The organism is Streptomyces sioyaensis (assembly GCF_004122735.1).
Taxonomy (GTDB): Bacteria; Actinomycetota; Actinomycetes; order Streptomycetales; family Streptomycetaceae; genus Streptomyces; species Streptomyces sioyaensis.
Genome location: NZ_SDIF01000051.1, coordinates 1 through 46,064 on the forward strand (window position 1 = coordinate 1; position 46,064 = coordinate 46,064).

The 46,064-nt window shown below is 71.2% G+C and carries 45 protein-coding genes; 28 read left to right on the forward strand and 17 right to left on the reverse strand.

Annotation, left to right across the window (positions count from 1 at the left end):
• Window positions 1–149: 149 nt before the first annotated feature.
• From EST54_RS18585 to EST54_RS18595, 3 genes are all read left to right on the forward strand, one after another.
• Window positions 150–1,388, forward strand: a complete 1,239-nt coding sequence (locus tag EST54_RS18585) for a PP2C family protein-serine/threonine phosphatase (RefSeq protein WP_239012620.1) — start codon at window positions 150–152, stop codon at window positions 1,386–1,388.
• 315 nt (window positions 1,389–1,703) lie between these two features.
• On the forward strand, window positions 1,704–1,940 hold the full coding sequence (locus EST54_RS18590) for a DUF6400 family protein (protein WP_174857462.1): 237 nt from the start codon (window positions 1,704–1,706) through the stop codon (window positions 1,938–1,940).
• 2 nt (window positions 1,941–1,942) lie between these two features.
• Window positions 1,943–2,173 (forward strand): hypothetical protein, encoded by a 231-nt coding sequence (locus tag EST54_RS18595; protein ID WP_129248769.1) that lies wholly within the window; start codon window positions 1,943–1,945, stop codon window positions 2,171–2,173.
• A gap of 45 nt (window positions 2,174–2,218) precedes the next feature.
• Here EST54_RS18595 and EST54_RS18600 read toward each other — a convergent pair whose 3' ends face one another.
• The gene (locus EST54_RS18600) at window positions 2,219–3,109 is read right to left on the reverse strand and encodes a S41 family peptidase (protein WP_129248770.1); all 891 of its coding nucleotides are present in this window, start codon (window positions 3,107–3,109) and stop codon (window positions 2,219–2,221) included.
• Between the two features lie 131 nt (window positions 3,110–3,240).
• Between EST54_RS18600 and EST54_RS18605 the strand changes: the two genes are divergently transcribed.
• Window positions 3,241–4,107, forward strand: coding sequence for an SCO6745 family protein (locus EST54_RS18605; protein ID WP_129248771.1), 867 nt, complete (start codon window positions 3,241–3,243; stop codon window positions 4,105–4,107).
• 8 nt (window positions 4,108–4,115) lie between these two features.
• Here the strand turns inward: EST54_RS18605 and EST54_RS18610 are convergent, their stop codons facing one another.
• A complete protein-coding gene (locus EST54_RS18610; RefSeq protein ID WP_239012619.1) occupies window positions 4,116–4,988 on the reverse strand; it encodes a LolA-like protein in 873 nt (290 codons plus the stop codon).
• 258 nt (window positions 4,989–5,246) lie between these two features.
• Here EST54_RS18610 and EST54_RS18615 point away from each other — a divergent pair, with 258 nt between their 5' ends.
• Window positions 5,247–6,089 (forward strand): hypothetical protein, encoded by an 843-nt coding sequence (locus EST54_RS18615; RefSeq protein ID WP_129248772.1) that lies wholly within the window; start codon window positions 5,247–5,249, stop codon window positions 6,087–6,089.
• A gap of 387 nt (window positions 6,090–6,476) precedes the next feature.
• Window positions 6,477–7,172, forward strand: a complete 696-nt coding sequence (locus EST54_RS18620) for a zinc metalloprotease (protein ID WP_129248773.1) — start codon at window positions 6,477–6,479, stop codon at window positions 7,170–7,172.
• A 75-nt stretch (window positions 7,173–7,247) separates the two neighbouring features.
• Here the strand turns inward: EST54_RS18620 and EST54_RS18625 are convergent, their stop codons facing one another.
• Entirely contained in the window at window positions 7,248–8,120 is an 873-nt protein-coding gene (locus EST54_RS18625) for an undecaprenyl-diphosphate phosphatase (protein ID WP_129248774.1), read from the reverse strand.
• Window positions 8,121–8,318: 198 nt separating this feature from the next.
• Window positions 8,319–9,059: a TVP38/TMEM64 family protein gene (locus EST54_RS18630; protein ID WP_129248775.1), complete on the reverse strand. Its 741-nt coding sequence runs from the start codon at window positions 9,057–9,059 to the stop codon at window positions 8,319–8,321.
• A gap of 155 nt (window positions 9,060–9,214) precedes the next feature.
• On the opposite strand from EST54_RS18630, the gene EST54_RS34705 reads away from it, so the two are divergent.
• The 4 genes from EST54_RS34705 to EST54_RS18645 all read left to right on the forward strand — a co-directional run bounded on the left by EST54_RS34705 (window position 9,215) and on the right by EST54_RS18645 (window position 12,527).
• Window positions 9,215–9,367, forward strand: a complete 153-nt coding sequence (locus EST54_RS34705; protein ID WP_167511567.1) for a hypothetical protein — start codon at window positions 9,215–9,217, stop codon at window positions 9,365–9,367.
• A gap of 109 nt (window positions 9,368–9,476) precedes the next feature.
• Window positions 9,477–10,649, forward strand: coding sequence for an elongation factor Tu (tuf, locus tag EST54_RS18635; protein WP_129248776.1), 1,173 nt, complete (start codon window positions 9,477–9,479; stop codon window positions 10,647–10,649).
• A gap of 137 nt (window positions 10,650–10,786) precedes the next feature.
• A complete protein-coding gene (locus tag EST54_RS18640; RefSeq protein WP_129248777.1) occupies window positions 10,787–11,629 on the forward strand; it encodes a patatin-like phospholipase family protein in 843 nt (280 codons plus the stop codon).
• A gap of 43 nt (window positions 11,630–11,672) precedes the next feature.
• The gene (locus EST54_RS18645) at window positions 11,673–12,527 is read left to right on the forward strand and encodes a spermidine synthase (RefSeq protein WP_129248778.1); all 855 of its coding nucleotides are present in this window, start codon (window positions 11,673–11,675) and stop codon (window positions 12,525–12,527) included.
• Between the two features lie 21 nt (window positions 12,528–12,548).
• On the opposite strand, the gene EST54_RS18650 is transcribed toward EST54_RS18645, so the two are convergent.
• A complete protein-coding gene (locus EST54_RS18650; RefSeq protein WP_239012617.1) occupies window positions 12,549–13,835 on the reverse strand; it encodes an MFS transporter in 1,287 nt (428 codons plus the stop codon).
• A 240-nt stretch (window positions 13,836–14,075) separates the two neighbouring features.
• On the opposite strand from EST54_RS18650, the gene EST54_RS18655 reads away from it, so the two are divergent.
• Window positions 14,076–14,531 carry a DUF4442 domain-containing protein gene (locus EST54_RS18655; protein ID WP_128503783.1) on the forward strand — a complete coding sequence of 152 codons (456 nt, stop codon included), beginning with the start codon at window positions 14,076–14,078 and terminating at the stop codon, window positions 14,529–14,531.
• Between the two features lie 273 nt (window positions 14,532–14,804).
• On the forward strand, window positions 14,805–15,455 hold the full coding sequence (locus EST54_RS18660; RefSeq protein WP_129248780.1) for a DedA family protein: 651 nt from the start codon (window positions 14,805–14,807) through the stop codon (window positions 15,453–15,455).
• 103 nt (window positions 15,456–15,558) lie between these two features.
• Here EST54_RS18660 and EST54_RS18665 read toward each other — a convergent pair whose 3' ends face one another.
• Window positions 15,559–15,768, reverse strand: coding sequence for a hypothetical protein (locus tag EST54_RS18665; RefSeq protein ID WP_040897791.1), 210 nt, complete (start codon window positions 15,766–15,768; stop codon window positions 15,559–15,561).
• A 105-nt stretch (window positions 15,769–15,873) separates the two neighbouring features.
• Window positions 15,874–17,910, reverse strand: a complete 2,037-nt coding sequence (locus tag EST54_RS18670) for an ATP-binding protein (protein WP_129248781.1) — start codon at window positions 17,908–17,910, stop codon at window positions 15,874–15,876.
• A 295-nt stretch (window positions 17,911–18,205) separates the two neighbouring features.
• On the opposite strand from EST54_RS18670, the gene EST54_RS18675 reads away from it, so the two are divergent.
• The 9 genes from EST54_RS18675 (at window position 18,206) to EST54_RS18715 (ending at window position 26,235) form a co-directional block, all read left to right on the forward strand.
• The gene (locus EST54_RS18675) at window positions 18,206–19,201 is read left to right on the forward strand and encodes an alpha/beta hydrolase (protein WP_129248782.1); all 996 of its coding nucleotides are present in this window, start codon (window positions 18,206–18,208) and stop codon (window positions 19,199–19,201) included.
• A gap of 127 nt (window positions 19,202–19,328) precedes the next feature.
• Window positions 19,329–19,685, forward strand: coding sequence for a DUF4333 domain-containing protein (locus tag EST54_RS18680; protein ID WP_129248783.1), 357 nt, complete (start codon window positions 19,329–19,331; stop codon window positions 19,683–19,685).
• A gap of 430 nt (window positions 19,686–20,115) precedes the next feature.
• A complete protein-coding gene (locus tag EST54_RS18685; protein WP_129248784.1) occupies window positions 20,116–21,339 on the forward strand; it encodes an ATP-binding protein in 1,224 nt (407 codons plus the stop codon).
• Entirely contained in the window at window positions 21,336–21,749 is a 414-nt protein-coding gene (locus tag EST54_RS18690; protein ID WP_129248785.1) for a roadblock/LC7 domain-containing protein, read from the forward strand. The genes EST54_RS18685 and EST54_RS18690 overlap by 4 nt, the downstream gene beginning before the upstream one ends.
• On the forward strand, window positions 21,746–22,126 hold the full coding sequence (locus tag EST54_RS18695; RefSeq protein ID WP_006601658.1) for a DUF742 domain-containing protein: 381 nt from the start codon (window positions 21,746–21,748) through the stop codon (window positions 22,124–22,126). Before EST54_RS18690 ends, EST54_RS18695 begins: the two co-directional genes overlap by 4 nt.
• Window positions 22,101–22,691: a GTP-binding protein gene (locus tag EST54_RS18700; protein WP_129248786.1), complete on the forward strand. Its 591-nt coding sequence runs from the start codon at window positions 22,101–22,103 to the stop codon at window positions 22,689–22,691. The genes EST54_RS18695 and EST54_RS18700 overlap by 26 nt, the downstream gene beginning before the upstream one ends.
• A gap of 10 nt (window positions 22,692–22,701) precedes the next feature.
• A complete protein-coding gene (locus tag EST54_RS18705) occupies window positions 22,702–24,066 on the forward strand; it encodes a cytochrome P450 (protein WP_129248787.1) in 1,365 nt (454 codons plus the stop codon).
• A 101-nt stretch (window positions 24,067–24,167) separates the two neighbouring features.
• Entirely contained in the window at window positions 24,168–25,424 is a 1,257-nt protein-coding gene (locus EST54_RS18710) for a cytochrome P450 (RefSeq protein ID WP_372448128.1), read from the forward strand.
• Window positions 25,425–25,470: 46 nt separating this feature from the next.
• On the forward strand, window positions 25,471–26,235 hold the full coding sequence (locus EST54_RS18715) for an enoyl-CoA hydratase/isomerase family protein (RefSeq protein WP_129248788.1): 765 nt from the start codon (window positions 25,471–25,473) through the stop codon (window positions 26,233–26,235).
• A gap of 60 nt (window positions 26,236–26,295) precedes the next feature.
• On the opposite strand, the gene EST54_RS18720 is transcribed toward EST54_RS18715, so the two are convergent.
• Window positions 26,296–26,835, reverse strand: coding sequence for a gamma carbonic anhydrase family protein (locus EST54_RS18720; protein WP_129248789.1), 540 nt, complete (start codon window positions 26,833–26,835; stop codon window positions 26,296–26,298).
• Window positions 26,836–26,978: 143 nt separating this feature from the next.
• Here EST54_RS18720 and EST54_RS18725 point away from each other — a divergent pair, with 143 nt between their 5' ends.
• A complete protein-coding gene (locus EST54_RS18725) occupies window positions 26,979–27,743 on the forward strand; it encodes an acyltransferase (RefSeq protein ID WP_244942555.1) in 765 nt (254 codons plus the stop codon).
• Between the two features lie 43 nt (window positions 27,744–27,786).
• Here the strand turns inward: EST54_RS18725 and EST54_RS18730 are convergent, their stop codons facing one another.
• Window positions 27,787–28,656, reverse strand: coding sequence for a DMT family transporter (locus EST54_RS18730; protein ID WP_129248791.1), 870 nt, complete (start codon window positions 28,654–28,656; stop codon window positions 27,787–27,789).
• A gap of 107 nt (window positions 28,657–28,763) precedes the next feature.
• Between EST54_RS18730 and EST54_RS18735 the strand changes: the two genes are divergently transcribed.
• Both EST54_RS18735 and EST54_RS18740 read left to right on the forward strand, forming a co-directional pair.
• Window positions 28,764–29,336 (forward strand): helix-turn-helix domain-containing protein, encoded by a 573-nt coding sequence (locus EST54_RS18735; protein ID WP_129248792.1) that lies wholly within the window; start codon window positions 28,764–28,766, stop codon window positions 29,334–29,336.
• Window positions 29,337–29,379: 43 nt separating this feature from the next.
• On the forward strand, window positions 29,380–29,937 hold the full coding sequence (locus EST54_RS18740; RefSeq protein ID WP_129248793.1) for a YbaK/EbsC family protein: 558 nt from the start codon (window positions 29,380–29,382) through the stop codon (window positions 29,935–29,937).
• 135 nt (window positions 29,938–30,072) lie between these two features.
• On the opposite strand, the gene EST54_RS18745 is transcribed toward EST54_RS18740, so the two are convergent.
• Together EST54_RS18745 and EST54_RS18750 are read right to left on the reverse strand one after the other, a co-directional pair.
• Window positions 30,073–30,480, reverse strand: coding sequence for a CoA-binding protein (locus tag EST54_RS18745; protein WP_129248794.1), 408 nt, complete (start codon window positions 30,478–30,480; stop codon window positions 30,073–30,075).
• Window positions 30,481–30,656: 176 nt separating this feature from the next.
• Complete coding sequence (locus EST54_RS18750; RefSeq protein ID WP_129248795.1) at window positions 30,657–31,439, reverse strand: type VII secretion system-associated protein; 783 nt, start codon at window positions 31,437–31,439, stop codon at window positions 30,657–30,659.
• Between the two features lie 262 nt (window positions 31,440–31,701).
• Here EST54_RS18750 and EST54_RS18755 point away from each other — a divergent pair, with 262 nt between their 5' ends.
• Window positions 31,702–32,328 carry a YigZ family protein gene (locus EST54_RS18755; RefSeq protein WP_129248796.1) on the forward strand — a complete coding sequence of 209 codons (627 nt, stop codon included), beginning with the start codon at window positions 31,702–31,704 and terminating at the stop codon, window positions 32,326–32,328.
• Between the two features lie 137 nt (window positions 32,329–32,465).
• On the opposite strand, the gene EST54_RS18760 is transcribed toward EST54_RS18755, so the two are convergent.
• From EST54_RS18760 to EST54_RS18780, 5 genes are all read right to left on the reverse strand, one after another.
• Window positions 32,466–32,669, reverse strand: a complete 204-nt coding sequence (locus EST54_RS18760) for an acyl-CoA carboxylase epsilon subunit (RefSeq protein WP_129248797.1) — start codon at window positions 32,667–32,669, stop codon at window positions 32,466–32,468.
• 29 nt (window positions 32,670–32,698) lie between these two features.
• Window positions 32,699–34,243 (reverse strand): acyl-CoA carboxylase subunit beta, encoded by a 1,545-nt coding sequence (locus EST54_RS18765; protein WP_129248798.1) that lies wholly within the window; start codon window positions 34,241–34,243, stop codon window positions 32,699–32,701.
• A 179-nt stretch (window positions 34,244–34,422) separates the two neighbouring features.
• Window positions 34,423–35,181 (reverse strand): thioesterase II family protein, encoded by a 759-nt coding sequence (locus EST54_RS18770; protein WP_129248809.1) that lies wholly within the window; start codon window positions 35,179–35,181, stop codon window positions 34,423–34,425.
• Window positions 35,182–35,508: 327 nt separating this feature from the next.
• A complete protein-coding gene (locus EST54_RS18775; protein ID WP_129248799.1) occupies window positions 35,509–38,061 on the reverse strand; it encodes an ABC transporter permease in 2,553 nt (850 codons plus the stop codon).
• Window positions 38,061–38,864, reverse strand: a complete 804-nt coding sequence (locus EST54_RS18780) for an ABC transporter ATP-binding protein (RefSeq protein WP_129248800.1) — start codon at window positions 38,862–38,864, stop codon at window positions 38,061–38,063. Before EST54_RS18780 ends, EST54_RS18775 begins: the two co-directional genes overlap by 1 nt.
• 372 nt (window positions 38,865–39,236) lie before the next feature.
• Between EST54_RS18780 and EST54_RS18785 the strand changes: the two genes are divergently transcribed.
• From EST54_RS18785 to EST54_RS18795, 3 genes are read left to right on the forward strand one after another with little or no spacing between them, the layout of a single operon-like run.
• Window positions 39,237–40,511, forward strand: a complete 1,275-nt coding sequence (locus tag EST54_RS18785; protein WP_129248801.1) for a sensor histidine kinase — start codon at window positions 39,237–39,239, stop codon at window positions 40,509–40,511.
• Window positions 40,502–41,149, forward strand: a complete 648-nt coding sequence (locus EST54_RS18790; RefSeq protein WP_129248802.1) for a response regulator transcription factor — start codon at window positions 40,502–40,504, stop codon at window positions 41,147–41,149. The genes EST54_RS18785 and EST54_RS18790 overlap by 10 nt, the downstream gene beginning before the upstream one ends.
• 31 nt (window positions 41,150–41,180) lie before the next feature.
• A complete protein-coding gene (locus EST54_RS18795) occupies window positions 41,181–42,839 on the forward strand; it encodes an MFS transporter (RefSeq protein WP_129248803.1) in 1,659 nt (552 codons plus the stop codon).
• A gap of 155 nt (window positions 42,840–42,994) precedes the next feature.
• Here EST54_RS18795 and EST54_RS18800 read toward each other — a convergent pair.
• On the reverse strand, window positions 42,995–46,064 hold a 3,070-nt coding region (locus EST54_RS18800; protein WP_129248804.1), incomplete at its 5' end, for a type I polyketide synthase.

The window sequence follows — 46,064 nt, forward strand, 5'->3', positions numbered from 1 at the left end:
CCTGTAGCTGCGGCAGCCGTTGGAAGGGCATGCTTCATGTTTGCACCCGGGGGAGTAGAGCGAAGGGGAGGGGCGAAGGGCCGCCCCAGGAGGTGGCGCCCCGATGGGGCGATCCGGGCATTCAGCCCTCCCGGGTGCAAACATGAAGCATGCCCTTCCAACGGCTGCCGCAGCTACAGGGACGACGGGAACTCAGCCACGTCCTGGTGCTGATCCCGATCGGGCTCATCGTGGCGGTCTGCACGATCGATGTCCTCTCGCCGCCCGCCATCCATCTGGGACCGCTGCTGGTGGCGGCGCCCACGCTCACCGCGGCCTTCGCCGGGCCCGGGCTGACGGCGGCGATCGGTGCGCTGGCGGTGGCCGCCCAGGTGTTCATCGGTATCGCGCGCCACGCGCTGTTCACCGCGAATCTCGAAACCCAGATCGCCGCGCTGATCGTCGTCTCCGCACTGGTCGTGGTCTTCACCATCGCGCGGGACCGCGGCGAACGGCGCCTGACGCAGAGCCGCTCGGTGGCCGCCGTCGCCCAGCAGGTTCTGCTCAGACCGCTGCCCGCCCGCAGTGGCCCCTTGGAGATCGCTTCCTTCTACCTGGCGGCCGAGGAGGAGGCGGAGATGGGCGGCGATCTGTTCGCGGCGGCACGTACCACCACCAGTACCCGGCTGATCATCGGCGACGTCCGGGGCAAGGGAGCGCCCGCCTACAGCCACGCTGCCCTTCTCCTCGGCGCCTTCCGGGCCGCCGCCCACCGTCAGGCCACCCTGCCCAAGCTGGCCATTCACCTCGACGGCGCCGTGCGCTGGGACAGCAGCCAGTGGGACCACGCGCCGGACGCCGCGCCGGCGACCGGTGCCGCTCCCGACCCGCAGGACCGCCCCGTCCCCGGCGCCGCGGACCCCCTTCCCGAGCCCGACGGCGGCCCGGACCTCGACACCGACGAGACCTTCGCGACCGTTCTGCTGCTGGATGCCCCCGACCACTGGCCCGTGCTGCGCACCATCAATTGCGGCCACCCGCCCGCGCTGCTGCTGCGCGACGGACGGGCCCTCACCCTGCACTCGGAGCGGACCGCGTTGCCGATCGGGCTCGGCGGCCTGACCGGCGCCCCCGGCTACGAAGTCGAGACGTTCCCCTTCGAGGCCGGGGATCTGCTGCTGCTCTACACGGACGGGGTGACCGAGGCCCGCGACGGCACGGGGGAATTCTACCCGCTGGCCGAGCGCGCGGGCGCCTGGAGCGGCTGCAGCCCACGGCAAGCCCTGCGGCTGCTGCGCGCGGACCTGCTGGCGCACACCAACGGCCGGCTGGGCGACGACGCCGCAGCGGTCGCGGTCCGACGCCTCCCCACCGGGTTGCCGCCCGCCGGGCGGCCGGACGGGCCCTGAGGCCACTCCGCGGCGGGCCGGCCGATACGGCGACCGCCACGACCGCGATGAATTCCCGCAAGCCTCGAATCACCGAACGTCCCCGTCATGACGCAGCCACCATCTCGCGCGGGAATTCCGCCGCGTCCCTCCTCTCCCTTCCCTCCCCTCTGCCGCACCTCCCGCTTTTCTCTGTGTATTCAATTCCGCACACTGCGCCACCGGACATTCCGCATTCCGGACGTTTTCCGGGTGCTCCCAGGCTGACGCTTCCTCAGTGCCGCCTCGCTTGATAAACACGTCCGAATCATCCGCAAGTGGCATGGGACGCGCACCATGATCGACCGCAACACCTCGGATCAGCACATAGTCGAGTTCGACCTCACCGCACACGAGGCCCGGCGGCGCACTGAAGTCGTCGCGGCGCTGGGTGACGGCTGGGACCCCCTCGCGGTGATGGAGGGCGAGGCCGACGCCTACCGGCTCCTCTACTCGGACCTGGACGCGGAGCAGCAGGCCACCTACGACATGCTGGTCTCCGCCGGGGTGCTGCCGGACCCCGGACGGGCCTGAGCATGCTGCCGCTCGACCCCACCGCCGACATCGGCCGCCGGGCCTGGGTGCCGTGCCCCGGCTGCCAGGACCACCAGGACTGCGGCGCCTGCCTCGACGGCCGCACCTGTGCGGACCACTGGCGCTACCTCCTGTCGAACAAGGGCAGTGTGCTGCATCTGCAGTGCCCCAACTGCACCCATCTGTGGGCCTGGCAGTCCGGATTCGGAGCGGGCGGCCGCACCGACGGCTGACGGCAGAACGCCACCGGCCGCCCCCGCATCGCCCCCCACCGGCCGCTACGCCCGCCGTTCCAGTGCTTCCTTGTACGCCACCTCGAATGCCGTGTCGGCCGGTACGTCGTGATCCGGCCGCACGCCGACGCCCTCCCAGTTGGTGCCCGTGACGGCATTGGTGGTCCGGGCCGTGGGCACGGTGACCGTGATGTGCTCCGTCACCGGATACCGGTCGGTGGGGTGCGCCCCGCCGCGGGTCGTCTCCCCGATCACCTCCGCGCGCTCGTACGCCTGCAGGGTGTACGCCACGTCCTCCCCGCCCGAGAAGGTGGTCGCGCTGGTGAGGACGTACACCGGACGGTAGAGATAACGCGGCGCGGGCAGGTGCGAGAGGGTCCAGTACTGCCGGGTGGAGTCGGTGGCGCGCTCGTAGAAGTCATTGAGGTGCACCTGATCGTCGGGGAAGAAGTAGCTGCACCACATCGCGGCTCCCGCGGGCGAGCCGCCCCGGCACTCCCGCAGATCGAGGAGAAGGGCCCGGCTGTGCGCGACCAGCTCCATGGCCGCACCGATCGCGCGGGCACCCTCACCGGCGTCGGCCATCCACCGGACGTCCAGATAGCCGATATTGCCGTCGAGCTGCTCGCAGCGGCGGATGCCCTGGTTCTCGGCCCGCATCAGCGCGAGGAAGGCCGCCCGGCCCGCGTCCTCCCCCGCGGACTCGGTGGCCCGGGGCTCGTCCTGCCACAGCAGCCTGAGGTGCTTGTCCGGGCAGACCTCCTGCAGATGCGCGGTCACCGCCGCGCAGAACGCGGCACCGCTCAGCGCGTCATACGCACCGGATGCCAGCCGGGCGCGGATCGCCTGATCGACCTCCACGGCGCGCTGGGGGAAGACATAGCCCGTCACTATCCGGTCCAGGGCGAGGTCGATGATCTGTGCGTGGGTGGTCATGGCTGCTGATCCTCTCTACGGGGCGGGTGCGTCATCCCGCCCGGCCGCCACTCCCGGGCCGGGCTCGTCCGACGGGGGTAACGGCGGTGCATGCGGTGCGCCGGGCCTCCGGCAGCGGTAGCGTGCCGGGCATGGAGCTGCACGCACGATCGCTTTGGCTGCTGACCGAGCCGCTGCATGCGGTCTGCTACTTCGACGACCACTGCCGCGGTATGGGCAAGGACCTGGGCCTCAAGGGCTTCTGGATGGGGTATTTCGCGGCCCGCACGGCTCCCATGGGAGCCCTGGAACCCGCCGCGGCCACCGCCGTCCTCGGGGTCTTCGCACCGGGGATGGTCGCCCGGGCGCTGCCCGCGGCCTGGAGCGTCGTCAGCCCGGCTCACGTCCTCGACGAGCGCGGCAGCCGTGCGGCCCGGGCGCTGCGCGGGATCGACCCCGAACTGGAGGGCCGCGCCGCCGAGCTGCTGCCCCCGCTCCAGGCGATCGTCGACGACGCACCGGGCACCGCACGTCCGCTGTTCGCCGCCAACCGCGCGCTGTGCGACCACGCCGATCCCGTCGAGCGCCTGTGGCAACTGGTCACCGCCGTAAGAGAGTTCCGAGGCGATGCGCACCTCGCCGTACTCGCCGACGAGGGGCTCGACGGATGCGAGGCGCTGGTCCTGGCCGCCGCGTCCGGCCGCGTCCCCAGGGACACCATGCGGCAGGACCGCGGCTGGAGCGAGGAGGAGTGGGCCGCCGCGGCGGACCGGCTGCGTGCCCGTGACCTCGTGGACGCACGCGGCGACGCGACCGAACACGGCAGGAGGGAACGGGAGCGCATCGAGGCAGCCACCGACCGGCTGGCCGGCCGGCTGCTGCGCTCGCTGCCCGAGGCGCAGACCGCGGCGATGCTGCACTCGCTGGAACCCGTGGTCCGCCGCATCCTGGCCGCGGAGGTGCTTCCCTTCCCCAACCCGATCGGCCTGCCACACCTCGATGAGCCCGTGCCGCACTGAGGTGTCCGTCAGGAGGAGTGCGGCAGTATGCCGCCCTCCTTCAGCTTCTGCTCCAGATCCACCGTGTCCGAAGCCGGCGGCGCCTGGACCGTGACCGGCTTGTTGACGTCGGAGAACCGGATGGTCAGGTCCAGCGGCCCCTGGGCCGTCTGCGCACGCTCCCGGAACTTCACGGTCCGGTCATCGGGACCGATCCACATGTCGAGCTGCAGCTTCCGCACCCCGAGCTGCCTGTACTGCTCCACCACCTTCTTGCGTCGCGCGGCGTCCAGGGCGCTCTTGGGCGCCCGCTTCGTGAGCAGATCCGCCACCTCCACCGCGCCCGCGTAGTGCGTTGTCCGCACGCCGTCGACGGTCTCCTCGCCGACCTTCTTGACGTCATCGGACTGCGGAAGCAACGACGCCTGCGCCGCCGGGTCCTGGTCGGCCTGCCGCTGCATCCCCCCGAATCCACCGGCCCCCTTGCCCTTCATGGCGAACCTGATCCAGTGTTTGCCGTCCATCTCGGCGGCCGCGGCCGAGCCCCCGCCGAGATAGACCGAGTCCCCGACGAGCCGCACCGAGAACTCGTGCTTCTGCTCGCCCTTGGCGGCCTGCATCCGCATATCGACGGCCCGCGGGCGGAGGCTGAACGACACCTTGCCCTCGACGGTTCCCTGGCCCGGGATGCTGCCGGAGAGGCGATACGACGCGGAGTTGAGCCGGGCGCCCTTGTTGACGGCCTTCTGCACGGCGGCGACCGGTGCGGCGTGGAAGCCCTCCGGCGCGGAGCCGTGCGCGGACGGGCCCGGGGACGCCGTGCATGCCGCCGTGCCACACAACACGGCGCCGGTCAGCAACGCCCCCACGACGCGGAACGAAGTACGGGAAATACGAGTCATGGCCCCCCCATGAACACACGGACATATGGAAATGCGACTGATCGAGACAGTAGCGCACGGCACTGACAATCCACTTGGTGTCTCAGCGCAGCCGTGTGGCCAGGGCATATGAGATCAAGAGAAGCGGGGAGTGGCCCGGAGCCGCGCGCCCGGGGTGATTTTCATCTGGTGGTTCGATGGGTGCTTTGGGGTGTTTTATTTAGTCAGATCGGGACACCAGCGCGCGCGAGGCGTTGAATAAGTATGGATCCTAGAGAGTTGTGGGACCGCAACGCCGTGCTGGCAGAGGCGTTTTGTCTTGGCGACGAGCGTGTGCGTGAGGCGCAGGCCAGACTTGACGAGGCGCAGGCCGACCGGTCACGGGTGCTGGCGGCGTTTGCCGTGACGGTGGGCAGTACTGGCGCGGTGGCCGGCCTGTTCGGTTTGAACGAGCGGGAAGTGCGCATCGCCCGGCGCACGGTGGGCAAGGACGACGCCCGCGCCGTCGCCGAAGAACTGCTGGCGGCCTCGACCCCTGCCGCAGCACCGCGGGAGTCCGAGGAGACCCCGCCGGCGCCCGAGGCAGCTGCGGAATATCCCCACCAGAACTCCTCTGCCGGAACGCGCCCCACCGGTCCGGCCCGCGAGAGCGGCGGCCCGGGGGCAGCGGAACAGAGCTGGTCGCCGGCGATGGACGCGGTGCTCATCGGGAGTTGGCAGACCGGGGTGGATTTGCGCGAACTCGCCGCCGAATTCGGGCTCGATCTCACCCGCCTGGTGACCCGGGCCCAACAGCTCTCCGCACAGGGGCGGTTTTATCCGGGGCCGGTCGAGACCCATGCGGGACGCCATCGGCGCGGCCCCGGCGATGTCCATGAAGCCGAATACACCATTCCCGCACAGCAGACGGCCGCCTCCTGGAATTCCGCGCCCTCGGCGCACCCGATGGCATCCGCCTGGCACACGGGCACGATGCCGACCGGGGAGTCCGTCCCGGACAACATGGCCGCCCTCGCCTCCGAATGGGACAGCACCCTCGCCCCGTGGGGAACCCTCGCGCCCTCGCACGAGGATTCCGTGGCGTCCCATCAGCCCTGGGCCCAATACCACCTCAGTTCCTGACCGCCCGACGAGTTTGCGATGCGTACGTACGCCGCCTCGAAGGCCGTCACCGGCCGTGCCAGGGGCGGCGGGTCCCCGCCCGGCCACCCCGGGGCGGGGACGAGGAGAAGGGAGTGGTCCGGAGCCGGCGACGGACGAGGCGGGGGCGGGGGAAGGTGGCGGGACTGGTGGCCGGCGCCACGCGAGGCCGGCCTGACAGCCGACGACACCGGCTCTCGCTGACGGCCGCTGACCTGGCCGGGCGGCCCGTACCGATGAGGGCAGCCGCGTGGGCACTCAACGCCTGGCATCAACAACCTGGTTAGCAATGTAACCATTTATGTGGCTCATGAGTCTGATGCGTGAAAGGGCGTCACTTCCCCCGACACGTGCAGAGGGAGGATCCTCATGCGTAAGACTCTTGTTGTGGCCGCTGTGTGCACGGTGTGCACGCTCACCATGGCGTCCGGCCGGGTGGCGACGGTCACCACGAAGGGCACCGGGTGGAATCTGACCACCCGGCTCGGCGTCACCAGCCTCAGTCCGTCCCGCCCGTACACGGTGACGTTCGCCACGGCTGCCATGAAGGCCCGCTACACGCCCTACCTGACGGCCGCCGTCGCCCAGGCCAAGGCCGCCGGGGTGCGGCTCGCCATTGGTGGCGTCGAGACCGTCGACCCCGCGAAGTGCGGGCCCGTCGGCCACGTCCAGATCACCGAGATGTACCGGCCCCTCAACAAGCCCGGCTATTCCCAGGGCATGCCCTGCCCCCATCCGGCGAAGGGGGCCGGTGTCGGCGGCATCGCGGCGATCGACAGCGAGTACTTCGACGGCTCGTACCGGATCGACGCGACCATCGTGCGCAACACCGTCGTCCACGAGACGCTGCACGCGCTCGGCCTCGACCACCCGAACTACGACATGGACAAGGACGGCGTCGTGGAGAAGTTCGAGTGCGTGGCCACGTCCTACGGCAACAAGCCGATCATGTGCGAGCCCAACGGCGGGTACCGGACTGCCGCCGACGCCGGCAAGCTGACCGGCTTCGACGTCAACGGACTCAAGGCGCTTCTGGCCAACGCCCGTGTCCAGGGGATCAAGTAGCCGCCCGACAGGCGCCACGCGGCTCGGGTTCGCAGTGGGGGCGCGCCCCCTGTCCGGCTCCGGAACCCGATGGCCTCACCCCGCCGTTTCCCCCGCATGCGGCGTCAGCACCCCGGCCGCGACCAGGGCGAACAGGGCTGTGCCCAGCAGGATGCGGTAGATCACGAACGGCATGAAGCTCTTGTGGGAGATGAACTTCATGAACCACGCGATCACGGCGTAGCCGACGACGAAGGCGATGACCGTGGCGAAGACGGTGGGGCCCCAGGCGACATGTCCCTCGCCGGCATCCTTGAGCTCGAAGACGCCGGAGGCCAGTACTGCCGGAATGGCGAGCAGGAAGGAATAACGGGCCGCGGATTCGCGGGTGTAGCCCATCAGCAGGCCGCCGCTGATCGTCGCGCCGGAGCGGGAGACGCCGGGGACGAGGGCCATGGCCTGGCAGGCGCCGTACAGCAGGCCGTCCTTGACGCTGAGGTCGGTGAGGGTCTTGCGCTGCTTGGCGGCGCGGTGCCGGCCGCCGGTCTCGTCGCGGGCGGCCAGCCGGTCGGCGATGCCCAGGACCACACCCATCACGATGAGGGTGGTGGCGATCAGCCGCAGATCGCGGAACGGACCCTCGACGGCGTCCTTGAGAGTGATGCCCAGGACGCCGATCGGTATGGAGCCGACGATGACCAGCCAGCCCATCTGGGCGTCGTGCTCGTGCCGCAGCTCGCGCTGGAACAGGGAGCGGGCCCAGGTCGAGATGATCCGCCCGATGTCCTTGCGGAAGTAGATGATGACGGCCGCTTCGGTGCCGATCTGGGTGATGGCGGTGAACGCGGCGCCGGGGTCGTGCCAGCCGGCGAACGCCGCGGTCAGCCGGAGATGGGCACTGGAGGAGATGGGAAGAAACTCGGTCAACCCTTGGACGAGTCCGAGCACGAATGATTCAAACCAAGTCATGGAAAATACGCTATCCAAGGGTGATCAGGCGCTGACCTGCGCGAGATGTGAAAAAGCGGACAGTGGCGGCGGATGTGGATCATCGCCGATCGGGGGCAGCGTAACGTCCGAAGATGTCCGGATGGCCAAAGGGTGCTGGACCTGGCACACCTGCCGGATGGCGGCTCCCGCGGTGTGCGCCGTCGGCCCGGTCCGCGGTCAGCTGCGGCGCAGCGCCTTGCGCTTGCACCACGCCACCGCCAGCGCCCCCAGCGCGGTGACGGCGAGGAAGCCCATGGCGAGGAGGAACGCCGGTGAGGTGGGCGTCGAGGCGCGGGCGCCGGCGAGGGTGTAGGCCGCGGTGTTCGGGATGCTGCCGAGCGCCGTCGCGAGGAGATACGGGGGCCAGCCCGTACGGGAGACCGCGGCGCAGTAGTTCGTGGCACAGAACGGCAGGCCGGGGAACAGCCGGATCGCCAGCATCGAGCGGAAGCCGTGCTCGCTCAGCTGCCGGTCGGCAGCCGTCAGCCACCGGGTGCGCAACAACGGGCGCAGGGCGTCCTGCCCGAGCAGCCGGCCGAGCCCGAAGGACAGGCCGGCGCCCAGCACCGTACCGACGAGCGCGGCGGCGAAGCCGGCCCGGCAGCCGAAGAGGGCACCCGCGGCGAGGTTGAGTACCGGGCGCGGGACGAAAGCGGCGGTGCACACGCCGTATGCCAGCGCGAAGTCCACCAGGGCGGTCGGGCCGGAGAGGTGCGCGGCCCAGTCGCCGGTCAACAACTGCTGCGGCCGCCAGAACAGCACGGCGGCCGCGGCTCCCGCCAGGAGGGCGAGCAGCAATACCAGCCGGGACCAGGGGGAGAGCAGCACACGTGTGCAGCGCGCGGCGAGGCCGTCGGGCATGGCGGCGGGTGGGAGCACCTCGGGAGCGTAACCGACCGGGTGCGACGGAGCGGGCATGCCGCCCCGTGGCCTGCGCGTTTCGGGACAGGACGGAAACGGCTCGGGGTGTTGAGCAATGCCCGGGCCCGGCCATGAGCAACGCCCGGGCCCGGCCGTGGCTTTGACGGTTAAATCGTTCGACGCCGGTGCGGGCGCCCGGCACGATAGGACGCATGATCCGGCACGCCTTCCTCACGCTCCCGTCCGCAGTCGCGGACGAGCCGAAGGCTGCCGTCGCACTCCTCGCGGCCGTCGCCGCAGCGGATGACGCATCCGCCACCGCCGCCGTCGCAGCGGCCGTGCCGGCCGACGGCGCACGAAGCTGACCCTCTCCGGATCGTCCGGCGGACCCCGCAGGGGGAGGGTCGGCCGGTCTCAGGGGTCCCCACGGCGTCAAGTCGCCGTCCTCACCGCATTGTTGCGAGGAAGAACACCATGCCCAAGACGGCATACGTGCGCACCAAGCCGCACCTGAACATCGGCACCATGGGCCATGTCGACCACGGCAAGACCACGCTGACCGCGGCCATCACCAAGGTCCTCAGCGACCGGGGGAGCGGCACGTTCGTGCCGTTCGACCGCATCGACCGGGCCCCGGAGGAGGCCGCCCGCGGGATCACCATCAACATCTCGCACGTCGAGTACGAGACCGGCACCCGGCACTACGCCCATGTCGACATGCCCGGTCACGCCGACTTCATCAAGAACATGGTGACCGGCGCGGCGCAGCTCGACGGGGCGATCCTCGTCGTCTCCGCGCTCGACGGGATCATGCCGCAGACCGCCGAACATGTGCTGCTCGCCAAGCAAGTGGGCGTCCGGCACCTCGTCGTGGCCCTCAACAAGGCCGACGCCGGCGACCCGGAGCTCACCGACCTGGTGGAGCTGGAGGTGCGCGAACTGCTGAGCGCGCACGGCTACGACGGGGAGCACGTACCCGTCGTACGGGTCTCGGGGCTGCGTGCCCTGGAGGGCGACCCGCGCTGGACGGCGGCGATCGACGCGCTGCTGGACGCCGTGGACGCCTGTGTCCCGATGCCCGAGCGGTATGTGGACGCGCCCTTCCTGCTGCCGGTGGAGAACGTCCTGTCCATCACCGGGCGCGGCACGGTCGTCACCGGAGCCGTCGAGCGCGGCACGGTGCGGGTCGGCGACCGGGTGGCGGTGCTGGGCGCGGGGACCGAGACGACCGTCACCGGGCTGGAGACGTTCGGCAAGCCCATGGCGTCCGCCGAGGCCGGGGACAACGTCGCCCTGCTGCTGCGCGGACTCCATCGCGACCAGGTGCGCCGCGGGCACGTGGTCGCCGCGCCCGGCAGCGTCACCCCGCGGCGCCGTTTCACCGCCGACCTCTATGTGCTCTCCACCGAGGAGGGCGGCCGCCGTACGCCGCTGTCCACCGGCTACCGGCCGCAGTTCTACCTCCGCACCGCGGACGTGGTCGGCGACCTCGACCTCGGCGAGCGGGGCATCGCCCGCCCCGGCGAGACGGTGACGGTCTCGGTCGAGTTGGGCCGTGAGGTGCCGCTGGAGACGGGCCTGGGTTTCGCCGTCCGGGAGGGCGGCCGGACCATCGGCGCGGGGACGGTGCGCACCGTCGAGGAGTGAGGAAGCGCAGGTCAGCGGCTGTGTCCGGCACCGTCACGGGTGCCGGGCACAGCCGCCCCTGTCCCGGGGGCACGTGGAGTGCGACACTGCACGCCCGGAGGAACGGCTGCGCACACACGGATGACGAGGGTGACCTGATGGCGGGAACGGCGCTGGTCCTGGGCGGTGGAGGGCTCACCGGAATCGGCTGGGAGATCGGTGTGCTGGCCGGTCTCGCCGAGGCGGGCATCGGTCTCGGCGACGCCGACGTCGTCATCGGCACCTCCGCCGGATCGATCGTCGGGGCCCACCTCACCTCCCGGCAGCTGCCCATGGAGGAGATGTACGAGCGCCAGCTCGCCGTGCCCGCGTCCCGCTCGGCGGAGCGGATGGGCCCGGCCGCCCTGGCCCGGTTCGCGACCATCGCGCTGCGCTCCCGGGACGCCGAGTCCTTCGGCGTACGGATGGGGAAGCTGGCCCTCGCGGCCCGTACCGTTCCGGAGGAGGCCCAGCGGACGGTGATCGCCCGGACCCTGGACGTGGCCGACTGGCCGGCCCGCCGGCTGGTGATCACGGCGGTGAACGCGGCCACGGGGGAGCGGACCGCCTTCGACCACACCAGCGGTGTGCGGCTGCTCGACGCGGTGGGCGCGAGCTGCGCGGTCCCCGGTGTCTATCCGCCGGTCACCATCGACGGCACGCGCTGGATCGACGGCGGGGTGCACTCCAGCGCCAACGCGGATCTGGCCGCCGGCTGCGACCGGGTGGTCGTCGTCGCGCCGATGGCGGCCTCCGGCGGGCCGATCGCCGGACCGCGGGCACAGGGCGCGCAACTGGCGCGCCAGGGGGCCCGGGTGTGCGTGATCACTCCTGACCGCGCGTCCAGGTCGTCGTTCGGCCGCAATGTCCTGGACCCCACCAGGCGCGCGGACGCGGCCCGCGCCGGGCGCCGGCAGGCCGTCTCCCATGTGGCGGAGATCCGGCAGGTCTGGCCGGACTGACCGCCCGGCCCGAGCGCCGTGTCCGCACCGGCACAATGGGACCGTGGACGAAGCACCAGAGCCGATACCCGTCACCCGGACCGTGGACTGCGGCACCGCCAAGCTGCTGCCGGACGTCGACCGTCCCCGGGCCTGGCTGCTCACGGTGGACGGCGCACCGCAGTCGTACGTGGACCTCGATACCCCGCTGCATCTGGAATTCGAGTACGTGCGCCGGCTGGCCTTCGTCCTGGACGAGGTGGCCGCCCCGGGGCAGCCGCTGGATGTGCTGCACCTGGGGGGCGGGGCGCTGACCCTGCCCCGCTATCTCGCCGCCACCCGGCCGCACTCCCGGCAGGACGTCGTCGAGGCCGACCGTGCACTGCTCGCCCTGGTGGACGAGCATCTGCCGCTGCCCGACAACTGCGGCATCACGCTGCATGCCGACGACGCCCGTACGGCGCTGGAAGCGGCACCGGAGAGCAGCGCCGATGTGATCGTGGCGGACGTCTTCGGCGGCTCGCGGGTGCCGGCGCAGCTCACCTCGGTCGACTGCGCGCGGGCCGCCGCCCGGGTGCTGCGCGAGGACGGCTGCTACGCCGCGAACCTGGCGGACAGCGCGCCGTTCGGCTTTCTCCGTGGCCAACTCGCCAATTTCGCCACGGTCTTCGAGCATCTGGCGCTGATCGCGGAGCCCTCGGTGCTGCGCGGCCGCCGCTTCGGGAACGCCGTGCTGCTGGCCTCGCGCAGGCCGCTCCCCGTCGCCGCGCTGGCACGGCGGGCGGCCGGTGATGCCTTCCCGGCCCGGGTCGAGCACGGCGCGGCGGTGCGGCGGCTGATCGCGGACGCGGTACCCGTACGCGATGCCGAGGCGGTGGCGTCCCCGGTGCCCCCGGGCGGCGCGTTCAGCGTCGGCTGAGCGCCCGGCCGGAGCCGGGACTCACGGCGTCCCCGACGTCTGCGGGTCCGTCGCACCGGCCGCACGGGACTCCGTCCCCCCGGCCACGGGCTCCGGTTTCGGGCGCCGGGTCAGCTGCCGTACGCCGGGAACGCACAGCACCGCCGCCGTCAGCAGCACGATCAGCGCCGAAGCGCCCCACAGCGCGGCCCGCCTGCCGATGAGGTCCTGGACGGGGCCGGCCAACGCGGTGGCCACCGGGACCAGGGCCACGGACCCCAGCCAGTCGTAGGACGAGACCCGGGAGAACTTGTCCTCGGGAATCTCCTGGTGCAGCGCCATCATCCAGGTCACCGAGAAGACCTCGATCGCGACCCCGGTACCGAACATGATCACGGTGAGCCCGGCCGTGGGGAGCGGCACGGCGAGCGCGGCGGACGGGAGGGCGAGGGGGAAGACACACAGCGCACCGGTCAGCAGGAGGCGGTGCGGTCGGAGCCGGGTCATCATCAGGGCGCCGCCCGCGGTACCCACACCGAAGGCGGCCAACGCCAGTCCCCATGGGCCGGGGCCGCCCAGGTGCTCTGCGGCGACCAGCGGCCCGTAGACCGCCTCGGCGGCCGCCACCACCGCGTTGACGAGGGAGAACTGCAGGACCACGGCCCACAGCCAGGGCCGGGAGACGACCTCCTGCCAGCCCTCCCGCAGGTCGTGCAGCATGCCGCCGCCGGCCGCCCGCCGGGGAACTCCGCTGACGTCGAGGAAGGCCCGCAGCGCCGCCGCGAGCGCGAACGAGGCGGAGTCGACGGCCAGCACCCAGCCGGGGCCGACCGCGGCGACCAGGGCGCCGCCGAGCGCCGCGCCACCGATGTTCGCGCCGTTCACGCCCATCCGGAACACCGCGAAGGCGCGCCCGGCCTGTTCGCCGGAGACGCTGGCGAGCACCATGCCCTCGGAGGCCGGCGCGAAGAACGCCTGCCCGGTGCCGCCGAGGGCGGCCAGCAGCGCCATCTGCCACAGCCGCGGCTCCCCGGTCAGCACGAGCAGCGCGAACAGGCCCTGGGAGACACAGTTGAGGGCGTTCGCGGCGACCATCACACGATGCCGGGGGAGCCGGTCGGAGACCGCGCCGCCGATCAGCAGGAAGACGACCAGCGGGACCGTACGGGCGGCAGCGACCAGGCCGACATCGGTGGCGCTGCCGCCGGCGGCGAGTACCGCGAAGGCGGTCGCGATCAGTGCGCCGGAGCTGCCGAGGTTCGCGATCACCGTGGCGCCGGTGAGCAGCAGATAGTTGCGTCCCGCCCACGCGGGACGGGCTCTCACCAAGACCGGATGTCCGGGGCGGATTCGGCGGCGGACGGCATGCGGCGCGGGAAGGCGGGCGTCCGGTGCCCGCGGAGTGCCGGATACCTCACCGTCGTGCGTCCGCGCGGTTGTTGTCCTGTCCCCATGGGCGCTCACGATAGGCCGGGCGGGGAGCCGGCCGCACCGGAATTGTCGCCGGACGGGACGCCCGGACCGCGCCGGCCCTTCACACCTAAGCTACTGCTAGGTAACATGTCGGCCATGTCCTCCGAGACCCTGCCGTCGATCGGCGAAATGATGGCGGCATCCGTGCCGATGGTCCGCACGCTGAACCTTGAGTTCACCGAGACCACCGCCGAGCGTGCCGTGGTCCGCATGCCCGACCAGTCCGACTTCCACAACCACGTCGGCGGCCCGCACGCCGGCGCGATGTTCACCCTCGCCGAGTCCGCGAGCGGCGCCATCGTGATGACCGCCTTCGGTGACCAGCTCGGCCGCGCGGTGCCGCTGGCGGTGCGCGCCGAGATCGGCTACAAGAAGCTCGCCATGGGACCGGTCACCGCCACCGCGGAGCTGGGCCGGCCGGTCGCCGAGGTGGTCGCCGAGCTCGACGCCGGCGGCCGCCCGGAATTCCCGGTGAACATCGCCATTACCCGCGAGGACGGCGCCGTGACCGGCGAGATGAGCATCGTGTGGACCCTGCGCCCCAACAAGTGAGCCGCCTCACCGGGTGAATCGCTTCACAGCCGAGTTCTCCCCCGGCCCGCCGTGTCACCGCACGGCGGGCCGTCGTCGTACCGGGGCGGGCATCCCGCTCGGATCGGGCCGGGCGGAGGATGTCGCCCACCGCAGGAGGTATCGGCCCCAGGGTGAGCCGATCGAGTACGCTTCCCGGGGCGCGCCCAGGCGTGTCAGGGGATCGAGCGGTCGCGGTGTCAGGGGCATCGGGCCACGGCCCACGGGGGCCCTACACCAGCGGAGGAACCGGTTTTGCACATCCAGGAGTGGCTCGAGACCGTACCGGCCGTGAGCGTCTACCTCCTGGTGGGGGTGGTCATCGGACTGGAGAGCCTCGGTATTCCGCTGCCCGGTGAGATCGTCCTCGTCAGCGCGTCGATCCTCGCGGCCACCCAGGATCACATCAACCCGTTCGTGCTGGGCGCCTGCGCGTCGATCGGCGCGATCCTCGGTGACTCCGCCGGCTATCTGATCGGGCGCAAGGGCGGCCAGCCGCTGTTGCATTGGGCCGGCCGGAAGTTCCCCAAGCACTTCGGCCCCGACCATGTCGCCATGGCCGAGGCGAAGTTCGACAAGTGGGGGATGTGGGCGGTCTTCTTCGGCCGCTTCATCGCGCTGCTGCGCATCTTCGCCGGCCCGCTCGCCGGCGTCCTGCGGATGCCGTACTGGAAGTTCCTGATCGCCAACGTCCTCGGCGGCATCGTCTGGGCCGGCGGTACGACCGCGCTGATCTACAGCGTGGGGATCGTCGCCGAGCCGTGGCTCAAGCGCTTCTCGTATTGGGGCCTGGGTGCCGCGGTGCTGTTCGGCATCGGCTCGTTCCTCGTCATGAAGCGCCGGGCGAAGAAGATGGCCGCCGCTCGCGAGGCGAAGGAGACCCCGGTCGCCGCACCGGCCGACTGACCGCCGCACCGGCCGGTGCGGCTCTCCTGCCCGCCGGCGCGGCCGGACGCTGCGGTGGCACAACTCGATTGATCCGTCGGGCCGGTGCCGCAACGGTGGCGGATCAGGGCATCAGCCAGACGTCCGGTCCGCCGTCGCGCCATTCGAAGACGCCGGTGTCGTCCCAGACGAACTTCGCGGTGCCGAAACCGGCCCGGCGCAGTATCGCGGCCACATCGCCGGGGCGCAGTGCGCGGCCCAGATCCTGTCCGTAGAGCGTCACACGGCGCCCGCCCGTACAGGGCGGATGCACGATCACGGGGGCACGCTTCATGCCCTCAGCATGCGACCGGGCCGCCGCCCCCGCATCCCGAACGTGTCCGGCGCGTCACCCAGCGTGCCCGCAGCGGGCCGGGCGTACGCCGTACGTCCCTGCCGCTCAGGACCGCGCCCGCAGCCGTGAGAAGAACGGCCGGGACCGTGCGCCGGAGCCGCCGCGCTGCCACCACGGTTCCTGCGCGTCCCGGTCCGGCGGCGGGGCCCCGGCGCGCAGTTGGTGCCGCAGTCCGGCCAGCAGCGTACGGGCCCCCGCGATGGACAGCGGGTCACCGACGAGCCGTTTGGCCGCCAGGGCCTTACGGCAGGCCCGCAGGGCCGCCTCCGGTTCCCCATGGGCGCGTTCGGTCATGGCCAGTGCGTACAGGACCGTCGAGTAGAGCCAGAAATCGCCGTCGGAGTGCCGGGCCTCCCAGGCCCGGTGGGCCGCAGTCCGCGCCCGCCGGGCATCGAGCGACGACAGGGCGATGGCGAGCAGTGCCCTGCTGTGGGCGGGCCCCGGGCCGAACCACGGATCCAGGGAACGGTGCCGGGAGGCGTCCTCCAGACAGGCCACGGCCGCCGCGAGGTCCCCGCGGTACAGCGCCAGCACCCCGTGCGCATGCGCGATCCGGGCCAGCCCGTCGCTGTCCGCATGCATCACGGCCGCCGTCCATGCCTGGTCGAGCAGTGCCCCGGCGGCGGGCGAGTCTTCCTGCGCCGCCAGATACCCCGCTAGCCATAGGGCCCGGGCCCGCAGCGCGGTGTCGTCGGGGGAGAGCAGCAGCAGCCGGTCCAGATGCGCCCGCCCCTCACGGCGGAAGCCGCAGGCCGCCCAGTGGAACCACAGTGACACCGCGATCTCCAGCGCGCCGAGCGCATCCTCCGCGTCCTGCGGCGGCCGGGTCAGCGCCGCGTCGAAGTTGGCCTGTTCGTCCTCCACCAGCCCCACGGCGAGCTGCTGGTCCGGGCCCTGCCAGGCGATCTGGGCCTCGGCCGCGAGCGCCGCACAGGCCTGCCGGAACCGCCTGAGCGCCCCGGCCTCCTCGCCCGCCTCGCGCAGCTGTGTCCGCCCGAAGTCGCGGGCGGCGCGGGGGAGTCGGTAGCGCGGCGGCAGCGCGGCCCCGGCGTCCTCGTGGACGCCTCCCGCATCCCGTACGCGCTCGACGACCGAGGCCGTACGAAGCCGTTCCAGGGCGCCCTCGACCGCGGCCGCAGGAACGTCACTGCTGGCACAGACGCATGAGGCGAGCCAGGGATCGAAATCGCCGGGAAGCACCGAGAGCCGCGCCCACACCTGCCGGTCCACGGGCGAACAGAGGGCGTAGCCCGCTGCCTGCGCGGCGTAGAGCGAGGTGTGCCGCACGGTCGCCGCCGGCCCCGCGTAGAACAGCGGACCGTCCGTGCCCACCTGCGCCGCGAGCTGCGACAGCGACATCCGGTCCAGTTGCCGCGCGGCCAGCGCGATCGCCAGCGGCGAGCCCTCCAGGGCCTGGCACACCGCGACCAGCAGCTCCGGCGCGGCGGTTCCGGTCCGTGCGGCCAGCAGCTCGACGGCCGGTCCGGCGATCCCCTCGCCCAGCGTCACCGGGAGCGGCGCGATCTCGACGACCCGCTCCTCGGCCAGCCCCAGCGGGCCCCGCGCGGTCGCCACGATCCGCAGCGCCGGGTCGGACCGCCACAGTCGCCGGACGAGCCGTGCGCACGCATCGCGCTGTGGGTCGCAGTCGTCCAGCAGCACGATCGCCCGGCGTTGCCGGCAGTACGCGGTGAGCGCCGCGAGGGGGTCCGCCGTGGCATCCGCCCGGTGGGCCGCGCCGGGCGGTGCGCCGGCGCCGGGGTGGGCGAGGGGCACAGCGGGAGGCCGTGCGGTGTCCTGGCCGTCCTTGCCGGTGGCGTGGGCCGGTCCTGCCACTCGGAGCAGGGCCTCGGCCGGCCCGCCCCTGGCCGGGCCGTCCCAGCAGCCGACCCGGAGGACCGTGCCGTCATGGCGGGCGGTGTGTTCCTCCAGGACGGCGCGGGCCAGCACGCTCTTGCCGACCCCCGCGGCGCCGGTGAGCGTCACCAGCCGGGCGCTGTCCAGCAGTCCGGACAGCTGCTCGTGCTCCACCGCGCGTCCCACGACGCCGGGCAGTGGCCGCCGGTCGGCCCACGTGGTCATCGGTCATCCCCCACATCGGCACAGCGCCGCACCCTTGCGAACTGGGAACCCACGATGCCAGAACCGACCGTCCGGTAAACAAGCCAAAGGCCTATCGAACGGGGGAAAGCCGGACGGCCCAATTGACGTACCGCGGCGCCCTCTTGAGGTCTCAGAACCGCGGACTGCCAGGTCACGGCGGCTGTGGGCGGCGCCGGACGGGCTCCGGGCGATCTTGGAGTGGTGCCCTTCGAGCGGTGCCGTGCTGGCAGCGTGGTGCCCGTGGCCGGACCGAGCATCCAAGGAGAACGTCCCGATGAAGCGCCTGCGTGTCCGTGCGGCGGTGAGCGTGGTGGCTCTGGTGCTGCTGGCCGGCTGCGGCACCGACCGGGACCTCGTCGACGCCTCCCACGTGCCGCGGTTACGGGCCCGTCCCGCGGACGACAACAACGGCCGGCCGCGGATGGTGCCGCCGCGCGGACCGCGCTCCTCCTTCACCCCGTTCCGGACGACCGGGAACGACGGCACCCAGGTCGTGCGGACGAGGTGGCACGGCCGTACGTCCGGCTTCACCGGCGACATCTGGGCCTGGGTGCCGCCCGAGTACCACCGGCCCCGGTACGCCAGGAGCGGCTTCCCCGTGCTGATCGCGCTGCCCGGGTCCTACGGCTATCCGTTCAACTACTGGGCGGGGGAGCCCTTTTCGCTGGAGGAGCGGATCGCGGAGTGGTCGCGGCAGGGCAAGACGCTGCCGTTCATCCTGGTGATGCCGGTGCTCAATCCGGGCACGAAGTACTACGACGGCAGCGACATCCCGGGGCAGCCGAAGATGGGCAGCTGGCTCACCCGGGACGTGCCGGACTTCGCCCGGGCCAACTTCCGTACGTACGACAGCCGTGACGGCTGGGCCTTCATGGGCTCCTCGTCCGGTGGCTTCGCCGCGCTGAAGGCCGTCCTCAAGGAGCCGCAGAAGTTCAAGGCGGCCATCGTCAACGGCCCCGACACGGCACCGGATTCGCCGATGTGGCGGGGGCATCCGGCCGAGATGCGGGACAACGACCCACACCACCTGGCCCGGCAACTGGCCGCACGGAAGGGCCCGGACGTCTATCTGGCGTTCGAGCTCGGCAGCAAGGAGGCGGCGGTGCCGGACGTGAAGCGCTTCATCGCGGACCACACCGGCGGCCCGATCCACTCCACCCTCTTCGAGATACCGAACGGTGTGCACAGCGGCCACACCTACATCCAGCGGATGCCCGAGTCGCTGCACTGGATCAGCGAGCGGATGCAGGGCCCGGTGCCGTCCGCCTGACCCCTGTCGCCTGGCTGGCCGCACCGCGGGCGACTCATGTTGCCGACTCCCGGCAACCGGCCAGAATTGTCCCTGATCCGGCCGTGCCGCGGCCGGATCACGGTGTGTATCCGCGGGAAGGAGAGTCGTGCGCACACTGCGAGCGGCCGGCCTGGCGCTGGTCGGTACGGCCCTGCTGGCGGGGAGCCTCACGGCCGGCAGCCAGTGGCTGCGGGACCGGGACGCGACCAGCGAGGTGAAGGGGACGACCGATGCCGTCCCGCGCGACGAGGTCGCCCGCTCGATCTCGGGCCATCTGTCGCTTCCGGTGATCCCCAAGGGGCCGCGCTCAGTCGACTGCGTGCGGGATCTGCGTGCCGTCAAGGGCGCGCGGACCCGGTGCACGGCCCACTATCTGCGCGGGACCGACCGCGAGATGACCGTCCGCGTCGTCCGGGTCCGTGGCGGCGAGATCACCTATGTCCACGACGCCCCGCACCGCTGAGTCCTGCTGATCGTTCCCGACGTTGCGTTCGCGACGTCGCAGGACAGCGCGCCAGGGGAGCGTCAGGAAGCAGCCGATCGCACAGCACCGGACCCGGCGGTAGGGTCCAATGTCCCGAAACCCAGCCTTTGTTGAATCTCCTTCAGATGAGGAACTGTTCAGATAGCAGTTGGACGACGGTCGTTGCCGTGATGCTAAGATCATCGCACTTGCCAACGAGGTGACCACCTGCTATGGCAGGAAAGAAATTCCGTGCATTGGCCTATGAAAACTGCCACCCCGGGAGAAATATGCCATTAGCCGGCCCTTTGATGGCTTTCTGGCAGGCGACTGTGCGCGGGCGTTCCCGTATGTCTGGAACCGCGAATGATCAGATCCGCCGCAGCCAGGCACACGACACCTGGTGGCTCCGTCGTCCGAAGAGAGTCTTATGACGCAATACTTCCAGGATCCAGCGCTCTGGGGACTGATCGCTGGCACACCTGTCGCCGCAACCGCGATTATTCGCGGCAGAAAGAAGATATCGGAGCTTCGAGCAGAAAAGGCTGAACTCAAGCAGCACTACGCCAATCTGGAGCACCATTACACGGAGGCGGTGGAGGAGGCCAAGGACCGGGCGGAAGAGGCCACCAAGACCACCTTGAAGTCCGCCATGCGGACCCTGCAGGGGCTGGCGAGCGAGCAGCAGCTGGCGATCTCAAAGTTGCAGGAAACCTATGGCGAGCACAAGATCCTTCAGGATCTGCTCGACATCGACCACATGAACTCGCAGTTTGCGCGGCGCGCCCAGTCCATCGCCGTCCTCTGCGACGGCTGGCTCGGCCGGCGACGGCACAATGCTTCGCTCTACGATGTGGTCCGCAGCGCGAAGGGGCGCATCCGCCACTTCACGCGCGTCGAAATCCGCTCGCAGAGCAACTTCGCCATCGTGAGCCGCGCGGTGGAACCGGTCGCGCTGGTTCTTGCAGAATTGCTGGACAACGCCACCAGCTATTCGGCACCGGAAACGATGATCGAGATCAATATCCGTCCGGTGCCCAAGGGTGTATGCATCGTCGTCGACGACGCCGGTGTCGGCATGAACGAGGAGGAGAAGGCGCGCGCCGCTCAGCTGCTGTCGAGCGAGAATTCCGCCAGTGTCTCCAGCCTTGGCAATCCGCCACAGTTCGGTTTCACGGTCATGGGTGTGCTCGCCGCCCGATACGGATTCACGGTATCGGTGGATTCCACCTCTCCCTACGGTGGCGTGCGCGCGGTCGTCCTGCTCCCCGACGATCTACTGACGTCCCTGCACGAGCCCGAGGAGAGTCCTGCCGTGGCCGCGTCCGCCCCGTTGCCGCCCGAGCATCCTCCTGGTCAACCGGCCCCCGGCGGCGCTGCTCCGGCTCCCCGGGCCCCCGCGTACCCGGCTCCGGGGCGGCAGCCCATGGAGCAGCCGGCTCCCGTTCAACCGATCGCCGAGACGACCGCCGGCGGGCTGCCGAAGCGTCGCCGCCGCGGCGCGATTTCCATCGTGCCGACCCAGACCGAGAGTACGGAAACCCCGGCCCGCGACAGCGCAACGACCGCGTCCGTCATGGGCGCATTTCAGCGCGGCACACAGTCCGGGCGTCGTTCCACGAATGCAAGCAATGAAGGGCATGAGGTTCAGTGAACTACGATCTGTCGTGGATGCTTGACAGTGCTCTGGAATTGCCCGAAGCGCAGCATGCCATTCTCGTTTCCGCCGACGGCCTGCTCATGGCCCGCTCGAAGGACGTCGGCCGGGACCACGCCGACACCGTCGCCGCGGCGATGAGCGGAATGCAGTCGCTGAGCCGTACGGTCGCGGACTTCTGCTACGGCGGGGTGCCCGCCAATCGTCCGCAATGGCGGCAGACGCTGGTGGAATTCGACCATGGCTGGGTCTTCCTCATATCCGCCGGTGAAGGTGCCTATCTCGCCGTTTCGGCCTCACCTGATGTCGACATGGCGGAGATCACGTTCCGCATGCAACAGCTTGTCGGGCAGCTCGGCAAGGCACTGACCAGCCCGCCTCGCGATAGGGCTGATATCCAGTCATGACACCTGACGACGAGCCGGAGCTGGAACACGAAGCAGCAGAATTAGTACGGCCGTACGTCATCACCAACGGCCGCGATCTTCTTGACGGCAGTGAGTTCTCGCTGATCACCCTGGTCACCGTGCATGCGGAGCCGCCCCGGACGAAACCTCTCGATCCGGAGAAGCTCCGCCTGCTGGAGTTGTGTTCGGGAGGTTTTCTCTCGGTCGCCGAGATAGCCGGGCACACCCGGCTGCCGGTGGGCGTTGTCAAGATTCTGGTGGCCGATCTCGCGCGGGAGGGTCATCTCTACTCCCGCGCGCCCATACCTAGCGCTCAGCTTGTCGACCGGAAAATCCTTGAGGAGGTGCTGAATGGGCTCCAGGCTCGCTTTGGATGACGGCGTGTACCTGCGCAATTCAGTGCAGACCGCGGCGAAGATCCTCGTGGTCGGACACTTCGCCGTGGGGAAGACGACATTCATCGGCACCATGTCCGAGATTCCTCCGCTGCGGACCGAAGAGGTAATGACTCAGGCGGGCGCCGGAATTGACGACCCGAAGGGCGCACCGGACAAGACCACGACCACGGTCGCCATGGACTTCGGCCGGCTCACGCTCAGCGAGAAGCTGGTCCTTTATCTGTTCGGAACGCCCGGACAGCAGCGGTTCGTTCAGGTGTGGGAAGACATGACGCGGGGGGCGCTGGGTGCGCTGGTCCTGGTCGACCCACAGCGACTCGACGAGTCCTTTCCTGTCATGGACCTGGTGGAACACTACGGAATCCCGTACGCCATCGCCGTGAACCGGTTCGACGGGACTCCCTCCCATTCGCTCGACGAGATCCGGGAGGCGCTGGACCTTCTCCCTGAGACACCCGTCGTCCACTGTGACGCACGGGACCAGCGTTCCTCGGCGGATTCCCTGATCACGCTCGTCCGGTATCTACAGTCCCGCGTCAACTAGGAGCTCAGGCATGCAATCTCACTCGGAATTCCAGACTCCGCCACCCGGCTGCCCCGCGCACGCCGGCGGCGAAAGGGTGCCCCTGCACGGGCCGGAATTCGCCGCCGCGCCGAACGCTTTCTACGAGACGCTGCGGCAGTACGGCCCCAGCGCGCCCGTCGAGCTGGCTCCCGGTGTGGAGGCCGAACTCGTCACGGACTACGCCACAGCGCTCCATGTCCTGCAGAATCCGGACAGCTTCGCGCGGGATCCGCGCCGTTGGCGCGCGCTGAACGAGGGGCGGGTTCCCCTGGACAGTCCGGTGCTGCCGATGATGATGTACCGGCCGAACCCCATGTTCTCGGACGGTGCCACCCATCTGAGGCTCCGCCAGGCCGTGACGGACAGCCTGGCCAGGATTGATATGCACCGGATGAACCGGCATGTCAATCGTGTGGCGGCCTATCTCATCGAGCAGTTCAGCAGCCGCGGCAAGGCCGATCTGGTCACCGACTACGCGCAGTGGCTGCCGCTGCTCGTCTTCAACGACCTCTTCGGCTGCCCGGCCGAGATCGGTGACCGGTTGGTCTTCGGCTTCTCCGGCATCTTCGACGGCGTCGATGCGGAGAAGGCGAACGAGGTCCTCACCGAGTCGCTGTTCGAGCTGGTGGCGCTGAAGCGGACCCACCCCGGGGATGACGTCACCTCCTGGCTGATGCAGCACCAGGCGGGGCTCAGTGACGAGGAGATGATCCATCAGCTGGTGCTTCTCATAGGCGCCGGCGCGGAGCCGATGCAGAACATCATCGCCAGTGCCCTGTGCCTGCTGCTGTCCGACGAGAAGTACTCAGGTGGCCAGCATTCAGCCGGCATGCTCGTCGAGGACGCCATCAATGACGTGCTGTGGAACTCCCCGCCGATAGCCAACTACGCGGTGCACTACCCGGTGCACGACGCCGAGCTCTCCGGCCGCACGCTGCCCGCCGGTGACCCCGTGCTCGTCAGCTTCGCCGCGGCCAACACCGATCCGAACGTCTCGCTGGGCCGTCAGACGCTCAGCAAGCGGGCGCACCTGGCGTGGGGGGCCGGCCCGCACGCCTGCCCGGCGAAGGACCCGGCCATGCTGATCTCGGTCCTGGCCATCGAGAAGCTCCTCAACGTCCTGCCGGACATCGAACTGGCGGTGGCCGAGGAGAGCTTGACGTATCGGCCGGGCCCGTTCCACCGGGCGCTCAACGGGCTTCCGGCCCGCTTCACACCGGTGCGGGACGAGCGTCGGCCGTCCGGTCGCCAGCCCTCCGGTGTTACCACCGGAAATCCCTCGCCGCAGGATAACCAGGGCAAATCCCGGAAGGGTAGCTGGTGGAGTGGATTCCTCAACTGGTGGAGGGTGTGACATCTGCAACATATTCGGGCGGTAATTGTCGAATAAGTGTTCAGGCGCTGGGGTAGGCAGGGGTGTCCCGTTTTATGTGAGCGCCTGAACAAGGAGTAGCTGTGGAGTCCGTCCTGACTTCCCCCGCGGTTGATCGACGGGCCTTGGTTTCGCTTTTTTCTCGTTTGCGCACCTCAAGCGGACAAGCGAATCCATTGCCTTTCTACGCCGAACTCAGATCGATGGGGGATGTGGTCCCAGCGCCGTGGGGCGGGTACCTGATCACCTCGTACGGCCTGTGTGACCAGGTGCTCCGGGATCGGACGTGGCAGGTGCCGGACAGTGAGTGGCGGGCCAGGCAGGGGGCGGCGACGCGTTGGAGCGCACCTTCTTCGCGGGAAATGAGCAGGACCTTGCCTGCGCTCAATGCTCCGCATCACACCCGCGTGCGGCGCTCCTTGGGGAATATGTTCGACCGGACCTGCATGGCCGATATCAAGGAGGCGATCGAGGAATCCGTCGATCGGCTTCTTGACCGGCTCGCCGAGAAATTGCGCGCCGATGGCGAAGCAGATTTCAGTGCGCTGGTCAGCGAAGAGCTCCCCATGAATGCCATAGGCGGCTGGCTGCAATTGCCCTCCGCCGACTACGCGTATTTGCGCGCGCTCGCCCACGACCAGGTATTCACCCAGGAGTTGCTGCCCTCCACGAGTCAGCTCGCGCTGTCCGACGCCGCCACGGGCCAACTACAGGCGTACTTCAGGGAATTGGTGCAGGAGCGCCGCAGGGAGCCCGGGAACGATCCGGTCTCGGGCTGGCTGCGTACCTGGGACGGTCTCGAATCCGACCGGGAGGCGGCCGACGAGGCGGTCTACCTCCTCGCATTGCTGGTCTTCCTGGCCGCACCGGAGACCACCTCCACCATGCTGTCCACCATGGTGTGGCTCCTCCTGGAGCACCCCCGCCAGTTCGGGTGGCTGCGCGCCCATCCCGACCACGTACCGGACGCGGTCGAGGAAGTGCTGCGCTACGACTCCCCGAACCACATCATCAGCCGTGTCGCCCCCGAGAACACCGCGCTCGCCGGCGTGCGCATCGAGAAGGACGAGATGGTGCACCTCATGATCGGTGCCGCCAACCACGACCCGCAGCACCATCTCGATCCCGGTGTGTTCGACATCCGCCGCAAGGCCGCGCACCTCAGCTTCAGCTCCGGCATCCACTACTGCCTGGGCGCGCCGCTGGCGCGTCTGGAGGCAGCGACGCTGCTGACCGCGCTCCTCGGGCGGCTGCCCGGTCTGCGGGTCAGCGGGCCCCCCACGTGGGCGCCGCGGGTGGGGTTCCGCCGCATCACCGAACTGCGTGTGGTCCAGTCTTGACGCAGTTCGGTCGACAGTAGACACAGAAGCGAAGAGTAAAGGCGTTGTGATGGATGATTTCAAGGCGCTCCGTGTCATATCGGAGGGGACCGTCCTCAAGGTCCAGTTGGACAGCCCGGAAACCGGCAACGCCGTCTGCGGAACGCTCCTCGATGAACTCCTCACCGTATTGGGCGCTTTGCAGGACGCGTCCGACGTCCGCGTGCTGATTCTCTCCGGCCAGGGAGCCGACTTCTGTCTGGGCGGTGACCGCCGTGAGTTCGCCGAACTCCTTGCCGCCGACGCCGGGGGAGCGGGGCTCCGGGCGGTGGCGGGTAAGGCGCGCCGGGTCTGCGATGCCCTGGCCAATGTCCAGGCCGTCACCATTGCCAGGCTGCACGGTGGGGTGATCGGAGCGGGGCTGGCGCTGGCGCTCTTCTGCGATCTGCGGGCCGGGGCGGACACCTGCCGCTTCCGGATGCCGGAACTCGCACTCGGCATGCCGCCCGCCTGGGGCGGTGCGCTGCCGCGGCTGCTGCACGAGACGGGCGCCGCGCGGATCCGCGAGCTGATCCTGACCGGTGACAGCTTCGACGCGGCGAAGGCGGCCGAGCTGTCCATCCTCCACAAGGTCGTCGCGGAGGACGAGCTGGACGAGGTCATCCGGCAGTGGACCAAGCCGATGGTCCGCAGGTCACCCGTGGCGCTCCGGACGGCCAAGGTCATGTTGAACGCGTACGCCGGAGCCCACCGCCTCGCGGATGCCACCCTGTTCGACGCGGAACTGATGGCGTCCGTCCTGACGGCCGCCGAGGCCGGCCGAGACCGCTGAACTTCCGGCCGGGACACTGCCCAGAACCGGCCGCACCCCGGCCTCGGTCGCCCGCCCGTATCAGCCGTCGGTGTCCGGCACCGACTCCCGGTGCCGGTCCGCCAGCTCCCCGTACATCGTGGCGTTGACCGTGATGAGTTCGCGCTCCTCGGCGGTCAGCTCCCGCTTGACCTTCGCCGGCACCCCGGCGACCAGGGAGCCGGGCGGCACCCGCATGCCCTGGGGCACCAGCGCCTGCGCGGCGACCAGGGAGCCCGCCCCGATGTGCGCGCCGTTGAGGACCGTCGCGCCCATGCCGATCAGGACGTCGTCCTCGACGGTGCAGCCGTGCAGCACCGCGTTGTGGCCGACCGAGACCCGGGCGCCGACGGTCACCGGGAAGCCGGGATCGACATGGACCGTGCAGTTGTCCTGGATGTTGCTGTCGGCGCCGAGCACGATCGGGCCGCAGTCGGCCCGCAGCACCGCGTGGTACCAGACGCTGGAGCCGGCCGCCATGGAGACCTCGCCGAGCACGACGGACGTCGGGGCGGTGAACGCCGCCTGATCGACCTTCGGCTCCTTGCCGCCCACCGCTGAAATCAAGGCTTGTCCCGTCATTCTTCGCTCTCCTTGCCGTGCCGCGCCGCGCCTCCAGCACCGTAGACGACCGCGGCGGTGCCCGGCGGGGACGGCCACGGGTGGGGCGAAGATCACAGCCCGTCGCGCGGCCGGTATCCCGACGGGCTGAGTACGGTGTGCGGGTGCCGATAAACCAGAACGTGTTCTCATCCGTCGCGGCCTGGCGGCGCCGGGCCGTGTCGCGTGCCGTGCACCGCGGCGCGCGCTGGGTGAGGGAGGCCGCGGCCGTGACCGCCGGGCGCCCCGGTCCGTACCGCTTCCGCCGGATCGGCACCGGCACCCGGCTCGCCTTCCCGCAGGGCACGGTCTTCGGTGACCCGTGGATCGAGCTCGGCGACCACTGCATCATCGCCCAGGACGTGACGCTGACGGCAGGCATGATGCCGGACCTGGATCTCGGCCCGGACCCGATCCTCACGCTGGGCAACGGCGTGGTGCTCGGGAGGGGAAGCCATGTGATCGCCGATGTCCGGCTCACGATCGGCGACGACTGCTTCTTCGGCCCCGGTGTGTACGTCACCACCACCAACCACAGCTATGACGACCCCGAGGTGCCGATCGGCAAGCAGTGGCCGCGCAGCGACCCGGTCACCATCGGCTCCGGCAGCTGGATCGGTACCGGGGCGGTGATCCTGCCCGGCGCGCGGCTGGGCCGGAACGTGGTGGTCGCGGCCGGTGCCGTGGTCCGCGGTGAGGTCCCCGACCATGCGGTGGTCGCCGGCGCACCCGCCAAGATCGTCCGCCGCTGGGACCCCCAGGAGGGCTGGCAGCCGCCGCTGCGCACGCCGGCGCCGGTGCCGATTCCCGAGGGCGTCACCCCCGAGCAGCTGCGCGCGCTGGGCGCCTGGCAGGCGGAGGGAGCCGGGGAGGCGTACGAGGCGTTCTGACCGTTCGTCAGGCGCGCTGGTGCCGCCGCCGTCCCCGCCCCGGTCAGCTGCCGGAGGCGAGCAGCACCGTGCCGACCAGCGCGAGGGAGGCGCCGGCGGTCTGGATGGCCTGCAGCCGCTCCTTGAGGACGCCGAGTGCGGCGAGCGCGGTGACGACGGGGTAGAGGGAGGCCAGCACCGCCGCCATCGTGACCGGTCCGTTCTGGGCGGCGATCGCGTAGGTGCCGTTGGCGGCGACATCGGCGATGCCGATGAAGGCGAGGGCGGGCAGCGCGCCACGCAGGGCGGCCGGTCCGCCGTCGGGCAGCGCCGGGGTGCCGCGCCGCACCGAGGCGTACAGGGCGGCGCCGCCGACGGCGACACTGCACAACCGCTGGACGAACAGGGCCAGGAAGAGCCCGGTCACGGTCGTGGACGCCTCGGAGATCAGCGCCATCACCGCGCCGAAGCCGAGCGCCGAGACCAGCGTCAGCACGATCGTCTGGCGGGCCACCGACGCGCCGCTGATCCGCGGGCCGCCGGCCAGCAGCACCCCGACCACCGCCACCACCATGCCGGTGGCCTGGAGCAGGCCCGGCCGCTCGCCCGCCACGATCCCGACGCCGAGCGGTACCAGCACGGTGCCGATCGAGGCGAGCGGGGAGACCACACCCATCGGGCCGAGCGCGAGGGCACGGTAGAAGCAGAGCATGGCGGCGGGGCCCACGACGCCCGCCCCGACCGCGAACCACAGCTGCGGTCCGGCCTCCCGCCAGCCGCCGGTGGCCACCACGATGGCACCCAGGACGAGGGCGGCCAGGGTCTGCGAGACCACCACGACGGTCAGCGCCTGCAGCCGTCGGGTGAGCAGTCCGCCGCCGAAGTCGGCGAGCCCCCACAGAAGGCTGGTGGCCAGGGCGAAGACCGCTGTCATGGTGAAACCTCGCAGTACAGTGAACCGGACGCTGAAGTACACCACACCGTAGTGCAAAAAATTGAACTGCGGCATCGAATATATTCGCCCCCGACTTGGACGGACCCGTGACGGATCTCGACCAGCTCACGCAGTCGCTCGCCCGCAACCTCAAGCACTGGCGCGCCGAGCGCGGTTTCACCCTCGATGCGCTGGCGGCCCGTGCCGGCGTCAGCCGCGGCATGATCATCCAGATCGAGCAGGCGCGTACGAACCCGAGCGTGGGAACCACCGTCAAGATCGCCGACGCGCTCGGCGTCAGCATCACCACGCTCCTCGACTACGAGCAGGGCCCGCAGGTGCGCATCGTGGCCGCGGGCGAGGCGGTCCGGCTCTGGTCCACCGAGGCCGGCAGCCACACCACGCTCCTGGTGGGTGCCGAGGCGCCCGGCCCGTTCGAACTGTGGGACTGGCGGCTGATGCCCGGCGACCGCAGCGCCTCCGATCCGCACCCGCCCGGCACCGTCGAACTGCTGCAGGTCCGCACCGGCACCCTGACGCTGGTCGTGGACGGTGTGGAGCACCGGGTGCCCGCCGGTTCCGCCGCGACGTTCGAGGCCAAGGTCCCGCACGCGTACCGCAACGACGGCGAGGAACCGATCGAGATGACCATGTCGGTGATCATCCCGCTTGCCCGCTGAGACGGTCCGCCGCCGGGCGGCCGCGACTGTTAGCTTGGCGCCCATGCCCGTGCCGATGGATGCTTTTGACGAGGTCCGACCCGCCGTCGAGTGCCTCGACCTGCTGGTCGGGCCGGTGGCCGCCGCGCTGCGGGACTGGCACGGATCCGTGCCGGTCGAGGAGCTGCGCTACGTCGACACCGACCCGGCCATCGCGGACACCGCCCTGCTCGTCGAGCGCTACGGCCCCTGGCTGCTGGAGCAGTCGGCGAACTGCGTGGTGGTGGCCGGCAAGCGCGGCGGGGAGACCACCCTGGCCGCGTGCGTCGTCCTCTCGCACACCCGCGTCGACGTCAACGGTGTGGTGCGCCGTCAACTGGGCGCCCGCAAGGCGTCGTTCGCACCGATGAACCAGGCGGTCGGCGACAGCGGGATGGAGTACGGCGGGATCACCCCCATCGGCCTGCCCGCCGACTGGCCGCTGCTGGTGGACACCGCCGTCGCCGATGCCCCGTACGCCCTGATCGGCAGCGGCGGTCGCCGCGGCAAGCTCATCGTGCCCGGCAAGGCCCTGGCCGAACTTCCCGGCGCCACGCTCCTGGAGGGGCTGGGCGCGGCCTGACGGGTGTCCGCCGGGCCCCGCTGCTCGCGGCGCTCAAGGTGGGGATGCCGGCGGGGCATCCGGCCGAACAGCTCGTCAGCGAGCGTGATCGCGCCGCGTATCGAGCGGCACAACGCTGCTGCGGAGGGCGGCCCCTCACCCCAACCGGGGCAGCTCGATCGCCGGACAGCGGTCCATCACCATGTCGAGCCCGGAGTCGTGCACGCGGTTCCAGGCCGCCTCGTCGACCACCCCGAGCTGGAACCAGACGGCCTTGGCGCCCAGCGCCACCGCCTCGTCGGCTATGCCACCCGCCAGCTCGCTGTTGACGAAGACGTCGACCACATCGACCGGGAAGGGGATCGCGGCCAGCGAGGGGTATCCCTGCTCGCCATGGACCGTCTCGGCCTTCGGGTGCACCGGCACGATCCGCTTGCCGTAGCGCTGCAGCACCCGTGCGACGCCGTGCGCCGCGCGCTGTTCGTTGGTGGACAGGCCCACGACGGCCCAGGTGTCGCCGAGCTCGGTGAGGATCCTGCGGATCGTGGTGGGGTCGCCGTACACGCGCACTGCCTCCTGCGGATGGAAGGGTCCTGTGCGCTCAACGGACGGCGCCGCCCGGAGATTCCCGTCGCGAGGGCCGCCGGGCCGCGGAACCGCACGGGCGTCCCCGCCCGCCGTACGGCAGACGCCCCGCCCGAAGGGGAAGACGGGCGGGGCGGGTCCTGTGGGTCGGCGGTTCAGTTCGCGCCGCGGGCCACTCCAGTACTGGCCATCCCGGCCCCCACCACGGTGCTGCCGTTCGCCGCACGGGCCGGCTTGCCGATCGCCCGGCCTCCGCTCACCGGCTCGGCCCCGCCGGCCCCCGTTCCCGGGCGGGAGGCCGCGGCCGGCTTTCGCGCCTCGTCCGCCGTGCCGGACGCCCCGGCCAGCGCCGTGCGCAGCTCCTCGGTGTCCACCAGCATGCTCACCGGGCCGGTCGGGTTGAGGTACAGCGCATGCCCCGGCGGCAGCTGCTCGACGAGTGCGGCCACCGGCCGGCGGTCGTAGAGCAGCCGGCCCACCGATTCGAGATAGCTCTGCGAGGTGTAGACCGGGATCACCGGGGTGCCGTCGGGCGAGGCGGCGGCCAGCGGCGAACCGGTCGCGGTGACCAGCACGGAGACCTCCGCGCGCGCCAGCGCCTCGGAGACGTCCTGCCCCGGCCCGTAGCCGGTCGCGGCCAGCTGCACGGCGCTGTCGACCGCGTCGGCCGGCTCCGGCCAGTCCAGCATCTGCGGCGACGGCCGGTACTCCGGGTTGTCCCGCCACTCCTCGATCTCCCCCGTCGGGCCCGAACGCCACTGCCCGATCAGTGCCCACAGGGGCGGTGGTCCCTCTCCCTGCCAGGTCAGGTCCACCATGGCCAACCAGTGATCGGGAGCATTGCGTGCCGCCTCGATGACCTCCGGCGGGGGCTCGGGCATCTCCTCGCCCGTCACGGGAACGCCCGCCGTCATCGCCGACTGTGTGCTTTCTTCCATGCCGCCCTCCGCAAACCCGCCGTTCCTACGTGTACGAGCGGGGCCCCGGAAACACGAGGCTCTCGCACTGGCCTCACAGTGCCCACGGTGCGGCGCGGACGTCTCCCCGACGCACCGTGCGGACGGGGCGGGTACGCCGCCTGGCCGTGCGCTCTGCGCCCGTCCGGCGGACCCGCGCGCCCTTACGGCGGACACCCCAGCGCGGCGCGGGCCGCGGACCGGCCGGTGTCCGCAGGTCACAGCGGCCGCATAGGCTGGTCCGATGCAGGAGCAGTACCGCACGCTCGCGCGCGAGGGCGTCCATGAGATCGAGATCAACAAGTCCCGCTTCCGCTGCGCGCTCGCGCCCGTGGCGACCGAGGCCGAGGCCCAGGACTTCATCGCGCGCATCCGCAAGGAACACCCCACCGCCCGCCACCACTGCTTCGCCTACGTCATGGGCGCCGACGGCAACGTCCAGAAGGCCAGCGACGACGGGGAGCCGGGCGGCACCGCGGGCGTACCGATGCTGCAGATGCTGGTGCGCCGCGAGGTCCGCTATGTGGTCGCCGTCGTCACCCGCTGGTTCGGCGGCGTCAAGCTCGGGGCCGGCGGCCTGATCCGCGCCTACGGAGGCGTCGTCGGCGAGGCGCTGGACGCGCTGGGGACGGTCACCCGGCAGCGCTTCCGGCTGGTGACGGTCACCGTCGACCACCAGCGGGCGGGCCGGGTGGAGAACGATCTGCGCACGACCGGCCGGGCGGTGCGCGAGGTGACGTACGGCGCTGAGGTACGCATCGAGGTCGGGCTGCCGGAGGCGGATCTGGAGGCCTTCCGCGCCTGGCTCGCGGACAGCACCGCCGGCACGGCACGGCTGGAACTCGGCGGCGAGGCGTACGGAGAGGTCTGACGGGGAGGTCTGACGGGGAGGTCTGACGGGCCGGAGCGGGGCCGTGGGCTGCACTGCCGGTGGGCTTGAACTGCCCGTGAGGTCGAGTCCCCGCGCCTTCGCGCCGGTGCGGGTGACCGGGTGTCAGCGCCCGGGTGTCAGCCCTGCCAGCTGTGCGGCGCGCGGAAGCCGGGGGTGCGCTCCAGGCGGCGCCAGCCGGCCGTGGAGCGGCGGCGGGACGGGGCCGGCTCGGGTCGGACCACGGCGCGGGCCATCAGGAGCGCGGTGAGCGCGGCGAGTTCCTCGGGGCCGGCCCGGCCCTTCTCGACCCGCAGCACAGAGGATTCGGCGGGAGCGCTCATGGGGGTGTTCTCCGTCCGTCGGCGCAGGATCACTGCGGGGGATTGCCGTGCTTACGGGCCGGCAGGTCCGCGTGCTTGGTGCGGAGCATCGCGAGCGAGCTGATCAGCACCGCGCGGGTCCCGGCCGGGTCGATGACGTCGTCGATCAGGCCGCGCTCGGCCGCGTAATAGGGGTGCATCAGCTCGGACTTGTACTCCTTGACCATCCGCGCCCGCATCGCCTCCGGGTCGCCGGCCGCGGCGATCTGCTTGCGGAAGATGACGTTGGCGGCGCCCTCGGCGCCCATCACCGCGATCTCGTTGGTGGGCCAGGCGTAGGTCAGGTCGGCGCCGATGGACTGCGAGTCCATGACGATGTAGGCGCCGCCGTAGGCCTTGCGCAGCACGATCGAGATGCGCGGGACGGTGGCGTTGCAGTAGGCGTACAGCAGCTTGGCGCCGTGCCGGATGATGCCGCCGTGCTCCTGGTCGACGCCGGGCAGGAACCCGGGCACGTCCAGGAGGGTGACGATCGGGATGTTGAAGGCGTCGCAGAGCTGGACGAAGCGGGCGGCCTTCTCGGACGCCTCGATGTCCAGCACTCCGGCCAGAAACTGCGGTTGGTTGGCGACGATGCCGACGACCTGGCCGTCCAGCCGCGCCAAGGTGCACATGATGTTGCGGGCCCAGCGCTCGTGCACCTCCATGTGGTCGCCGTCGTCGACGAGTTCCTCGATGACCTTGCGCATGTCGTACGGGCGGTTGCCGTCGGCCGGGACCAGGCCGAGCAGTGCGGCACCGGAGCGGTCGGCGGGGTCCGCGCAGGGCAGCGACGGTGGATTCTCGCGGTTGTTGGAGGGGAGCATCGAGAGCAGGTAACGGACCTCGGAGAGACAGGTCTCCTCGTCGTCGTAGGCGAAGTGCGCCACGCCCGAGGTCCCGGCGTGCACATCGGCGCCGCCGAGGCCGTTCTGGGTGATCTCCTCGCCGGTCACCGCGCGCACCACGTCGGGGCCGGTGATGAACATCTGCGAGGTGTCACGGACCATGAAGACGAAATCGGTGAGCGCGGGGGAGTACGCGGCGCCGCCCGCACACGGGCCGAGCATCACGCTGATCTGCGGGATCACCCCCGAGGCACGGGTGTTGCGCTGGAAGATGCCGCCGTAGCCGGCCAGCGCGGAGACGCCCTCCTGGATACGGGCGCCCGCGCCGTCGTTCAGCGACACCAGCGGGGCTCCGGCCGCGAGGGCCAGGTCCATGATTTTGTGGATCTTGGTGGCGTGGGCCTCGCCCAGCGCGCCGCCGAAGATCCGGAAGTCGTGTGCGTAGACGAAGACGGTGCGGCCGTCCACCGTGCCCCAGCCGGTGACCACCCCGTCCGTGTACGGCCGGTTGGCCTCCAGCCCGAAACCGGTCGCCCGGTGCCGCCGCAGCTGTTCCACCTCGGTGAACGAGCCCGGGTCCAGCAGCAGTTCGATCCGCTCCCGCGCCGTCAGCTTGCCCTTGGCGTGCTGCGCCTCGGTCGCACGCGCACTCGGCCCACGCGCCGCCTGCTCACGAAGGGCGGACAGTTCGGCGAGACGCTCGGTCATTTCGCATCCTTCCGACGCGGACGGTGGGTTGGCTCATGGCACGCTCCGGCCCGGATTCCTGATGGCGCGCCGTCAACATGTCGCGTCATGTCATGGCGCGACATGACACCTCTCAGGCCACCCCCCCTCGGCACCCCCGCGAGGGGTCCAGGCGGTACGGGCTCGTCCGGACGGCGGCGTCAGCCGACCAGGGATCCGATGTGGTCCCGGATCGCCGAAATGACGGCCGGAGCCTGCGAGTTGAGGTAGAAGTGGCCGCCCGGGAAGGTCCGCAACGCGAACGCGGCTGTGGTGTGTGCGGCCCAGTCGTGGGTCTCCTCGACCGTGGCCATCGGGTCGCGGTCCCCCAGCAGCGCGAGGACCGGGCAGGGCAGGGGCGGTCCCGGCCGGTGGCGGTAGGTCTCCACGGCCTGGTAGTCGGCACGGATGACCGGCAGGAACAGGTCCCGGAGTTCGGGGTCCTGGAACACCCGCAGATCGCTGCCGCCGAGCAGCTCCATCTCGGCCACGACCCCCTGGTCGTCCCGCAGATGGACGTTCTCCTCCCGGACCCTGGTCGGTGCGCGACGGCCGGAGACGACGACGGAGAGCGGTGCGGCCCCGTCGTCCGTGAGCCGCCGGGCCACCTCGAAGGCGACCATGGCGCCCATGCTGTGCCCGAACAGGGTCAACGGGCGGTCGGCCCACGGCCGCAACGCCTCCGTGGCCCGCTGCGCCAGCGCCTCGATCGAGTGCAGCAACGGCTCGGTCCGGCGCTCCTGACGGCCCGGGTACTGGATCGCGAGCACCTCGACCGCGGGCGAGAGCGCGGCGGAGACACCGTGGAAGTAGCTCGCCGAACCGCCCGCGTACGGAAAGCAGGCGAGCCGGGTCTTGGCGTCCGGAGCCGGGTGGAACCGCTGGATCCACCTGCTCTTCTCCTGATCGCCGCTGCTCAACTCACTCAACTCGGGTGCCCCCTGTGACGATTGTGGTCTGCCCGTGAAGGCTCCCACCGGGGCCCGGACCCGGCCAACCCCGGCTGACCCCTAGCCACCCCCACCCGCACCGGGCCGGCGGACGGCGTGGTGGCGGTCCGGCATAGGGGTCGAGGGCCGCCCGCCCCCTATCGGACGACAAAGGGGTCCCACCGCTCCGGAGAGCGGTGGGACCCCTGGTCCGGAGCCCAACGGGGGGTGGGCTCCCGACTCTTCACAGTGGCTTGTGTGCCGTGCTCGTCCGGCGGCGGCCCGTCCTGCGCCGGCCGCCGGTCACGGCACCTGCCCTCAGGCGGCCGCGGTGGCCGCCTCCACCGGGCGGAACCTGGTGGCCCGCCAGGTCGGTACGAGTGTCGCCGCGAAGGTGATGATCACCGCGCCGGCCACGACCGCGAGGTAGATCCACACCGGTACGGTCGGCACGACCCGGCCCAGCTTGGCGACGCTGTAGGGAAACAGGGTGACCGCGGAGGCGACCGATCCCAGGACGACGCCGACGACCAGGGTCAGCACGCTCTCCATGCTCATCATGGTCATGATCTGCCGTCGGGTGAATCCGGTCAGCTGCTGGAGACCGAATTCCCGGCGGCGCCGGCCGGTGGCCGCGATCAGGGTGTTCACCACGGAGATCGCGGTGTATCCGACGATCATCCCGACCACCAGGTAGTTGATGGTGGCCAGTTGCTGCTGGCCCGCCGTGCGGTCGGCGGTGAGCGCGGCGCTGCCGGACACCTCGACCCCCGGCTGGTCCTTGACCAGCGCGGACAGCGCCTGGGTCAGCTTGCCGGGATCGGCTCCCGGAGCGCGGCGCACCACGATCTGCCCGGCCGCTCCGTCGGTGGTGTGGGCGGCCAGCAGCTCGGCGGGCAGCAGCAGCGACGCCGCCACACCCTCCGGCCGGTAGGTGGCGACCACCTTCACCGTGGCCGACGTGCCGTCGCCGAGTCGCAGCGTGAGGCTGTCCCCGATGCCGCGCCCCAGCGCCGCGGCGTGGTCGACGGGCAGTGCGACGCTGTTCCCACGGAGCCCGGCGAGTGAGCCCTCGGCGGCCCGCACCGAGAGGTTCCGGTCCCCGGTGACGCCCTGCAGGGTCCAGCCGTCGCCGGTCTGCGTGGTGTCCTCGGGGCTCTGCACGAAACCGGTGCTCGTCACGTAGTCCGAGGCCGCGGCGACGCCCGGGGTGTGCCGGACCCGGTCGAGCGTGCCGGGGGCGAGCCCGCCGGCCGTGGCCGTCAGGACGTCGTCCGCCCGCAGGATCCCGGTGTGCGCCGTGCGGTTCGAGGCGTCCTCGATCTGCTGCATGTACAGCGTGCCGGTGGCGATGCCGGTCAGCAGGATGATCGGCGTGATGGTGGCGGCCATCCGGACCGTGTGCGCCCGGGAGTTGAGCACCGCGATCCGGCCCGCCAGTCCCGACACGGCACCGAGCGGTCCCTTGAGCAGGGCGACGATGGCCCTGGTGAAGCCGGGGGCGAGCAGGGCCAGGCCGATCGCCCACAGGATGCAGGCCGGTCCCGCGGTGCTGGCCGTCAGATCGCCGGTCATCGTCGTCATGGTCATCACGGCCATCGCGGCGCCGCCGACCAGGAAGAGGACGGACAGCCAGATCCGGGTCCGGGTCAGCCAGTTCCCCTCGATCGCGCTGTCCGCCAGCGCCTCGGTGGCCCGGGTCTTGGCGATCTTCCGGGCGGTGAGGTACGCGGCGCCCACGCCGGCCAGCAGCGAGGCAGCCACCGCCACCACGGCCGGCACGATGCCCAGCCGGAACTCGACCGCTTGGGAGACCATCCCGGCGGAGACCAGCTTGTCGAAGAGGAACCGGCTGAGCAGCGCTCCGGGCAGGCAGCCCAGGACCGACGCCACGATCGAGACGGTCAGCGTCTCGCCCAGGATCATGCGGCGCAGCTGTCGCGGGGTGGTGCCGATCGCCTTCATCAGAGCCATCTCGCGGTGCCGCTGCGAAATGGTCAGCCCCAGCGTCGACGACGCTCCGAACATGGCCACCAGGATGGCCCAGCCGCCGAAGATGGCGGACAGCATGATGAGGTTCTTCTGGCTGGTCGCGGCCTGTGGGAACTCGGCGAGCCCGCGGTTGTCGCCGGCCAGGGTCACTGCCGCCCGGCCGTCCAGCGCCTGCTCGATCCGGCTGCCCAGCTCACCGGCGTCGGTGCCGGGCTTCGGCAGCACACCGATCGCGTCCACGGTGCCGGACCGGCCACTCAGCGCGGCGGCCCGGGCGTCGGTGAAGAACACCGCGGGCTGCGCGGCCGTACGGCCACCGGCCTGCTGGACCAGACCGGTCAGCCGGAACGTCGTCAGTCGGCCGTGAGCCACCAGACGGACGTCGGTACCGACGGTGGCGCCGGCCTGCCGGGCCAGCTCCGTGTCCAGCACCACGTCTCCGGCAGCCCCCGGTGCGGTGCCCGAGGTGAGGGTGTACGGGGCCAGCTGCGCCGAGCCCCAGCCGTGGCCGAGCGGACGGTGTTCGGTGCGGGTGGCGGTGTCCGACAGGTCGGTCACCGGACGGCCGTCCCGTACGACGGAAACCGGGAAGGACACGTCGGGCACGGCCTTCGCGACTCCTGGGACGGCGGCGACGGTGGCCACCCGGCCGGCGTCGAGCCGGACCCGCTCGGCCAGTTGCGAGGACTCGTAGGTCTGGTCGCCGGTCACCACCAGCGGAGCCGCGGCCAGCCGCTGGGGCGGCACCGCGTCGCGGACGCCGCTCTCCATCAGCCCGCCGCACGCCATGATGAGTGCCGCGCCGAAGAACATGGCGATGAAGGTGGCCACGAATCCGCCCTTGCGGAAACGCAGGGTGCGCAGAGCGAGGGACAGCATCAGTACGTGCCCCCCGTCGAGGTCCGCATCTGCCGGCCGCCGGCGGCCGGCTGCTCGTCCGCCCAGGCGCCCAGGTGGGTCATCCGCTCGGCGACCACCTCGGCGGTCGGGTGGTAGATGTCGCCCACGAACCGGCCGTCGGCGAGGAACACCACCCGGTCCGCGTACGAGGCCGCCACCGGATCGTGGGTGACCATCACGATGGTCTGTCCCAGCGACTGCACGGACTCCTGCATCAGCCGCAGGACCTCACGGGCGGTACGGGTGTCCAGCGCGCCGGTGGGCTCGTCGGCGAACACCACCGCGGGCCCGGTGACCAGGGCACGGGCGATTGCCACCCGCTGCTGCTGGCCGCCGGACAGCTCGGCGGGGCGGTGTCCGGTCCGTTCGCCGAGCCCGACCCGCTGGATCACCTCGGTGACCCGCGCGCGGTTCGGCCGGCGGCCGGCGAGCTTCAGCGGAAGCGTGATGTTCTGCAGCACCGTCAGGGCGGGCAGCAGATTGAACGACTGGAAGATGAAGCCGATGCGCTCGCGCCGCATCTTGGTCAGCGTGGTCTCGTCGTAGCCGCTGAGGTCCTCGCCGTCCAGCAGAACCGTGCCGGAGGTCGGCCGGTCGAGCCCCGCAGCGCAGTGCAGAAAGGTGCTCTTGCCCGAACCCGAGGGCCCCATCACGGCGGTGAAGCTGCCGCGCTCGAAGGTCAGAGTGACGCCGTCGAGTGCGGTCACGGAGTTGGCGCCCTCGCCGTAGACCTTGCGAACCGCGTTCAACCGGACTGTGTCGGCGACTGCGATGGTGTCCATTCAAAGCTCCCTGTACCTGTCGCGTGGGAGACGCGATCACGTCCTCAACGCTACGGACGGCGGGCGCCGCGGCCGATGGGTCTACGACCCCAAGGGGGGTGGAGAAAACTCCACCCCTCCCCGGGGTCCTGCCCCACTGCTCCCGCCCCGGCCCACCCGCGATCCTTGAAGGACCGTGACACCGGGCACGGCGGCGCGCGAACGCCCGGTCGCCCGCCCGCACGTGCTGCATGATGAGGCTCGCGGGGGCGGTGCGCTTCCGGGCCACAGGAGGTTGGACCAGGTGGACAAGGCGAGGACCGCAGGGTTACCGGCACCGTTCCGCGGAACGGACACGGCCGGCCCGGTCGGACGGCGGGCGGTGGCGGCCCAGTGGTGAGGAAACACGGTTCCGGCGACAGCGGCGCGGTCAACCGGCTGCGCTGGTGCGCACGGGGCGTGCTGGTCGCCGTACTCTCCCAGGTCGGCAGCGTCGCCCTGTTCACCGCCACGGTCATCGCACTGGCCGCACTGATCGTCGGCGTGGGCGTCTTCCTCCTGCCGGTGGTCATGGTCGCGGTCCGCGGACTGGCCACCTTCCACCGCCGGACGGCCGGCGAATGGACCGGCGACCCCATCGACATCCCCTACCGGCACACCGCCGCGGCCGCCCCCCACGACGGCGCCCGCTCCTTCGGACAGTGCAGGCAGCTGCTGTCCGACCCGGCCACCTGGCGGGACGTCCTGTGGATGCTGCTCGACGCGCCGGTCGGCCTGGTCCTGGGCCTGCTGCCCGCCTCGCTGGTCGCCTACGGCCTGAACGGCATGCTCGTCACCCCGTTCCTCTGGGAAAGCATGGGCCCGCACTGGGGCTTCGGAGCGATCTGGCCCATCACGGACCAGACCGACGCCTACCTCGCCATCCCCCAGGGGGTGCTGCTGGTGGCCCTGGGACTGCTCTGCGCCCGCCCGCTGCTCCGGCTGCACACCCGCTTCAACCGGCTGCTGCTGGCACCCACCCGCAGCGCCCGGCTCGCCCTGCGGGTGGAGCGGCTGACCGAGACCCGCTCGGAGACGGTGCAGTCCCAGGCCGCCGAACTCCGCCGGATCGAACGGGACCTGCACGACGGTGCGCAGGCCCGCCTGGTCTCCCTCGGCATGAGCCTCGGGCTCGCCGACACCCTCGTGGAGCAGGACCCCGTCATGGTGCGCAAACTCCTGGCCGACGCCATGGAGTCCAGCAGCCAGGCCCTGACCGAACTACGGGACCTGGTACGCGGCATCCATCCGCCGGTGCTCGCCGAGCGCGGACTGGACGGCGCGGTACGGGCGCTGGCGATGGGCCTGGCGATGCCCGTCGAAGTGAGCATCGAACTGCCCTCCCGGCCCCAGCCGCCGGTCGAGTCGGCCGCGTACTTCGTGATCGCCGAGACCCTCGCCAACGTCACCAAGCACAGCGGCGCCAACCGGGCGAGCCTGCGCCTGTGGCACGCGGACGGCGCGCTCCGGGCGCAGGTCGGTGACAACGGCCGCGGCGGCGCGGACCCGGAGGGCGGCAGCGGTCTGCGCGGCCTGCAACGCCGGCTCGCGGCCTTCGACGGAACACTGGACATCAGCAGTCCGCCCGGCGGACCGACCCTGGTGACGATGGAGCTGCCGTGCGAGTAGTGATCGCCGAGGACCTGGCCCTGCTGAGAGAGGGCCTCGTACAACTGCTGACGGCACACGACTTCGAGGTGATCGAAGCGGTGGACAACGGGCCGGCGATGCTGCGGGCCCTGCTCACCCACCGGCCGGACGTGGCCATCGTCGACGTGCGGTTGCCCCCGACGTTCACCGACGAGGGACTCCAGGCCGCGGTCAAGGCCCGCACCGAGGTACCGGGGCTGCCCATTCTGGTGCTGTCCCAGCACGTCGAGCAGATGTACGCGCGCGAGCTGCTGTCCGACCAGAACGGCGGCGTGGGCTATCTGCTCAAGGACCGGGTCTTCGACGTACGCCGCTTCGTCGACATGGTCCGGCAGGTGGCCGCCGGCGGAACCGTCATGGACCCCAAGGTGGTGTCGGAACTGATGATCAAGCACGAGACCGGGCCCGGCCCGCTGCACGCCCTGACCGCGCGGGAACGCGAGGTACTCGGACTGATGGCCGAAGGACGGTCCAACGCGGCCGTCGCGGCCAAGCTGTTCGTCTCCGAGAAGGCGGTCAGTAAACACACCAACAGCATCTTCACCAAGCTGGGGCTCGCGGCCTCCGGCGACGACAACCGGCGCGTACTGGCAGTACTCGCCTACCTCAACTCGTAGGCGGAGCACGACGGACAGGAGCGTTCACACCATGCGCCACACCGGCACAGCGCCGATACCGCCGACCCGGAAGGCCGGGCGGAAGCAGTGGACCGGACTCGCCGTTCTCGTCCTTCCCGTCCTGCTGGTCTCCCTCGACATGCAGGTGCTGTCCTACGCACTGCCCTTCATCAGCGGCGAGCTGGGCCCGAGCAGCGCCCAGCTCCTCTGGATCGTCGACATCTACCCGTTCGTCCTGGCCGGGCTGCTGCTGACGATGGGGTCCCTGGGGGACCGGATCGGCCGCAGACGTCTGCTGATGGCCGGCGCCGTCGTCTTCGGCCTGGCCTCGGTGGCGGCCTCGCTGGCCACCGACCCCGCCCTCCTCATCTTCACCAGGGCCCTGCTGGGCCTTGGCGGCGCTACCCTGATGCCGTCCACCCTGTCCCTGATCCGCAACATGTTCAGCGACGACGGACAACGCCGGACCGCCATCGCCGTGTGGACCGGCGCGTTCGCCGGCGGAGCCGTGCTCGGCCCCCTCCTCGGCGGCGTCTTGCTGGAACACTTCTGGTGGGGCTCGGTCTTCCTGGTCAACCTGCCGGTCATGGTGCTCCTGCTGTTTCTCGCGCCGGCCCTGCTGCCGGAGTCCAGAGCCGAACAGCCGGGCAGATTCGACCTGTTCAGCGCCGCGCTGTCGCTGGCCGCGGTACTGCCGGCCGTATACGGCATCCAGAAGACCGCCGAGGACGGATTGCGCGCCGCACCGGGCGCCGCCTTCGTCGCGGGGCTCGCCATCGGCTGGTATTTCCTGCGCCGCCAGCGCCGGCTGGCCGCACCCATGCTCGACGTCACGCTCTTCCACGACCGGGCGTTCAGCGCATCCATTGCCACCAGCGTCCTGGCGATCTTCTCGCTCGTCGGATCGGGCCTCTTCACCACCCAGTACCTGCAAATGGTGCTGGGCTTCGGCCCGTTACGCGCCGGTCTGTGGGCACTGCCCGCCGCGGGCGCCGCCCTGATCAGCTCGGCACTGGTCCCGCTGCTGGTGCGGCTGGTACGTCCCGCGGTGGTGGTGACCGGGGGTCTGGTCGTCGCCGCCGCCGGATACGCCGTGCTCTCCCAGCTCCACCCGGGCTCGGGCGTCGCGGTGCTCGTCACCGGCACCGTGATCATGGCCGGTGGCATCACCCTGGTCATGACCACCACCTCCGACCTGGTCATCGCCACCGCCCCGGCGGACCGGGCCGGCTCGGTCTCCGGACTGTCCCAGACCGCCACGGAGTTCGGCGGCGCCTTCGGCATCGCCGTCCTCGGCAGCATCGGCACCGCCGTGTACCGCCACGACGTGGCACAACAGGTGCCGGGCAACCTTCCGCACAGCGCGGTGAGCGCGGCACAAGACACGCTGGGCGGCGCGGTGCAGGCCGCCCACCAGCTGTCCTCCGGCGCCGGCGAAGAGCTGCTCACCGTCGCGCGGGACGCCTTCGCGCACGGACTACGCGTCGCCTCCTGGACCACCGCCGGCCTGCTCCTCGCGATGGCCACGCTCTCCTTGATCCTGCTGCGCCACACCCGGACCCCGCTGCCCGACGAGGCGGCCGCCACGGGCGAGAACGGGACGCCCGCGACGGTCCCTGGGCCGGCTTCGCCCGCATCGCCAGCGTCGTCCGCGTCGTCCGGACCGGGCGCCCCGCATCCGTCGGACTGAACCGACAGCCCTGCTGCCGGGCCCCTTGGGGACGGCGCCGGCAGCCACAGCCGACGAGGGCCGGCCCCACAGCCGACGAGGGCCGGCCACCGCTGACACCCGGTGGCCGGCCCTCGCCGTACTCCTCTCCCTCTCTCTCCCTCTCCCGCTCCCTCTCAGTCGGCGTCCAGCTCGCCGTCGAGGATGTCCATCAGCTCATCGGCGGACACCGACTCCAGCTCCGCCCGGTCGTCCTCCAGCGTGTGCGCGCTGTCCGGGCGGAACGCCTCGCCCCACTGCGCCGCCAGCGCCCGCAGCCGTGCCGAGACCCGAGCGTGCTCGGCCGCGTCCGGCGTGGCACCGCTCATCGCGGCCTCCAGGCCGGCGAGCTCCGCCTCCAGCGACGGACCCGCGGTGACGTCCTCGTCGACGAGTTCGGCGCGCAGATGGCGGGCCGCGGCCAGCGGAGTCGGATGGTCGTAGATCAGCGTGGACGGCAGCCGAAGCCCGCTGGCACGCCCCAGCCGGTTGCGCAGCTCCAGCGCCGTCAGCGAGTCGAAACCCAGCTCGACGAAGCCACGCAGCGGATCGACGGTCTCCCCCCGGGCATGCCCGAGCACCTCGGCCGTGTGACGGCGCACCAGGTGCAGCAGCGTGCGTTCCTGCTCCTTCGCCGACATCGCCGCCAATTGCCTCACCAGCAGGTCCGCCGGTGATTCCGCACCGGCCGACCCCGAGCCGCTGTCCAGCACCCGGCGGGACGGCGTCCGCACCAGAGCCCGCACCATCGCCGGGACGCCGTCGGCGCCGCTCCCGGCCCGCATACGGGCGGCGTCCAGCGCCATCGGCAGCAGTACCGCCGGCCGGCCCGGCCCAGTGGTTCCGGCCGGCTCGCCGGGCTCCGGCCGAGCGAGGGCGGCGTCGAACAGGGCCAGGCCCTCTTCCGGCGAGAGCGCCCGCATACCGGAGCGCGTCATCCGCCGCAGATCGGCTCGGGCGAGCTGGTCACCCATTCCGTACTCCGCGTGCCACAGACCCCAGGCCAGCGACAATCCGGGGAGCCCCTGGGCCCGACGGTGCTGGGCCAGCGCGTCAAGGAAGACGTTCGCCGCCGCATAGTTGGCCTGACCGGCCGCGCCGAGCGTGCCCGCCGCGGAGGAGAACAGCACGAACGCCGACAGCTCGGCATCCGCCGTCAGCCGGTGCAGGTTGAGCGCCGCGTCCACCTTGGGACGCAGCACCGACTCGAACCGCTCGGGAGTCAGCGAGGCCAGCGTCGCGTCGTCCAGCACACCGGCGGCGTGGATGACACCGGTCAGCGGATGCGCGACCGGAATCCGTGCGAGAGCCGCAGCCAGCTCGCCCTCATCCGACGCGTCGCAGGCCACGACATCGACGCTCGCACCCAACTCGGCCAGCTGGGCGACGAGTTTGCCGGCGCCCTCGGCGTCCGGACCGCGGCGACTGAGCAACAGCAGATGGCGCACTCCGTGGGCCGTCACCAGATGCCGGGCGAGCACGCTGCCGAGTCCGCCGGTGCCCCCGGTGACCAACACCGTTCCCGTGCCGTCGAGTTGACGTACGCCCTGGTCGGGGTCAGCGCCGACGCCGACCGCCGCGGCCCGTACGAGCCGGGGAACGAACGCCGAGCCGCCACGGAGGGCGACCTCCGGCTCTCCGCTCGCCACCACAGCCGCCAGCGCCTCCTGCGACTCCGGCGCCCCGTCCACGTCCACCAGCGCCACCCGGCCCGGATGCTCCTCACGCACCGCGCGCACCAAGCCCCACACCGCCGAGCCCGCCAGGTCGCGCACGTCCTCCGGCAGCTCGCCGGGACGGGCGACCGCGACGGCCCCCCGCGTGACGATGACGATCCGCGACGCGGCGAACCGCTCGTCCGCCAGCCAGCGCTGGAGCAGCGCCAGCACCCGCCCGGTAGCGGCCCGTACCGCCGTGGCGAGCTCCAAGGACGCACCGCCCGGGGTGGCCGCCCCATCGTCGCAGTGGACCACCACCTCGGCCGGAACCGTGTCCGGCAGCAGCGCCTCTGCACTGTCCACCCACTCGGCCGCTCCGGCACTACTGCTGGCCGGCCGGACGGCAAGGACCTCCGCACTTCCGTCAGCCGTCATCGACCGGTCCCAGGGCAGCCAGTCCACGGCGTACAGCGGCTGGTGGCCGCCTTCGGGGGCCCGGAGCAGGCTCAACTGCTCCGCATCGACCGGACGCAGGACCAGGGACCGCACCGAGGCCACCGGCTCGCCCTGCGCATCGGCCGCGACGACGGACAGCGTGTTCTCGGCCGTACGGGTGATCCGCACGCGCAGTCGGGTAGCACCGGACGCATACAGCGCCACGCCCTGCCACGCGAAGGGCAGCAGCATGCCCGACCCCCCGCTCCCGGCGCCCGGAGCGGTCGCCGCGTCCCCACCGCTCAGATCAGCGGCGTGCAGGGCGGCATCGAAAAGGGCGGGATGAAGCCCGAACGCGCCGACGTCCCCATGAGCCTCCTCGGGCAGCACGACCTCGGCGTAGACGTCCTTGCCGCGCTGCCAGGCGGCCTGGAGGCCCTGGAAGACCGGGCCGTAGTGGTAGTCCTGCGCCGCGAGCTCCTCGTAGAGGTCGTGCACCGGCACGGGCCGGGCTTCGGCGGGCGGCCAGATGGCAAGCTCGGAATCGGCCTCATGCAGGGTGAGTCGAGGGGAGAGGACGCCTTGGGCGTGCTCCGTCCAGGGAGGCTGGTCGGTGTGGGCGTCGCTGGAATGGGGACGCGAGTGGATCGTGACGGTGCGTCGATCAGCTGCGTCGGGTGCGCCGACCGTGACCTGTAGCTGCAAAGCCTGCTGCTCCGAGGGCAGCACGACCGGTGCTTGGAGGGTGAGTTCTTCGAGGTGGGGGGTGCCGGTGTGGTCACCGGCATGGAGGGCGAGTTCGACGAGCGCCGTACCCGGGACGAGCACGCTGTCGCTGATCGCATGGTCGGCGAGCCAGGGATGCGTCTGGAGCGAGACACGACCGGTGAGGATGGTTTCGCCCGAGCCGGCACGGTGAAGTACGGCGCCGAGCAGCGGATGGTCCGCGGGAGCCTGGCCCAGGATGGCGACATTGCCGGTGTCGGGTGCGGCTTCGAGCCAGTAGCGCCGGCGTTGGAAGGGGTAGGTGGGGAGGGCGATGGGTTGGGTGGGGGTTGTTGTGGTGTGGAGGGTGGTCCAGTCGACTGGGTGTCCGTTGGTCCAGAGGCGGGCG

Coding starts and splice junctions, on each gene's coding strand:
- EST54_RS18695 (WP_006601658.1), top strand. CDS start 21,746: ATGACACCTGACGACGAGCCGGAGCTGGAACACGAAGCAGCAGAATTA.
- EST54_RS18595 (WP_129248769.1), top strand. CDS start 1,943: ATGCTGCCGCTCGACCCCACCGCCGACATCGGCCGCCGGGCCTGGGTG.
- EST54_RS18670 (WP_129248781.1), bottom strand. CDS start 17,910: ATGACCACGTGGGCCGACCGGCGGCCACTGCCCGGCGTCGTGGGACGC.
- EST54_RS18760 (WP_129248797.1), bottom strand. CDS start 32,669: ATGAGCGCTCCCGCCGAATCCTCTGTGCTGCGGGTCGAGAAGGGCCGG.
- EST54_RS18720 (WP_129248789.1), bottom strand. CDS start 26,835: ATGACGGGACAAGCCTTGATTTCAGCGGTGGGCGGCAAGGAGCCGAAG.
- EST54_RS18655 (WP_128503783.1), top strand. CDS start 14,076: ATGTCCTCCGAGACCCTGCCGTCGATCGGCGAAATGATGGCGGCATCC.
- EST54_RS18780 (WP_129248800.1), bottom strand. CDS start 38,864: ATGGACACCATCGCAGTCGCCGACACAGTCCGGTTGAACGCGGTTCGC.
- tuf (WP_129248776.1), top strand. CDS start 9,477: ATGCCCAAGACGGCATACGTGCGCACCAAGCCGCACCTGAACATCGGC.
- EST54_RS18610 (WP_239012619.1), bottom strand. CDS start 4,988: ATGACTCGTATTTCCCGTACTTCGTTCCGCGTCGTGGGGGCGTTGCTG.
- EST54_RS18795 (WP_129248803.1), top strand. CDS start 41,181: ATGCGCCACACCGGCACAGCGCCGATACCGCCGACCCGGAAGGCCGGG.
- EST54_RS18730 (WP_129248791.1), bottom strand. CDS start 28,656: ATGACAGCGGTCTTCGCCCTGGCCACCAGCCTTCTGTGGGGGCTCGCC.
- EST54_RS18685 (WP_129248784.1), top strand. CDS start 20,116: ATGACGCAATACTTCCAGGATCCAGCGCTCTGGGGACTGATCGCTGGC.
- EST54_RS18605 (WP_129248771.1), top strand. CDS start 3,241: ATGGAGCTGCACGCACGATCGCTTTGGCTGCTGACCGAGCCGCTGCAT.
- EST54_RS18630 (WP_129248775.1), bottom strand. CDS start 9,059: ATGCCCGCTCCGTCGCACCCGGTCGGTTACGCTCCCGAGGTGCTCCCA.
- EST54_RS18665 (WP_040897791.1), bottom strand. CDS start 15,768: ATGAAGCGTGCCCCCGTGATCGTGCATCCGCCCTGTACGGGCGGGCGC.
- EST54_RS18675 (WP_129248782.1), top strand. CDS start 18,206: ATGAAGCGCCTGCGTGTCCGTGCGGCGGTGAGCGTGGTGGCTCTGGTG.
- EST54_RS18620 (WP_129248773.1), top strand. CDS start 6,477: ATGCGTAAGACTCTTGTTGTGGCCGCTGTGTGCACGGTGTGCACGCTC.
- EST54_RS18750 (WP_129248795.1), bottom strand. CDS start 31,439: ATGGAAGAAAGCACACAGTCGGCGATGACGGCGGGCGTTCCCGTGACG.
- EST54_RS18775 (WP_129248799.1), bottom strand. CDS start 38,061: ATGCTGTCCCTCGCTCTGCGCACCCTGCGTTTCCGCAAGGGCGGATTC.
- EST54_RS18585 (WP_239012620.1), top strand. CDS start 150: ATGCCCTTCCAACGGCTGCCGCAGCTACAGGGACGACGGGAACTCAGC.
- EST54_RS34705 (WP_167511567.1), top strand. CDS start 9,215: ATGATCCGGCACGCCTTCCTCACGCTCCCGTCCGCAGTCGCGGACGAG.
- EST54_RS18625 (WP_129248774.1), bottom strand. CDS start 8,120: ATGACTTGGTTTGAATCATTCGTGCTCGGACTCGTCCAAGGGTTGACC.
- EST54_RS18755 (WP_129248796.1), top strand. CDS start 31,702: ATGCAGGAGCAGTACCGCACGCTCGCGCGCGAGGGCGTCCATGAGATC.
- EST54_RS18700 (WP_129248786.1), top strand. CDS start 22,101: ATGGGCTCCAGGCTCGCTTTGGATGACGGCGTGTACCTGCGCAATTCA.
- EST54_RS18590 (WP_174857462.1), top strand. CDS start 1,704: ATGATCGACCGCAACACCTCGGATCAGCACATAGTCGAGTTCGACCTC.
- EST54_RS18705 (WP_129248787.1), top strand. CDS start 22,702: ATGCAATCTCACTCGGAATTCCAGACTCCGCCACCCGGCTGCCCCGCG.
- EST54_RS18600 (WP_129248770.1), bottom strand. CDS start 3,109: ATGACCACCCACGCACAGATCATCGACCTCGCCCTGGACCGGATAGTG.
- EST54_RS18740 (WP_129248793.1), top strand. CDS start 29,380: ATGCCCGTGCCGATGGATGCTTTTGACGAGGTCCGACCCGCCGTCGAG.
- EST54_RS18640 (WP_129248777.1), top strand. CDS start 10,787: ATGGCGGGAACGGCGCTGGTCCTGGGCGGTGGAGGGCTCACCGGAATC.
- EST54_RS18765 (WP_129248798.1), bottom strand. CDS start 34,243: ATGACCGAGCGTCTCGCCGAACTGTCCGCCCTTCGTGAGCAGGCGGCG.